At 49.5% G+C, this 56466-nt stretch carries 58 protein-coding genes and 1 tRNA gene (2 of these 59 running past the window's edge); 29 read left to right on the top strand and 30 right to left on the bottom strand.

The genetic code is table 11. From position 1 onward, the window contains the following. On the top strand, nucleotides 1-977 hold the 3' portion of the coding sequence (locus ACYVIY_RS12845) for a prolyl oligopeptidase family serine peptidase (protein ID WP_460976988.1). 1129 nt of this gene lie to the left of the window's left edge; the window shows 977 of its 2106 coding nt (coding positions 1130-2106); the start codon falls outside the window, past its left edge; its stop codon occupies nucleotides 975-977. Between the two features lie 77 nt (nucleotides 978-1054). On the opposite strand, the gene ACYVIY_RS12840 is transcribed toward ACYVIY_RS12845, so the two are convergent. From ACYVIY_RS12840 to ACYVIY_RS12820, 5 genes are all read right to left on the bottom strand, one after another. After that, nucleotides 1055-1573, bottom strand: coding sequence for a hypothetical protein (locus ACYVIY_RS12840; RefSeq protein WP_460976753.1), 519 nt, complete (start codon nucleotides 1571-1573; stop codon nucleotides 1055-1057). Nucleotides 1574-1870: 297 nt separating this feature from the next. Beyond that, nucleotides 1871-2737 carry a glycerophosphodiester phosphodiesterase family protein gene (locus ACYVIY_RS12835; protein WP_460976752.1) on the bottom strand — a complete coding sequence of 289 codons (867 nt, stop codon included), beginning with the start codon at nucleotides 2735-2737 and terminating at the stop codon, nucleotides 1871-1873. A gap of 124 nt (nucleotides 2738-2861) precedes the next feature. Continuing rightward, nucleotides 2862-6059, bottom strand: a complete 3198-nt coding sequence (locus ACYVIY_RS12830; protein ID WP_460976751.1) for a TonB-dependent receptor — start codon at nucleotides 6057-6059, stop codon at nucleotides 2862-2864. 152 nt (nucleotides 6060-6211) lie between these two features. Next, nucleotides 6212-6775: a hypothetical protein gene (locus ACYVIY_RS12825; protein ID WP_460976750.1), complete on the bottom strand. Its 564-nt coding sequence runs from the start codon at nucleotides 6773-6775 to the stop codon at nucleotides 6212-6214. Nucleotides 6776-6865: 90 nt separating this feature from the next. Continuing rightward, nucleotides 6866-7747, bottom strand: a complete 882-nt coding sequence (locus tag ACYVIY_RS12820) for a porin family protein (protein ID WP_460976749.1) — start codon at nucleotides 7745-7747, stop codon at nucleotides 6866-6868. 39 nt (nucleotides 7748-7786) lie between these two features. On the opposite strand from ACYVIY_RS12820, the gene gldB reads away from it, so the two are divergent. The 4 genes from gldB to ACYVIY_RS12800 all read left to right on the top strand — a co-directional run bounded on the left by gldB (nucleotide 7787) and on the right by ACYVIY_RS12800 (nucleotide 13092). After that, nucleotides 7787-8767 (top strand): gliding motility lipoprotein GldB, encoded by a 981-nt coding sequence (gene gldB / locus ACYVIY_RS12815; protein WP_460976748.1) that lies wholly within the window; start codon nucleotides 7787-7789, stop codon nucleotides 8765-8767. Nucleotides 8768-8853: 86 nt separating this feature from the next. Continuing rightward, nucleotides 8854-10668 carry an ABC transporter ATP-binding protein gene (locus ACYVIY_RS12810; protein WP_460976747.1) on the top strand — a complete coding sequence of 605 codons (1815 nt, stop codon included), beginning with the start codon at nucleotides 8854-8856 and terminating at the stop codon, nucleotides 10666-10668. A gap of 70 nt (nucleotides 10669-10738) precedes the next feature. After that, nucleotides 10739-11155, top strand: a complete 417-nt coding sequence (locus tag ACYVIY_RS12805; RefSeq protein ID WP_460976746.1) for a Fur family transcriptional regulator — start codon at nucleotides 10739-10741, stop codon at nucleotides 11153-11155. Nucleotides 11156-11247: 92 nt separating this feature from the next. Next, on the top strand, nucleotides 11248-13092 hold the full coding sequence (locus tag ACYVIY_RS12800; protein WP_460976745.1) for a MutS-related protein: 1845 nt from the start codon (nucleotides 11248-11250) through the stop codon (nucleotides 13090-13092). 88 nt (nucleotides 13093-13180) lie between these two features. Here ACYVIY_RS12800 and ACYVIY_RS12795 read toward each other — a convergent pair whose 3' ends face one another. Together ACYVIY_RS12795 and ACYVIY_RS12790 are read right to left on the bottom strand one after the other, a co-directional pair. After that, entirely contained in the window at nucleotides 13181-13570 is a 390-nt protein-coding gene (locus ACYVIY_RS12795; protein WP_460976744.1) for a DoxX family protein, read from the bottom strand. 510 nt (nucleotides 13571-14080) lie between these two features. After that, nucleotides 14081-14153 (bottom strand) — tRNA-Phe (locus ACYVIY_RS12790). Between the two features lie 145 nt (nucleotides 14154-14298). Between ACYVIY_RS12790 and ACYVIY_RS12785 the strand changes: the two genes are divergently transcribed. From ACYVIY_RS12785 to nadD, 7 genes are all read left to right on the top strand, one after another. Then, the gene (locus ACYVIY_RS12785; protein ID WP_460976743.1) at nucleotides 14299-15681 is read left to right on the top strand and encodes a 4Fe-4S dicluster domain-containing protein; all 1383 of its coding nucleotides are present in this window, start codon (nucleotides 14299-14301) and stop codon (nucleotides 15679-15681) included. Nucleotides 15682-15778: 97 nt separating this feature from the next. After that, entirely contained in the window at nucleotides 15779-16579 is an 801-nt protein-coding gene (locus ACYVIY_RS12780; RefSeq protein WP_460976742.1) for a (Fe-S)-binding protein, read from the top strand. A 51-nt stretch (nucleotides 16580-16630) separates the two neighbouring features. After that, on the top strand, nucleotides 16631-17128 hold the full coding sequence (locus ACYVIY_RS12775; RefSeq protein WP_460976741.1) for a hypothetical protein: 498 nt from the start codon (nucleotides 16631-16633) through the stop codon (nucleotides 17126-17128). Between the two features lie 246 nt (nucleotides 17129-17374). Continuing rightward, nucleotides 17375-18070, top strand: a complete 696-nt coding sequence (locus ACYVIY_RS12770; RefSeq protein WP_460976740.1) for a sigma-70 family RNA polymerase sigma factor — start codon at nucleotides 17375-17377, stop codon at nucleotides 18068-18070. A gap of 128 nt (nucleotides 18071-18198) precedes the next feature. Further along, nucleotides 18199-18441: a hypothetical protein gene (locus ACYVIY_RS12765; RefSeq protein ID WP_460976987.1), complete on the top strand. Its 243-nt coding sequence runs from the start codon at nucleotides 18199-18201 to the stop codon at nucleotides 18439-18441. 88 nt (nucleotides 18442-18529) lie between these two features. Beyond that, a complete protein-coding gene (gmk, locus tag ACYVIY_RS12760) occupies nucleotides 18530-19129 on the top strand; it encodes a guanylate kinase (protein ID WP_460976986.1) in 600 nt (199 codons plus the stop codon). Nucleotides 19130-19139: 10 nt separating this feature from the next. After that, nucleotides 19140-19712 carry a nicotinate (nicotinamide) nucleotide adenylyltransferase gene (gene nadD, locus ACYVIY_RS12755; protein WP_460976739.1) on the top strand — a complete coding sequence of 191 codons (573 nt, stop codon included), beginning with the start codon at nucleotides 19140-19142 and terminating at the stop codon, nucleotides 19710-19712. An 11-nt stretch (nucleotides 19713-19723) separates the two neighbouring features. Here the strand turns inward: nadD and ACYVIY_RS12750 are convergent, their stop codons facing one another. The 3 genes from ACYVIY_RS12750 to cysS are packed head-to-tail and all read right to left on the bottom strand — an operon-like array spanning nucleotide 19724 to nucleotide 22693. Next, nucleotides 19724-20125: a hypothetical protein gene (locus ACYVIY_RS12750; RefSeq protein WP_460976738.1), complete on the bottom strand. Its 402-nt coding sequence runs from the start codon at nucleotides 20123-20125 to the stop codon at nucleotides 19724-19726. After that, entirely contained in the window at nucleotides 20122-21144 is a 1023-nt protein-coding gene (locus tag ACYVIY_RS12745; protein WP_460976737.1) for a M28 family peptidase, read from the bottom strand. Before ACYVIY_RS12745 ends, ACYVIY_RS12750 begins: the two co-directional genes overlap by 4 nt. Nucleotides 21145-21202: 58 nt before the next feature. Further along, complete coding sequence (cysS, locus tag ACYVIY_RS12740) at nucleotides 21203-22693, bottom strand: cysteine--tRNA ligase (RefSeq protein ID WP_460976736.1); 1491 nt, start codon at nucleotides 22691-22693, stop codon at nucleotides 21203-21205. Between the two features lie 230 nt (nucleotides 22694-22923). Here cysS and ACYVIY_RS12735 point away from each other — a divergent pair, with 230 nt between their 5' ends. The 3 genes from ACYVIY_RS12735 (at nucleotide 22924) to ACYVIY_RS12725 (ending at nucleotide 26010) form a co-directional block, all read left to right on the top strand. Then, nucleotides 22924-24120, top strand: a complete 1197-nt coding sequence (locus ACYVIY_RS12735; protein ID WP_460976735.1) for a hypothetical protein — start codon at nucleotides 22924-22926, stop codon at nucleotides 24118-24120. Nucleotides 24121-24181: 61 nt separating this feature from the next. Next, nucleotides 24182-25099 (top strand): PfkB family carbohydrate kinase, encoded by a 918-nt coding sequence (locus ACYVIY_RS12730; protein ID WP_460976734.1) that lies wholly within the window; start codon nucleotides 24182-24184, stop codon nucleotides 25097-25099. Between the two features lie 152 nt (nucleotides 25100-25251). Further along, complete coding sequence (locus tag ACYVIY_RS12725; protein ID WP_460976733.1) at nucleotides 25252-26010, top strand: SDR family NAD(P)-dependent oxidoreductase; 759 nt, start codon at nucleotides 25252-25254, stop codon at nucleotides 26008-26010. 2 nt (nucleotides 26011-26012) lie between these two features. On the opposite strand, the gene ACYVIY_RS12720 is transcribed toward ACYVIY_RS12725, so the two are convergent. The 3 genes from ACYVIY_RS12720 to ybeY all read right to left on the bottom strand — a co-directional run bounded on the left by ACYVIY_RS12720 (nucleotide 26013) and on the right by ybeY (nucleotide 27865). Beyond that, nucleotides 26013-26945 carry a polysaccharide deacetylase family protein gene (locus ACYVIY_RS12720; RefSeq protein ID WP_460976732.1) on the bottom strand — a complete coding sequence of 311 codons (933 nt, stop codon included), beginning with the start codon at nucleotides 26943-26945 and terminating at the stop codon, nucleotides 26013-26015. A 120-nt stretch (nucleotides 26946-27065) separates the two neighbouring features. After that, a complete protein-coding gene (locus ACYVIY_RS12715) occupies nucleotides 27066-27395 on the bottom strand; it encodes a YegP family protein (protein WP_460976731.1) in 330 nt (109 codons plus the stop codon). A gap of 53 nt (nucleotides 27396-27448) precedes the next feature. Next, complete coding sequence (gene ybeY, locus ACYVIY_RS12710) at nucleotides 27449-27865, bottom strand: rRNA maturation RNase YbeY (protein WP_460976730.1); 417 nt, start codon at nucleotides 27863-27865, stop codon at nucleotides 27449-27451. 62 nt (nucleotides 27866-27927) lie between these two features. Here ybeY and ACYVIY_RS12705 point away from each other — a divergent pair, with 62 nt between their 5' ends. From ACYVIY_RS12705 to bioD, 3 genes are all read left to right on the top strand, one after another. After that, on the top strand, nucleotides 27928-28953 hold the full coding sequence (locus ACYVIY_RS12705) for a zinc-binding dehydrogenase (protein WP_460976729.1): 1026 nt from the start codon (nucleotides 27928-27930) through the stop codon (nucleotides 28951-28953). Between the two features lie 188 nt (nucleotides 28954-29141). Further along, on the top strand, nucleotides 29142-30302 hold the full coding sequence (locus ACYVIY_RS12700) for an aminotransferase class I/II-fold pyridoxal phosphate-dependent enzyme (protein WP_460976728.1): 1161 nt from the start codon (nucleotides 29142-29144) through the stop codon (nucleotides 30300-30302). Beyond that, the gene (bioD, locus tag ACYVIY_RS12695) at nucleotides 30299-30922 is read left to right on the top strand and encodes a dethiobiotin synthase (RefSeq protein ID WP_460976727.1); all 624 of its coding nucleotides are present in this window, start codon (nucleotides 30299-30301) and stop codon (nucleotides 30920-30922) included. The genes ACYVIY_RS12700 and bioD overlap by 4 nt, the downstream gene beginning before the upstream one ends. A gap of 33 nt (nucleotides 30923-30955) precedes the next feature. Here bioD and ACYVIY_RS12690 read toward each other — a convergent pair whose 3' ends face one another. Next, on the bottom strand, nucleotides 30956-31777 hold the full coding sequence (locus ACYVIY_RS12690; RefSeq protein ID WP_460976726.1) for an aminotransferase class IV: 822 nt from the start codon (nucleotides 31775-31777) through the stop codon (nucleotides 30956-30958). Here ACYVIY_RS12690 and ACYVIY_RS12685 point away from each other — a divergent pair. After that, complete coding sequence (locus ACYVIY_RS12685; RefSeq protein ID WP_460976725.1) at nucleotides 31776-32435, top strand: Uma2 family endonuclease; 660 nt, start codon at nucleotides 31776-31778, stop codon at nucleotides 32433-32435. The genes ACYVIY_RS12690 and ACYVIY_RS12685 overlap by 2 nt on opposite strands. A gap of 64 nt (nucleotides 32436-32499) precedes the next feature. Here the strand turns inward: ACYVIY_RS12685 and ettA are convergent, their stop codons facing one another. Further along, complete coding sequence (ettA, locus tag ACYVIY_RS12680) at nucleotides 32500-34167, bottom strand: energy-dependent translational throttle protein EttA (protein ID WP_460976724.1); 1668 nt, start codon at nucleotides 34165-34167, stop codon at nucleotides 32500-32502. Nucleotides 34168-34241: 74 nt separating this feature from the next. Here ettA and ACYVIY_RS12675 point away from each other — a divergent pair, with 74 nt between their 5' ends. Then, nucleotides 34242-35519, top strand: a complete 1278-nt coding sequence (locus ACYVIY_RS12675) for a DUF349 domain-containing protein (RefSeq protein WP_460976723.1) — start codon at nucleotides 34242-34244, stop codon at nucleotides 35517-35519. Nucleotides 35520-35611: 92 nt separating this feature from the next. After that, nucleotides 35612-35884 carry a hypothetical protein gene (locus ACYVIY_RS12670; RefSeq protein WP_460976722.1) on the top strand — a complete coding sequence of 91 codons (273 nt, stop codon included), beginning with the start codon at nucleotides 35612-35614 and terminating at the stop codon, nucleotides 35882-35884. 67 nt (nucleotides 35885-35951) lie between these two features. Here ACYVIY_RS12670 and serS read toward each other — a convergent pair whose 3' ends face one another. From serS to ACYVIY_RS12645, 5 genes are all read right to left on the bottom strand, one after another. Beyond that, entirely contained in the window at nucleotides 35952-37223 is a 1272-nt protein-coding gene (serS, locus tag ACYVIY_RS12665; protein WP_460976721.1) for a serine--tRNA ligase, read from the bottom strand. A 64-nt stretch (nucleotides 37224-37287) separates the two neighbouring features. Next, a complete protein-coding gene (locus tag ACYVIY_RS12660; protein WP_460976720.1) occupies nucleotides 37288-38628 on the bottom strand; it encodes an aspartate kinase in 1341 nt (446 codons plus the stop codon). Nucleotides 38629-38692: 64 nt separating this feature from the next. Continuing rightward, the gene (ribH, locus tag ACYVIY_RS12655; protein ID WP_460976719.1) at nucleotides 38693-39199 is read right to left on the bottom strand and encodes a 6,7-dimethyl-8-ribityllumazine synthase; all 507 of its coding nucleotides are present in this window, start codon (nucleotides 39197-39199) and stop codon (nucleotides 38693-38695) included. Nucleotides 39200-39341: 142 nt separating this feature from the next. Then, on the bottom strand, nucleotides 39342-40037 hold the full coding sequence (locus tag ACYVIY_RS12650; protein ID WP_460976718.1) for a tetratricopeptide repeat protein: 696 nt from the start codon (nucleotides 40035-40037) through the stop codon (nucleotides 39342-39344). A gap of 82 nt (nucleotides 40038-40119) precedes the next feature. Beyond that, nucleotides 40120-40347 carry a DUF4926 domain-containing protein gene (locus ACYVIY_RS12645; protein WP_460976717.1) on the bottom strand — a complete coding sequence of 76 codons (228 nt, stop codon included), beginning with the start codon at nucleotides 40345-40347 and terminating at the stop codon, nucleotides 40120-40122. A 258-nt stretch (nucleotides 40348-40605) separates the two neighbouring features. Between ACYVIY_RS12645 and ACYVIY_RS12640 the strand changes: the two genes are divergently transcribed. Further along, entirely contained in the window at nucleotides 40606-42990 is a 2385-nt protein-coding gene (locus ACYVIY_RS12640; RefSeq protein WP_460976985.1) for a TonB-dependent receptor, read from the top strand. A gap of 32 nt (nucleotides 42991-43022) precedes the next feature. Here ACYVIY_RS12640 and ACYVIY_RS12635 read toward each other — a convergent pair whose 3' ends face one another. Genes ACYVIY_RS12635 through ACYVIY_RS12625 form a run of 3 tightly spaced genes read right to left on the bottom strand, consistent with a single transcriptional unit; the run spans nucleotide 43023 to nucleotide 44606 of the window. Continuing rightward, a complete protein-coding gene (locus ACYVIY_RS12635) occupies nucleotides 43023-43217 on the bottom strand; it encodes a DUF2283 domain-containing protein (protein WP_460976716.1) in 195 nt (64 codons plus the stop codon). Beyond that, on the bottom strand, nucleotides 43214-43465 hold the full coding sequence (locus tag ACYVIY_RS12630; protein WP_460976715.1) for a DUF4258 domain-containing protein: 252 nt from the start codon (nucleotides 43463-43465) through the stop codon (nucleotides 43214-43216). The genes ACYVIY_RS12635 and ACYVIY_RS12630 overlap by 4 nt, the downstream gene beginning before the upstream one ends. A gap of 1 nt (nucleotide 43466) precedes the next feature. Further along, nucleotides 43467-44606 carry a cystathionine gamma-synthase gene (locus ACYVIY_RS12625; protein ID WP_460976714.1) on the bottom strand — a complete coding sequence of 380 codons (1140 nt, stop codon included), beginning with the start codon at nucleotides 44604-44606 and terminating at the stop codon, nucleotides 43467-43469. 62 nt (nucleotides 44607-44668) lie between these two features. On the opposite strand from ACYVIY_RS12625, the gene ACYVIY_RS12620 reads away from it, so the two are divergent. Then, complete coding sequence (locus ACYVIY_RS12620) at nucleotides 44669-45340, top strand: TVP38/TMEM64 family protein (protein ID WP_460976713.1); 672 nt, start codon at nucleotides 44669-44671, stop codon at nucleotides 45338-45340. Here ACYVIY_RS12620 and ACYVIY_RS12615 read toward each other — a convergent pair. After that, nucleotides 45269-46135: an alpha/beta fold hydrolase gene (locus ACYVIY_RS12615; RefSeq protein ID WP_460976712.1), complete on the bottom strand. Its 867-nt coding sequence runs from the start codon at nucleotides 46133-46135 to the stop codon at nucleotides 45269-45271. The two genes, ACYVIY_RS12620 and ACYVIY_RS12615, sit on opposite strands and share 72 nt — an antisense overlap. Nucleotides 46136-46166: 31 nt before the next feature. Between ACYVIY_RS12615 and ACYVIY_RS12610 the strand changes: the two genes are divergently transcribed. From ACYVIY_RS12610 to ACYVIY_RS12600, 3 genes are all read left to right on the top strand, one after another. Next, nucleotides 46167-46637 carry a MaoC family dehydratase gene (locus ACYVIY_RS12610; RefSeq protein ID WP_460976711.1) on the top strand — a complete coding sequence of 157 codons (471 nt, stop codon included), beginning with the start codon at nucleotides 46167-46169 and terminating at the stop codon, nucleotides 46635-46637. Between the two features lie 86 nt (nucleotides 46638-46723). Continuing rightward, nucleotides 46724-47893, top strand: coding sequence for an acyl-CoA dehydrogenase (locus ACYVIY_RS12605; RefSeq protein WP_460976710.1), 1170 nt, complete (start codon nucleotides 46724-46726; stop codon nucleotides 47891-47893). A 168-nt stretch (nucleotides 47894-48061) separates the two neighbouring features. Beyond that, a complete protein-coding gene (locus ACYVIY_RS12600) occupies nucleotides 48062-48988 on the top strand; it encodes a helix-turn-helix domain-containing protein (protein WP_460976709.1) in 927 nt (308 codons plus the stop codon). A gap of 27 nt (nucleotides 48989-49015) precedes the next feature. On the opposite strand, the gene ACYVIY_RS12595 is transcribed toward ACYVIY_RS12600, so the two are convergent. The 5 genes from ACYVIY_RS12595 to ACYVIY_RS12575 all read right to left on the bottom strand — a co-directional run bounded on the left by ACYVIY_RS12595 (nucleotide 49016) and on the right by ACYVIY_RS12575 (nucleotide 51907). Next, the gene (locus ACYVIY_RS12595; RefSeq protein WP_460976708.1) at nucleotides 49016-49453 is read right to left on the bottom strand and encodes an energy transducer TonB; all 438 of its coding nucleotides are present in this window, start codon (nucleotides 49451-49453) and stop codon (nucleotides 49016-49018) included. A 2-nt stretch (nucleotides 49454-49455) separates the two neighbouring features. After that, nucleotides 49456-50154, bottom strand: coding sequence for a phosphoglycerol geranylgeranyltransferase (locus tag ACYVIY_RS12590; RefSeq protein ID WP_460976707.1), 699 nt, complete (start codon nucleotides 50152-50154; stop codon nucleotides 49456-49458). A gap of 28 nt (nucleotides 50155-50182) precedes the next feature. Further along, nucleotides 50183-50722 carry a hypothetical protein gene (locus tag ACYVIY_RS12585; protein ID WP_460976706.1) on the bottom strand — a complete coding sequence of 180 codons (540 nt, stop codon included), beginning with the start codon at nucleotides 50720-50722 and terminating at the stop codon, nucleotides 50183-50185. Between the two features lie 51 nt (nucleotides 50723-50773). Continuing rightward, nucleotides 50774-51226, bottom strand: a complete 453-nt coding sequence (locus ACYVIY_RS12580) for a phage holin family protein (protein ID WP_460976705.1) — start codon at nucleotides 51224-51226, stop codon at nucleotides 50774-50776. Nucleotides 51227-51520: 294 nt separating this feature from the next. After that, nucleotides 51521-51907: a TraR/DksA family transcriptional regulator gene (locus ACYVIY_RS12575; protein WP_460976704.1), complete on the bottom strand. Its 387-nt coding sequence runs from the start codon at nucleotides 51905-51907 to the stop codon at nucleotides 51521-51523. Nucleotides 51908-52248: 341 nt separating this feature from the next. Between ACYVIY_RS12575 and ACYVIY_RS12570 the strand changes: the two genes are divergently transcribed. Continuing rightward, a complete protein-coding gene (locus ACYVIY_RS12570) occupies nucleotides 52249-53523 on the top strand; it encodes a Glu/Leu/Phe/Val family dehydrogenase (protein WP_460976703.1) in 1275 nt (424 codons plus the stop codon). Between the two features lie 125 nt (nucleotides 53524-53648). After that, nucleotides 53649-54311, top strand: coding sequence for a phosphatidylserine decarboxylase family protein (locus ACYVIY_RS12565; RefSeq protein WP_460976702.1), 663 nt, complete (start codon nucleotides 53649-53651; stop codon nucleotides 54309-54311). Nucleotides 54312-54346: 35 nt separating this feature from the next. Here the strand turns inward: ACYVIY_RS12565 and ACYVIY_RS12560 are convergent, their stop codons facing one another. Further along, nucleotides 54347-55147, bottom strand: a complete 801-nt coding sequence (locus tag ACYVIY_RS12560) for an SMP-30/gluconolactonase/LRE family protein (RefSeq protein WP_460976701.1) — start codon at nucleotides 55145-55147, stop codon at nucleotides 54347-54349. 186 nt (nucleotides 55148-55333) lie between these two features. On the opposite strand from ACYVIY_RS12560, the gene ACYVIY_RS12555 reads away from it, so the two are divergent. Then, nucleotides 55334-56466, top strand: the 5' portion of a protein-coding gene (locus ACYVIY_RS12555; RefSeq protein ID WP_460976700.1) for a GMC family oxidoreductase. It continues 535 nt past the right edge of the window; only the first 1133 of its 1668 coding nucleotides appear in the window; its start codon is at nucleotides 55334-55336; its stop codon lies off the right edge, out of view.

Raw genomic sequence — 56466 nt, 5'->3', positions numbered from 1 at the left:
CCATTGGCTCGGCTGGTGGATTCGGTGGCGAGAAAGACGACAAGTTTGTGTTCTATACGTTCACCTCGTTTACCTTCCCGCCGACCATCTACCGCTACGATATAGCCACTCGGAAAAGCACCGTTTTCCGGGCACCGGAAGTAGATTTTAAGCCGACCGACTACGAAACGAAGCAGGTGTTCATTACGAGTAAGGATGGAACGAAAGTGCCGATGTTCTTAACGTATCGGAAAGGGCTCAAACTGGATGGTACCAACCCTACTCTGCTGTATGGTTATGGCGGATTCAACGTCAGCTTACCGCCTGCCTTTAGTCCATTCCGGATTCCGTTTCTAGAGCAGGGGGGCGTGTATGCGCAGGCTAACCTACGGGGAGGCAGCGAATACGGAGAGAAATGGCACGAGCAAGGCATGAAACTCAAGAAACAGAACGTATTTGATGATTTTATTGCAGCTGCTGAATACCTGATTGCGCAGAAATACACCAGCCCGGCGAAACTGGCCGTTCAGGGTGGTTCAAATGGTGGTTTGCTCGTAGGAGCCGTTATGAACCAGCGCCCCGATCTGTTCCGCGTCGCCATTCCACAAGTAGGGGTTATGGATATGCTGCGGTTTCACAAGTTTACCATTGGCTGGAACTGGATTGCCGATTACGGCAGCAGCGATAATGCCGAAGAGTTTAAGGCACTTCGTGCGTATTCGCCCCTGCACAACCTGAAAGCAGGAATCGGTTATCCGGCAACGCTGATCACGACCGCTGATCATGACGATCGGGTTGTTCCAGCCCACTCATTTAAGTACGCAGCTACGCTACAGGAGGTGTACAAAGGCCAGAATCCGGTGTTGATACGTATCGATACCAACTCGGGGCATGGTGCCAGCAACACGAAGAAGAACATTGAGACAACCGCCGACATTTATTCCTTTATCCTCTGGAACATGGGCGTACGAAGCCTGCGGGAAGTAGCCGAAAAATAATCGCTGATAACAGAATAAAACAAAAGACCCTGCCTTTGCTGGCAGGGTCTTTTGTTTTATTCTGGGGTGTCTTTTGACTACTGACCCAGCTTGAAGGTGACCCCTATTTTGAGCGTAGACAGGCTAGAGCCTAATTCCGCAAAGCCACCAACATTATCGCTGAAGAAGTAACGACCACCAACGTGGATAGGCACGTAAACAGCACCGTAATTGTCGAGGTAACCACCGTATGAGAACGAGAAGTAAGACAGGCCTAAACCAGCGTACAAATCTGCTTTATCGGTAGATAAGTTCAGCAGTTCGTTGAAGTGGTACGAACCACGAGCACCAATATCGAACGAGTTGTATTTGTAGGTACCTACGCTTCCATAGCTTCTATAACCGGCCTGAGCCCCGACAGTGATGTTTTTGGTTACACCGAAGTCAGCAGCCGCCGTAAAGGCAACTCCGCTACTACCTGTGTAATACCCATAACCACCTACGCCGATACCGAGGTTTATGAACTTGGTGCCCTTATCAACGGCTAACTGGGCGAACGACTGAGTTCCTGCCAACAAGCCAAGAACTAACAAAAATGAGAAGTGAAATTTTTTCATTGTGGTACAATTGATTTGTGTTTAACTGGGGACAAATTAACGTTGATTCGTATTGGCTATCAAATCGCCTAACGACTCACTTATTAATCGGTCATATAGTCGTCTAAAGCAGTAGGCAAGGAAACACGCTATTGTAAATCAATTATTTATGTACAGTAAGTGCACGAAATGCATACTCATATACGAGTAGATCAGGGTGTGGCACAGACCGTTACCTTTGAGTAATCGGTCAAAAAGAAAGGTAAGCCGATGACTTACCTTTCTTAATTTAGTACTAAAAATGCTAATCGTTAGCGATCAGAATAGATTGGGGTAATCGGTAATAATGCCATCTACCCCTAACGCGATTAGGCTGTCAATCTCGGGTTTTGTATTTACTGTCCAGGGAATAATCAGCATCCCCCCCGCGTGCGAAGCCTTCACTGTCTCAGCCGTAACGGTTTTGTAATACGGACTGTACGCATACGGCGTAAAACCTAACGTAGCCAAGTTGTCAGCCAGCGTTTTTCCGTTCATTGTCAGATACGCCAGCGGCACGTCGGGTGCTTGCTTATGAATAAGTTGTAATGGCCGTACGTCAAACGATTGAATGTTGTATCGCTTGCTGCCCAGCTTCTTCTGAGTGATGGTAAGCACCAAATCAACAAACTCCTCCGGAGCGGGGTGGTATACGCCATCGGTCTGTGGACTGCACTTTATTTCGATATTGTACATGGGCAACGGCATCCCCTTTGCTTTCGCGTAGGCATCAACCGAATCGATCAGTTCGGCCAGTAGCGGCTTATAGGCCCGTAACTTTTGCTGCCGCCCAAACTGAGGATGCGGCTTGCTGCCTACGTCGAACTTCTTAATATCGGCATAGGTCAGCTTATATAAGTTGATGTTCTTCTGCTCGTCGGCAGTAACCGGAGTTCCATCGGGTTTCAGCGATATATCGGCCGCCATGTATGTATCATGCGATACGACAACCTGTTTATCCTGCGAGATTACTACGTCCAGCTCCAACGTTTTAACGCCCAGATCAAGAGCTTTTTTCATGGCCGGAATGGTATTTTCCGGCATCAGTCCCCGGCAACCCCGGTGGCCCTGCTTGTTAAGCTGGTTTTGAGCAATCAGCAGCTGCGACCACAACAGCAGCGATAAAAGTCCTAACGTTTTACGCATTTGAATTTGGTGGTTTATGCATCATGGGCCCCATTGATGATGCGGGATAGCCTCATCAACAGCACCCATGATGTCAACTGTACATTAAGTCAGCTTACTTGTTTCTTTACTTACATGACCAGCTTTAGAAGCTATACCGAGCGCCTAGCTGAACCTGATAGGGGTTACCGGATGGCGTAACTACCCCCGCTGTATTGACCCGATACACAAACCGTTGGTTCGTCTTGTCGAAGCCGTCAACCGCTGGCGACGTGCTGGTCCGGGGAATACCTAACGCGTACAAGGCCTGGTTGCCCAGCGACTTGTTTACCCCCCAGCTTTTGTTCAGGAAATTAGCAAAATTGAATATGTCGGCGGATACGTCTATGCTGTGGCTTTTATAAATTCGGAACCGCTTGCTGGCTCGCACGTCGAATATGCCGTAGAAGCCGTTGATGCCGCCATTCCGCTCCGCCATCTGGCCCCCGTATTTGAGGATATAGTCTTTAATGCTCTGACTGGCATTCGGATTATCCAGAATAGCCTGAAGACCGGTTTTTACGTTAGCGGGCGTATTCTCACCGTTTCGGTCAAAAATAAAGGCCAGATCGTTTGTGCCCGCCACGAAGTCGGCATTGCTGTTCGCGCCAGATAGTAACGAGTAGCGAGTGCCCCCAATGCCCGAATACCGAACGCCCACCGTAATGCCGTAGAACGAAGGCAACGTACCGTAGAAGACGACCTTGTGCCGAAACTGGTTGTCGGAATAGGACATTCGGCTCAGGTTGCGTGGATCATCTTTTACCGGCAGCGACAGTGTGGCTGTATTTGCTACGTTCCCATTGTAAGAGGTGTTATCCTTCGTGTCGTTGTAGGTGTAGCTGGCCGTGAATTCACCATCTTTGAAATACTGGTACGTAGCATCGGCCACAAACGCGAACTGGTTGACTTTACCTTCGCTATTTAGTTCCAGCACCCGGCCTAGTTTCTGGCTGATACGCCCCTGCAACCAGTCGCCCGATCCGTTGGCGGGCATTGAATTGAGCGGGACATACACGCCCCGATTGTCTTCGTTTGCCAGGTGGAAGAACGGCTCAGCGACCATGTTCCGGTCAACGTACATATAATTGTTACGTCCCAGCGTCATGAATCCAGCCACACTCATGCGCAGCTTATCTGTTACGTACCGTGTATACGAAATATTGGCTTTGTACATCACCGGCACGCGGGCATCGGTTCCGGTGAGGTTGATTGTCGGCAACTGATAAGCCGCCAAACTTGGGATGCTCGCATAATTCGCGCGGTAAGCCGCAAAATCAGGCGTTGGTACGGCGGCTCCGCGTACGTCTACCGTAGCCAGGTGCTTTCCGTCAAACGTGAGATTATTGATGATGGCGTAGTTGTTTATATCGGAAGCGAAGATTCCGGCCCCAAACCGGACGATGTCCCGGCGCTGATCGTTGATATCCCAGGTCAGTTGTAGTCGGGGCTGCGCAATGAATGATTTCAGCTTATTATCGGTACGTAATTTAAGCTCGTCGAATACCACCGGGTTGAACGGAGCCGTTGGGTAATGCGCGTAGTCGAAGCGCAGACCAGCCGTCATGTCTAATCCCGGCGCCAGTCGCGTACTCATCTGGCCGTAAGCGCCCGCGTTCCAGGTCTTACCGCGCACGCTCCAGTCATCCATCAAGGGTACCTCGCGGTAGTAGCGGTAAGGTTGCAGCCGATCGAACTTGTCGAGAGCCGTTAAGTTGCCATCAACGGTGTAGTGAAAGCGGCCGTTTACTTCACTGCCGTAGACCGACCATGCATTCGTGTACATCAGGTCTACCCCAAAAGTAAACTGCGCTTTATCGGTGTTGTAATACAGATTATTAACCAGTTGCAGGACGTTGTTTTTGAATCCTTCCTGCGCGAAGCGGTGACCGCCCATCTGAATATTGGTAGAACGATTGGCTCCATCTACCGTTGACACAACGTTTTCAACGATTGCCCGTGGAATATTCGCCGAAGGCAGCTGATCGCCCGGACTGCTTTTCTGATACGTGTAGAGGTGCTGAAGTTTCAATTCATTAGTCACGCGCGGATTCAGCGACGAGCGCAGCGTAGCCAGAAAGCTGTTGTCCCAGTTGAAGTCATTGCCGTATGATTCGTACAGGTTGATCGACGTATTATCCTCCAACCCCAGCTTGTTCCGGTCGCTGGTGAAGTTGTTACGTATAGTCAGCAGGTTTTTAGGATTGATTTGCCAGTCGATTCGGGCGAAGGCAGCGTCGGAACCCCGGTTCTTGTCGAACGTACCGTACTGGGGCGTATTGGCAACTCCGTATTTCGTACGAGCAATGTTCACGAACTGATCGAGCGTGGTTCTGGTCACGTTAAACCGACTTTCATCAGTAGGCGTTTGTACATCAGCGATAATCAGCGGACGCGAATCCTGCTGGTGGTCCCATACCACAAAGTAGTGGAGCTTATCCTTAATAATAGGCCCGCCCAGCGAAAAGCCGAACTGGTTCGTTGAGAACGGGTTGTTTCGTTTGTTTCCCCGAATATCGTATTGACTTGATAACCAGTTAGCACGGGTATAGTTGAAAATACTTCCGCTTAGTTTATTCGTACCTGCTTTCGTAACGGCGCTGACAATCCCACCACCACTACGTCCGTAAACGACATCATACTGGTTGGTAATCACCTTGAACTCCCGCACAGCTTCGATAGAAATGGAATACGGAGCCCCGCTTCGGCTCGTAGTTGCCCCGGCTGAGGTTGGATTTTTAGCCGTCATCCCGTCAATGGTGTAATTGGTCGACGAGCCAAGCTGGCCGGATAGGTTACCGCCCCGGCTTAATGGCGACAGGTCGGTTAAGGACGTAAAATTCCGGCCGTTAACGGGCAGCGAAGCGATGGATTTGGCTGAAACAGCCGTAGCAGCACCGAGGTTTTCGATTTTGTTTTTCAATCCGGAGGCAACAACCTGTACCACTTCAAGGGTTTGGCCGCCTTCTTCCATGTTCAGGTTTATCCGGATCGCATCGCCCTGGTTGAGCGCATAACCCGTGCGCTTTTGTTCGCCGAGCCCCACGAACGTAACGCGTATGGTATAGGGTCCGCCCAAAGGCAACTCCTTGAATAAATATTCGCCCAGAACATTTGTGACAGTTCCCGTAGTAAAGCCGGTCGACTCATTGCGAACCTGAACCGTTGCTCCTGGCAGCGGCCCTTTATTAGTCTCAGCAACGATTCCCGATATAGATGCCTGAGTGGTTTGAGCCAGCGTTTCGATAAGGCCAAAACACACTGAAACAAGCACCAGCATACTGGAAAGTAAATACGTCTTCATGCAGCAGATTGTAAAAAATTTTCTGACTGCAAAGAGAATACAATCGTATTACCCCCATATTACCGGCCTATTATCGAATTATAACCAATCAACCGGTACCGATAATCTAGCTAATGAATACGGATTAATGGCGGAGGCTGAACCTCTCCGCCTTACTTCAACGCGTCGATATACTCGTCAGTGAGGGGATCACTATTCCGCAGGGCACATTCGGAGGACAGATCTGAAGCATCCTGACTGAATATTGTCAACGTAGCGCTCTCGCCCGGTTCACAATCGGCATTGTAGCCTTTTCTATAAACGACCAACGCAACTATATCCGCATTTGTCCAGGTTTCCGCGGAGGCTATGAGCGACCGATTCGCCGTTGTGCAAAGCTGAAATGTAGTTGCGGGTGTGCGGGTACCGGCCTTGTGCTGCGCCACAAAAGCCTCTTTTAATGCATCGGTATAATCGCAGGAAATTCGGAACAGTTTGTTGTCGTAGAAGTACAGTACAACGTTCGTTATCGTCGTTCCGGCAACCTCAACCTTCGGCGAGGTGAACGTCTGAATGTGGTCGCAGGGTAAGGCAAGCGTTCCTTTCACGTACGACTGTTCGTCTTTCTTAAAAACAACTGAACTCAACGAATCCGGGGTCGTACTCCCGATCCGCAGATTGCCCAGGCCCGTTATATTCGGTTGCCCACTCCCTAAAGCAGGCAGCAGGACGAACATAAACAGAAGTCGAAGGCCATTCATCATTTGAGGAACGTTAAATCAGAAATCTATAAAGAAGGAAATACAGCCGTCGTTAGTACGTATCCGCTAAAACTTAAATCCTAAATCGAGCGAGACAACCCGATTCTTAGAAACTAACTGACTGCCCCGCGCTACGTTCATCAGTCCCCGCTGATAGCTCACCCCTAAATTGAAGGCGTTGGTCTGGTTAATCTTATACTGAATGCCCGTGCCGAGCAGCAACTCAATATCGCCAAAGCTGTACTGACGGCGGTCTCCCCCACTTTCGGCCATGTATAGTCCGTTACGTTCCTGCTGGAGCGCCCGCTCGGCGAGTTTTAAGCTGAGCAGCCCACCCGTTTGTACGTACAGCCGAATGCCCGGAGCGATGTTGTTCGCAAACAGTTTCACCGTAGCCGGGAGTTGCAGGTATTGCAGGTTGTATATGGATTCTTTTTCGGGTGCACCGGGGTTCCAGCGCGTACTGCCGAAAGAGCCCGGCATCTGAAAGCCCGAGCGCTTAATGGTATACCAAAGCCCGGTGCTGAACGCGTACTGATCTTTAAAGAAAAAGTAATCCAGCGTTGGTCCAACGCTCATCCGTACGCCCGCGCCATTGTCCCGGAATCCGGCGTAACTGCCCATACCTTCGGCGGTATTTACATCCAGCGAAGGCGCAAACCGAATGCTCATTTCAATAAGGTGATTGGGACGGGCATAATCAGGGCCCGTTTCACTGCCAGACTCCGTATTTTGCCGACGGCGACGGCGTTTCCGGTCGTCATCGTAGTCGCGACGGTTCTGATCCTGACCATCGTAGTTGTCGCCCAATATTTTTCGAAAGCGTCTCTCCGTTACGTTCGATTCTTTCGTTCGTAGCTTATACAGCGCGGGCGACGATGACTGCGTCCAGCCGGGGAGTGTTGTCAGTATAGCCAGAATTAGCCCCAACCCTGCAACTTTTTTCATAATTTTGTCTGTTTTCTATATAGAAAACTTGTGATTTTCATGCTACTACGGTCGGCCCTACTCGGGCTTTTTTGTGCTTTTTTACTGGCCTCGTGCACAGAAAAAGAAGATGTAGCCCTGGTTCGGCTCGATCAACAACTTTTCGCGGCAAAGTCTCCCAGTGCTATCCAGGCGTTTTTGAACCGGAATCCGTCTGTCGCTCAATTGTACTTTAACGCGAACGGAGCCGGAAATGATACGGCCCTCGTCCGTGAATTGACCAACCGGATCAATAATCCAGCATTAAACGAACTAAACCAGCAGGTTCAGGCTGAATTTGGCGATATGGCCGACTTGAAAAGCCAGTTTTCTGAAGCCTTTACCAATATTAAGAAAGAGTTTCCAGAATTCCGATCGCCCAAAATTGCCACGGTTGTTACTGGATTTTTAGGTCCTGACCTGGTCGTTACCGATAGTCTTATCATTATTGGACTCGACTACTTTGCCGGTCCTAAAGCGAAGTACCGCCCGCAGGGACCGACGTTTCCGCAGTATATCCTCCGCCGATACCAAAAAGAGTACATCGTCCCGGCGGTTGTGTTTGGTATATCCGACAAATACAACGCTACGAACCGGACCGACCAAACCATGCTGGCCGATATGGTCTATTACGGAAAGGGGTATGTGTTCACAAAGAATATGTTGCCTGAAGTTTCTGATAGTCTGGTTATTGGTTACTCAGACAAGCAATTGACCGAAACGTTTAACGCGCAGGATATTGTCTGGGGACATTTTATTGACAATCAATTACTATATCAAACGAATCCTGCCATAAAACAGCGATATTTGAATGAACGGCCTTTCACGGCGGAGATTGGGCAGGGCTGCCCGGGAGCTATTGGCCGTTGGGTAGGCTGGCGAATTGTTGCTTTATATCACGATGAGCATAGTTCGGTCAGTATTGCCGACCTGATGCGCAATGCGGACGCCCGGCAGATATTCGAACAGTCGGGCTACAAAGGTCAGAAAGACGATCTGTAATACGTGTCTTTGAACGAGAGGCAATATTTTTCAGGTATCGCGACAACATAAGAGCAGACTAATACGATTGAGAACATCCATTTAGAATGGCAAAGCGAGGTAGGAGTTCTGGCGATGAAGCCAGCAAAGAAGATAAAAAAGCATTGAACCGGGATGGTCTAAAAAAGGCCATGAGCATCTTTCGGTTTGTGAAGCCCTACCGGTGGCAGTATGCCGCTGGGTTTATATTCCTGGTGTTTTCAACGGGAACAACGATGAGCTTCGGCTTGCTGATTGGGCAGATTACAAGCGTTATTCAGGGAAAGTCGGCGTTTACGCTGAATCAGGTTACCCTGTTTTTTGTGGGTGTACTGATTGCGCAGGCCGTTTTCTCGTTTTTTAGAATCTACTTTTTTTCCCAGGTGAGTGAGCGGGCCATGGCCGACGTACGCCGGGCTACGTACAGCAAGATTATTACGCTTCCCGTTCCGTTTTTTGAGCAGCGTCGCGTTGGCGAGCTCACCAGTCGTATATCCGCTGACGTTTCGCAGTTACAGGATGTCTTGACCCTGACCCTGGCTGAATTATTCCGGCAGGTTGCGACGCTCACAATCGGAACCGCCATCATCTTCTACGTATCGTGGAAACTGACCTTGTTTATGCTCGCTACGTTTCCGCTTATCATCGTGGCCGCTATGTTTTTTGGGCGCTTCATCCGTAAACTGTCAAAGCAGGCGCAGGATTTGTTGGCGCAGGCAAACGTAGTGGTCGAAGAAACGCTGCAGTCGGTGAACGTAGTGAAAGCCTTTACCAACGAGCGGCTGGAAATTAACCGCTACGGAACCGCCCTGCAACGGGTTGTCAATACAGCCTTACGAGCCGCTAAGTTCCGGGGTGTATTCGTTTCCTTTGTGATTTTTGCGCTTTTTGGCGGTATTATCGGGGTTGTATGGTACGGCGGTTCGCTGGTCTTGTCGAACGAAATGTCCTTCCCTGATCTGTTGACCTTTATTGTCTATACTACGTTTATCGGGGGTTCTGTAGCCGGTATGGGTGATCTGTACGCTCAACTGCAAAAGACGGTGGGTGCCTCCGAACGCATCCTTGAAATTTTGGGCGAATTGTCGGAAGTAAACGCCGGCGAAGAGCTACCCTTGTTCGTGCCGGTTCATGGTCACGTTCAGTTTACGGATGTCCAGTTCTCGTATCCCTCTCGCCCCGACGTACCGGTTTTGAAAGGAATCTCGCTCAACGTAGCGGCAGGCCGAAAAATCGCGCTGGTCGGCCAGAGCGGAGCCGGCAAATCGACCATCGTGCAACTGCTGATGCGTTATTACCCCATGTACAACGGTCAGATTACAGTAGATGGCCGCGATCTGTCCGGGTTTAACGTAACGGAACTCCGGAAAAATATCGCGATTGTTCCCCAGGAGGTTATGCTGTTTGGCGGTACCATTCTGGAAAACATTCAGTACGGCAAGCCCGGTGCTGGTGAAGCGGAAGTCCGCGAAGCGGCCCGGAAAGCCAATGCCCTGCAATTCATCGAGTCATTCCCCGACGGGTTGCAGACTGTTGTCGGCGAACGGGGCGTTAAACTGTCGGGTGGGCAGCGGCAGCGGATTGCCATCGCTCGTGCCATTCTGAAAGATCCGGCTATCCTGATTCTCGACGAAGCCACCAGTTCGCTCGACGCGGAATCGGAGCGGTTGGTTCAGGAAGCCCTCGATGAGTTGATGCAGAACCGGACTACAATTATCATTGCCCACCGGCTGGCTACCATTCGTAAAGTCGATACGATTTACGTTATTCGGGAAGGGCAGATTGCTGAGACCGGTACGCACGATGAACTGGCGGGTCAGGAAGACGGCATCTATGCAAACTTGGTTAAATTGCAGTTCGAGACGATGACTAATGAATCGTAGTTATCAGTTTGTGCGAAAAGCGGAACTGGTTTGAACTGACGTTTTTCAGCACTCGTTATTCTTATAAAACATGACTTCAGCCGCGAAAACCCTCAAAGACTTTAACCTCCGCCATACGAACGGTCGGGAGGAAGTCCTGGACCTGTTCCTGCGAGCGGGTCATGCACTGGCACATAGCGATGTCGAGAATGGGCTCGGCCCCGACCACGACCGGGTGACAATTTACCGTACGTTACGTACGTTTCTGGACAAAGGTCTCCTGCACAAAGTTCTTGACGACGAAGGCGGCACTAAATACGCATTATGCCGCGAAACCTGCGCCGATGGCCATCACCACCACGATCACGTTCACTTCAAGTGCGAGCATTGTGGCCAGACAACCTGTCTCGATCAGGTACGTATCCCGGCAATCGCGTTACCCCAGGGCTATAATCGAAAAGAAATGAACCTGCTTATTCAGGGCGTTTGTCAGGATTGTAACGAATAGGTGAGTACTTCTGGCACTAAACCCAGAAGTTAGAAACTAGTGAACATAGGTCGTCGGCGGTATCTTTACTGCCGACTTTTTTATACGAGTTTATGCCCCCCGAAGCCCTCTTTCAACAGCGTCATCAACAATTTGTTCAAGCCGAACAGGCCGCCCAGCGTCAATACAATCAGCTTGCCTTTTGGCGACTCATCTGGTTCATCAGCAGCGTCGCTGCGGTATGGATACTCGGCAGATTGGACCAGCAGTTGGCTGCTGTTCTGGTTCTGCTCATCGGTATAGCAGGTTTTATGTTCCTGTTGAAGCGTCACCAGACGATTCGACGCGAACGGGATCTGAATCACCACCTCGCCTTTGTCAATCGGGACGAAGCGGCCCGGCTGAACCGGCAGTATCTGCGGCCAGAAACAGGTGAGCAATACGCAAACCCAACGCACTATTACTCCGGCGATTTAGACGTATTCGGTAAGCATTCGTTGTTTCGGCTCTTAAACCGAACCCATACATTTGAAGGTCAAAAGCGGCTGGCGTCCTGGCTGCAAACCCCCTCCTCTTCAGAAACGGTCCAGCTACGCCAGCAAGCCGCAGCGGAATTAAAACCACAGCTTGACTGGCGACAACAAGTCGAAGCCTTAGCCTATTTAGAAGAGCAGATTGGTCACTCGCCGGAATCGCTTATTAGCTGGGCAACCGCGGAAGATAAGCCGCTACCCGCTTACTTCAATATCATTCGGTTTCTGTTTCCCGCCATTACGTTAGGCCTGTTTATCGCGTGGCTGTCGGGGCTGGTGCCCGGTTTGGTGGTGATTCTGGCGTTAGTTGTGCACAGTTTTGTATTAAGCCGAACCGCCGAAAAAGCTAAGAATGTAAGTGAACAGACATTTGATATTTCGAATGCGCTACGTGCCTATCAGGCCCTATTCCAGCAGGCTGAGCAGGTAATCGGGGAAGCAGTCCGCTTAAAAGCCATCCGGCACGTATTAACCGCCGATGGCGGTGCTGTATCCTCGGCCATTCGTCAGCTTAGCCAACTAACCGAAGGGCTGAATTACCGACGCAATCCGTATTTCTATTTATTTTTTGGCACAGCCCTGCTGTGGGATCTGCACTACTTGTTCCAGTTGGAACGATGGCAAAAACAGTACGGCCCACGTTTGGCGTTTTGGTTCGAAGCGCTGGGCGAGTTGGAAGCCCTTAACAGCCTGGCCGGATTTTCGTACGCGCATCCCGGCTATGCGACTCCTGATATTGTTGAAGATCAGCTCACCCTAGTCATTAGCTCGGCGGCTCATCCGTTGCTCTCGCCTGACCGCAGCATCGCCAATTCTCTGTCCTTGATTGGCTCTGGCCAAACCATCCTGATCACCGGTTCGAATATGTCCGGCAAGAGCACGTTTTTACGTACCGTTGGGGCCAATATTGTGTTAGCTCTGGCCGGCGCAGTTGTCAGTGCCGAAAAATTCCGTTGCTCGCCCGTACAGGTGTTTACGAGTATGCGTACGCAGGATTCGCTCGAAGAAAGTACATCGTCGTTCTACGCCGAGCTTAAGCGGCTTCAAACGTTGATTAACCTAACAAAAGAAACGCAGACGATCCCGGTTCTGTATTTCCTGGACGAAATTTTAAAAGGAACGAATTCAGCTGACCGCCACCGGGGAGCCGAAGCCTTAATTCGGCAACTGCATCGTACCACTGCCTCCGGTTTTGTGTCCACTCATGATCTTGAATTAGGGCAATTGGCAAACGAACAAGTCGCTGTGCAAGGCAAGGCTCCCGCCGACTTTGTGACAAATTACCACTTTCAGTCTGACCTTAAGGACGGCGAACTCGTATTCGATTACAAGTTACGTAACGGAATCTGCGAGAGTTTCAATGCCAGTCAGCTCATGCGTGCCATTGGTATTGAGATTGCGACTGAATCGGCTCTGGTGAAGTAAACAGCCCCAGTCAAGCGCAAGAGGGTTTGTAACATAGGCAAGCCCTCTTCTTCATTGTCCCTCGTTACGACGTTCAGCCCTGATTGGTTTAAAGATTATTTGTACTCTTCAAGGCCCAATAGACGAGGACGGGTTGGAAAAACAACCGAACGAATCGTTTCCGGTCTGTATCCAAACCAAAAGCACTCCGTCGATTAACGTATTGGGAGATGTTACCGGGAAAAACGGCCGTAAAGAAACTGGCAGCCACTTGTCCTACAACCTGCTGATGTTTTTCTGGAGTCAGCACCAGACTGCTCCCAAGCGCGATTTCAGCCAGACCTGAATACACCACCGTTTCATCTTTAGCTAAAGGAACCCAGTCGGGAACCTGCGCCTGGAACGCTTTTCGGGCAAAGGTCAGATGACTTACACCCGCGAATATCAAATTCGCTCCCAAAAGGATTCTGGCTACCTTCTTTACATCTTTCTCGTTCATATCAATCGCTTTTGTGTAGTCTCAAAACATTGATTCCAGCGTATTGTTAATGAACAGCAGGCAGACGTTACGTTCTAATCCAGCACCTGAACTACAAAATTTCAGCTATGGATACCCAGCAATCACGCGCTTATCAATGGTTTTGCTAATTGTTTCTGAATCAACAGCCGACTTCCATTGACGGCTGAATGTGCACCTAGCTCGCTAGTTAGAAACTCGTCCTTAAGGCTAGAATTGTGGCTTACGATCACTTGCTACTCTCCAATAAGCTACGTACTTTTGCTTCTGTACAATAGTATGCATGCATACTATTATGCAGCATTTCAAAACGAACAGAGGGCTTTCACCGTTATAGGCTATGAGGATTCACAGCTTTTTTTGCACCAAGATGAGCGTTGAGAATCCCCTTCAACGTCTGGTACAAGTGGTAGAAATGATGAATGTTGTACTCAGGTTGCACCAACAAAAAAGGCAGTCACAACTAAAAGTTGTAACTGCCTCTTATTTTCGTGGTGATGGACGGAATCGAACCGCCGACACAAGGATTTTCAGTCCTTTGCTCTACCAACTGAGCTACATCACCGCAGACGGTGTATTGTCGAAAACGTGGGTGCAAAAGTACATGGTTTATTAACTCAGTGCAACCCCTTGCCAAGAATAATTTTTAAATAATCGGCTGACAAATTCAGCATGTGCTGATAATCAGGCCAAGTAAGCATCATAAACGGATGGAAATTTTTCAGCAAATTTTGTTTGTCGCGGCTTTAGCGGCCACGGCATGGTACATAACGAAACGAGTTCAGCTTATTACCCGCGCCATTAAGCTGGGTCGTGCCGAAGATCGGTCTGACAATGCAGGCGAGCGTTTAAGAACCATGCTGCTGGTTGCGTTTGGCCAAAAGAAGATGTTTACCAACCCACTGGTAGGTATCATGCACTTTGTCATCTACGCCGGGTTTGTAATCATAAACCTCGAAATACTGGAGATAATCTTAGACGGCGTTCTGGGAACGCACCGGCTGTTTGCGCCCTACATCACGCCAATTTATCCGATTCTGATTGATGTGTTTGAGGTCCTGGCCTTTGGTGTTCTGGCCGTTTGCGTGGTGTTTCTGTGTCGGCGCTTCATCGCTCGGGTGAGCCGCTTGCAGGCGAGTCGCCACCGCGAACTACGTGGCTGGTCAATTACCGACGCTACAATCATCTTATCGGCGGAGATTGTGCTGATGATTGCTTTTTTGACCTGGAATGCCTCCGATAGTGTTCTGCGCGATCGAGGAGTTGGACATTATGGTGAATTGCAGGGCATCGTTCCTGACTTTATCATTAGTCAGTATCTGAAGCCAATTTTTGCGGGCTTCAGCGACACGGCGTTAGGCGCTTATGAACGGACATCATGGTGGTTGCACATTCTGGGTATTCTTGCGTTTGCCGTTTACGTTACGTACTCGAAGCACCTGCATATTGCACTCGGCTTCCCAAATGTCTATTACTCCGACCTGCAACCTAAAGGAGAGATGCAAAACATGCCGGAGATCACGAAAGAGGTTCAACTGGCGTTAGGTTTGCCCTTAACCACTGAAGCCGATGGGTCGCAGGCGAATGACAACGGAGAGCAACCGGCAGAGATTGGTCGTTTTGGGGCGAAAGATGTCTATGATCTGAAGTGGATTAACCTGATGAACGCCTACAGCTGCACCGAGTGCGGACGCTGCACGGCCGCTTGTCCGGCTAATATCACTGGTAAGAAATTGTCACCTCGTAAAATCATAATGGACACCCGCGACCGACTCGAAGAAATTCAGCGCGGTTGGCAAACGCAGGGAAATGATTATAAAGACGATAAATCGTTACTGAACGATTATATCACGGCCGAAGAGTTGAACGCCTGTACGACCTGTCAGGCCTGCGTAACGGCTTGCCCGGTTAACATCAATCCGCTGGACATCATTCTTCAGTTACGTCGCTATCGGGTGATGGAAGAGTCGCAGGCTCCCGCATCGTGGAACGCGATGTTCAGCAACATTGAAAACAACATGGCCCCCTGGAAATTCTCACCGAGCGATCGGTTTAACTGGGCCGACCAGGTCAACGAACCCGTAACAAAATAAACTGAAGTCATGACCTGGCAAGCGTAAGGAGTTTCCAGATTCTGGGCGGCTCTACTGGCTACAGCGTTATGACCAGGCTACTTGACAACTTTCGAAAATGACAACCGAAAAAACGTATAAAGTACCGACCATGGCCGACATGGCGGCATCGGGCGAGGAACCTGAGATTCTATTTTGGGTTGGATGCGCTGGCTCCTTTGATGATCGGTACAAGCGCGTAACAATTGCCTTCGTGCGCATCCTAAATCACGTCGGCATCAAGTTCGCTGTACTTGGTCCTGAAGAGGCTTGTACAGGCGATCCGGCCCGGCGCGCTGGAAACGAGTTTTTGTTTCAGATGCAGGCTATGGCCAACATTCAGGTGCTGAATGGCTACAACGTTAAAAAGATCGTAACGGCCTGTCCACACTGCTTCAATACGCTCAAAAATGAGTATCCGGAGCTGGGCGGCAACTACGAGGTCATTCACCACTCAAAGTTTCTGCAGGGCTTGATCAATGAGGGGCGGGTGCGGGTTAAAGATGGTCAGTCGTTCAAAGGCCGACGCATTACGTTCCATGACTCCTGTTACCTCGGCCGGGCTAACAAGATTTACGAGGCACCCCGTGAGGTCCTGGCAGCCTTAGATGCTGACCTGGTGGAAATGAAACGGGTACGCGCCAACGGCCTATGTTGCGGTGCGGGTGGTGGCCAATATTTTAAGGAGCCCGAACCAGGCAACAAAGATGTGAACGTTGAACGGGTTGAAGAAGCGTTACGTACCGGCGCTGACACAATTGCCGTAGCCTGCCCGTTCTGCATGACTATGATGTCAGATGGCGTCAAGAACCAGAACAAAGAAGATTCGGTCCGGGTCTACGACCTATCGGAACTGATCGCGCAGGGGGAAGGGTTGTGATACTATCGATTAATAACGAATCATTATCCGCTCAGCATTATTCGTCAGCTCATGTACATTGACTTTGATAAATTGCCCAATGAGGCCCGTGTATGGGTATATCAGGCGAATCGCCCTTTATCCGACCAGGACGTAGCGGATATCCAACAGGCATTGGAACCGGCCCTGAATCAGTGGGCAGCGCATGGTCAGCCACTGTTGGCATCGGCCAAAGTAATTGAGAACCGCTTTGTTGTTGTCAGCGTCGACGAAGGATTTAGTATGCCCAGCGGCTGCTCAATTGACTCATCCGTGCGGACGCTCCAGGAGATTGGCAGACAAGTTGGCGTGGATTTCTTCGATCGTTCGGCGGCCGTTCGCTCAGCGGATGGTACGGTTCAAACGTATCCGTTACCGATGATTAAAGCGGCCGTTGAAGCTGGTTCCATTACGCCCAGTACGGAAGTGTTCAATACGTTGGTAAAAACCAAAGCGGAGTTTCAGAACAGTTGGACCCTATCTGCTTCAGACTCCTGGTTAAAGCGCTATTTTAAATCCATAGCCGCTTAGGTAGCCGTATATAAGAGGCCAGCCACATACTTAGATCAATCGTCTGAATATGTGGCTGGCTTTAACGTTATCATGTGGGTAAACGTTCACTGCCAATTCGTCATATTACCTGGTTTTCAACTCTTTTTTCAAACAAAGGACTGATTTTTGTAGTCAAATCCTGATACGGCTCAGCGGATTGGTACCGTGTAATTATTGAATTCGTTGAGTATTGCCGCTAGTAAACGGCAATTAACTCTTACTTTTATGGCGACTATACCAGAAGTTATGTCAGATACGCCAACTCGCGACGACCGGGATGCCGGACCAGATCAACTGTTGCCCGGTGGAGATTCCGCTGAGCAGCCATCTACTGATGCGCCTGCCCGCCGATATACCGATGAGCAGAAATATCAGGTATTCAATAAGGAGTTTATGCCTCACATTGACTCCATGTACAATTTTGCGTTTCGTTTAACGACCGATGAGGACGATGCCAACGACCTTGTGCAGGATACGTATTTGAAAGCATTTAGGTTTATTTCATCATTTGAGCAAGGAACTAACGCCAAAGCGTGGCTGTTCCGCATATTGAAGAACAGCTTCATCAACGATTACCGAAAAAAGAGCAAAGAACCGGCTAAAGTGGATTATCAGGACGTGGAAACGACCTATAATTCAGAAGATGCTGAAACCGAACATACGGTTGATCTTCGGGCTGAGTCAGTATCGGATTTAATTGGGGATGAAGTCGCAACGGCGCTGAACTCGTTGCCCGTGGATTTCAGAACAGTCATTATCTTGTGTGACATTGAAGGGTTCACCTACGAGGAGATGGCGAAGATATTGGATATCCCAATTGGCACCGTTCGATCTAGATTGCACCGAGCCCGTAACCTGTTAAAAGAAAAATTGCGTGATTACGCATCTTCAATGGGTTATAATGAAGAAAATGAAGAATAAACCGAACTTTTTCTAACTACATTTTGGTTCTGCTAATAACTTAACGTATTAATATTCTTGGAATAAATAGAAATTTTCCAATGCAAACGTCATTGCCATCGTCATCTTCATCCAGTGCCAGGCCTGAGATGAAAGAGCATTGCAGTCATCAGGCGGACTGCTTGAAGATGATCCAGTTGATTCTGGACGGGGAAGCCACCGAACAGCAACTCGCTAAGCTGAAAGTCAATCTCGAAAGCTGCAAGCCATGCATCGAGATGTACCACCTCGAGAAAGAAGTTAAAGAGTTATTGACCAAGCGAATGGAAAAGAAATGCTGCCCCGATCAACTGGTGGCAACGATCAAATCCAAGATTCTGACTTTTAGTTAATACTTTCATCAGCAACATTGGGGTAATTAAGGATATGGCACTTGCCACCCTTGATTACCCCAATTGCTATAATAAACCGTATTGTACCTTGGACGGCAAGCTCATTATTTTTTCAGCCCCATCGGGTTCAGGCAAAACTACTATTGTTAAGCACCTCCTTGCTGAGAACGCCAACCTCGGCTTTTCAATATCAGCGTGTACTCGTGACCGTCGGGGGCGTTCTGAAGAAAATGGTAAAGATTATTACTTTCTGACGCCCGAGGAGTTTAAGCAGCGAATCGACAACAATGAGTTTGTCGAATGGGAAGAGGTCTACGTGGGAGCCTTCTACGGGACCCTCAAATCTGAGATTCAGCGCTTGTGGGACAGCGGCAAGCACGTTCTCTTCGACGTAGACGTTCAGGGCGGTTTGAAGCTTAAAGAATATTACGGTGATAAGGCGCTGGCCGTTTTTGTAAAAGTGCCGGACGAAGAAACACTACGTCAGCGGTTGATCGGGCGGGGTTCCGAAACCGAAGAGAGCTTGTCCAAGCGTTTGTTTAAAGTACACTTTGAAATGAGCTTCCAGGATAAGTTTGATGTTGTTCTCGTTAACGACGACCTGGAGACGTCCTTACGGAAGGCGCAAAAGCTGGTCGATGACTTCGTTAAGGAAAACAAAGTGCCTGCAAAAGCTACGGTGATTTAAAGCACTCCTTATGAAAATAGGTTTGTTCTTTGGCTCATTTAACCCCATTCACATTGGCCATCTCATTATTGCCAACACAATGGCCACAACAACCGACCTTGACCAGGTCTGGTTTGTAGTATCTCCTCAGAATCCGTTTAAGAAGACAAAAAGCCTGTTGCATGAATTCGACCGGCTTGACATGGTCGAACGGGCTATCGCCGACAACAGCTGTCTGAAAGCTACCGATATCGAGTTTTCAATGCCAAAGCCCAGTTACACAATCGATACGTTAACCCGACTTGGCGAGAAGCATCCGCAACACACGTTCCGGCTTATCATTGGCGAGGACAATTTAGAGCAGTTTGCCAACTGGAAAAATCACGATAAGATTCTTGAGTTCTATGGACTAAGCGTGTACCCGAGACCTCGTGCTGCCGAAAGCCCGTTTAAGACCCATCCTAACGTTCAGGTTGTAGAAGCCCCGCTGCTGGATATTTCGGCAACATTTATTCGCGACTGCATTCGAAGAAACCGCTCGATTCGCTACATGGTCCCGGAAGTTGTTGAAGAGATGATTATACGTAAGAAGTTTTACGTGTAATCATCCAAAGATTAGGGTAGTCCGTTCTGAAACGTCACTTCTGTCGCCAGCCCAATTGCGCTCATCCGTATGGCGACCGACTTACTAGCTGACTTGGTCCCTGGCCTGTCGCAATGGGAGCCCTTTTCCAGGAAATAGATATAAAACTTTTGATTCCGGTCCGCAATCTGATTAATGTCCGGCCGGCCGAGCAACTCACCAATCGTATTCGCCGTTTTACCCTTCAAATTTTCAATTTCAGCTTTGAAGTCCGGCACAAGCGTTGCCCGAACACCAGCACAGCCCCCCCGGTCGCTGCGCCATTTTTTTAGGTTCAGCTTACCAAATTGATCCGGCACCGGCTCACAGCCAGTTAATACGCTGACTAGAGTCAGTAAAGCAACAATACACGTTAGTGATCGGACACTCTTCATTGTTCGTTATAAAGTACCTGTAACAAGGTTTGACCAACGGCTTTGAGCGTCGAACGATTAATATTGTCCATGGTATCTTCGGCAGTGTGCCAGCCCGGGAAAAAACCGCCAGTACCGATGTTGGTATGAATAATGTCGATCATCGGAATCTTGGCGATTGTATTCGGAGCTAAGTGATCGTCGGTGATTGACCCACCAGCCGTATCAACAAAAAACTGGCTATAGCCCAACCGGCTGGCCGTTTGCCAAACGTTATTAACAACGGTTGGTGCGTACTGCATAGAAATGCCTTCTTTGGCGAACGTAGCGCCCTTCGCACCGACCATGTCCAGCAGAATACCGTAATAAGCGGAGTAACCCGGTTTATGTGGGTTTCGGGACCAATAGCGCGAGCCTAGACAGAAGCCACCATAGCTAAAATCACCGCTTTCTTTCTCGAAATCTTTAGCGGCTTTTTCCCCATTGCCCCAGTCTTCGGCGTCGAAGAAAATGATATCAATCCCAACGTTCGGCTTTTGCTGACTTTGCTGAATCGTACGGGCTAATTCCAGTAAAACACCGACTCCACTAGCGCCATCATTAGCAGCCAGTACAGGTTTATTTTTATCAGCCTGATCCGTGTCGTTGTCGGCATGAGGACGCGAATCCCAGTGCGAGGCAAGCACGATACGTTTCGTTGCTTGAGGATTGATGCTGCCAATAATGTTACGTGCGTTCAGCCTTTTACCATCCCAGGTTGTCGCCACGAATGATTGTTCGGTCACTTCGCACCCGAACTGCTTCAACTGAGCTGCGAGGTAGTTACCCGCCTGAACATGAGCCGGTGTGTTAGGTACGCGCGGCCCGAATGCTACCTGCCGATCAACATAGGCGTAGGCAGAGTCAGCGTTGAACGGCGGAGCTGAAACCGTAGCTGGCTGTTCGGTCGTTTGGGTCGTCGTGGTTTGATCGTTCTTCGTTTTACAAGCCCCAACCAGAACGGCCAAGGCAAGCGTGTAGAATAAGGAGTTCGTCTTCATCGGTTAATGTATTGGCGGGCCGCCGAGTGGATTTAGTTCGAGGCCTGCTCATTTATGGTTATTCTTCGTACGCCCAATCGATCTGGTGCTTCATATCTTTAATTGCCAGGCCCTGCGCTTTGAAGTACGAACGAATCTGGTCTACTTTATCGTACTGCCGCTGCTCTTTGTATTCGCGATAAAGCGTCAGCAAGCCTTCTAATACAGGTTGGTTTTCGGTACCTTCTTCTTTTAAGCCCAACACGTCCTGCATGAACGTAACGAACGAAGTTTTTAAGAGTTCGAAAACTTCTTCGCCTAACGCAGCCGACTGAAGCTGATTTAAGTAGATCATGTTTACGTATTTCAACAGCGTAAACAGCTGCGCAATGGCAACGGCCGTATTCAGGTCGTCGTTCATTGCTTCGTAAAACTGCTGAACCGCCTGCCGGATATCCTGCTGCTTTTTCTCGTCGGCCGTACTCACTTCGTCGGGCTGGTAGGTTAATGTTTTCACGACACGCAATCCATTCGCCAGCCGCCGGTATCCTTTCTGAGCGGCTTTGAGGGCTTCGTTCGAGAAATCGAGCGTGCTGCGGTAATGCGATTGAAGCATGAAAAACCTGACCGTCATGGGGCTGTATGGCTGTTCGAGCAGGTAGTGACTTCCCGCGAACAACTCGGCTGGTAAGAATGAATTACCCAGCGACTTCGACATTTTCTGGCCGTTAACGGTCAGCATGTTCGAGTGCATCCAGTACCGAACGGGCTGCTGGCCGGTTAAGCCGTCGCCCTGCGCAATTTCGCATTCGTGGTGCGGAAACTTAAGGTCCATGCCTCCGCCGTGTATGTCGAATTGCTTGCCCAGATACTTTGTGCTCATGCAGGTGCACTCCAAGTGCCAGCCAGGAAATCCTTCGCCCCAGGGCGAGTTCCAGCGCATGATGTGCTCCGGTGCCGCCCGTTTCCAGATAGCAAAATCAAGTGGATTGCGCTTCTCCGACTGGCCATCCAAATCACGAGTTTCGTTGAGCAGGTCGTCAAGAATCCGGCCCGAGAGCTTGCCGTAGTTACCACCTCGTCGGTTGTACTCTTCGATGTCAAAGTAAACCGAGCCGTTTGATTCATACGCCAACTCATTCGCCAGTAGCTTCTGAACGGCTTCGATCTGCTCAATCATGTGTCCCGTTGCGGTAGGCTCAATACTTGGAGGGAACGTATTGAACTGCGCCATTACGGTATGAAAGTCATTCGTAAAGCGTTGCACGATTTCCATCGGCTCCACTTTTTCCAACTTGGCCATTCGCCCGATCTTATCTTCCCCCTCGTCTCCGTCACCTACCAGGTGGCCAACGTCGGTCAGGTTACGGACGTAACGAACTTTGTAGCCAATAAACGTCAGGTAGCGATAGAGGGTATCGAACGTCAGAAAGGTGCGGACGTTACCTAAGTGAACGTAATTATACACCGTAGGGCCGCAAACGTACATACCCACATACGGTGGGTTGAGCGGTTCAAACAGTTCTTTTTTACGGGAAAGCGTATTGTATAAATGAAGGGGCTGCGCCATCAGTGTTTGGTTGTTTGGCTATTGGTTGTTTGGTACGAGTTCATAACAACCGAACAGTCAAACAACCAAACAACGAACAGCTTTTTGCGGTGGCGAAGTTACGGATTGTAAATTGGAAAACGGTGCGAATGATCCGGTTACAAGGCTCAAAACTTTAGTAAGGCGCTGAGTTGGAGCGATAGGCCGCCCGGTTTTGGCTATATTCGCACCCAATTTCTGATTAATACCGAATGCAGGTAGTTGAGGTGGGCGCTAACGCCCTATACCAAAAAGAATTTATCGAGTTTCCCGTCCGGCTCTATCGCAACGATCCGTGCTGGATTCGCCCACTGGATACCGACGTAACCGAAGTCTTCGACCCAGCCCGAAATAAACGGTTCGAGCACGGCGAGTGCGTACGCTATTTGCTGCTGAACGACAGGAAAGAAACCGTTGGTCGTATCGCTGCTTTCGTCGATTACCAGATTGCCAATCTCGATAACGACCAACCTACGGGGGGCGTTGGCTTCTTTGAGTGTATAGAGGACCAGAACGCGGCCTTTGCGCTTTTCGATGCGGGGAAAGCGTGGTTGCAAAGCCGGGGTATGGAAGCGATGGATGGCCCTATCAACTTCGGCGACCGTGATCGCTGGTGGGGATTACTGGTTGATGGGTTCGATAGGGAGCCGAACTATTGCATGCCTTATACGAAGCCGTATTACATTGCTTTCTTCGAAAATTACGGCTTTAAAGACTACTTCAAACAGTTTACATTCGGTATCCCAACCACCTGGGCTAAACTGGTGGACATGTCGCAGGCGGTAAAGGACCGGGCGCAACGTATCTACGAAAATCCGGATTACACCTTCCAGACAATCGATAAAAAGCACCTTCCCGCTGCGGCTGAGCAGTTTCGGCACATCTATAATGCCGCCTGGGGAAACCATGCTGGGGTTAAAGAGATGTCGGCCGAACAGGCTCAGGTGCTGATGCAGAAGCTTAAGCCGGTCATCGACGAAAAAATTATTTACTTCGCTTATTATCAGGGGGAGCCGGTGGCTTTTTTCGTGTGTTTACCTGAACTGAACCAGATTTTCAAGCACGTCAATGGTAAGCTCGATTGGCTGGGTAAGCTGAAGTTTTTGTGGCACATGATTCGTAAAACGAACCGCAAAGCCTTTGGTGTCGTGTTTGGTGTAGCTCCCGCGCATCAGGGAAAAGGGCTTGAAGCGGCCATTGCCCTACGGATGCCCCACGAAGCGGAGCACAACCCGAACTTCCAGTACGACGAGCTGGAAATGAACTGGGTGGGCGATTTTAACCCAATCATGGTGCGGTTTGTGAGCCAGCTCGGATCAACCATCGTGAAGACACACGTTACGTACCGCAAGTTGTTCGACGAAACCAAGCCATTTAAACGCTGCCCCGTCATTGGGCGTAAAAAATAAGCTTTGCAGGCTTCATCTATGTACTGAAGCCCATAAGCAATAAACTGAAACTAGACTAAAGATGAGCTTATTAACGGTTGGTTCTGTAGCGTTCGATGCGCTGGAAACCCCATTCGGCAAGACCGACAAAATCATTGGCGGTGCCGCTACGTACATTACGCTGTCGGCTTCGTACTTCACCAAAAAGAATAATCTGGTTGCCGTAGTGGGTGACGATTTCCCGCAAAGCATGATCAACGACCTGAATCAGCATGGCGTCAATACCGAAGGCTTAGAGATTCGTTCGGGGGAGAAAACATTCTTCTGGTCGGGAAAGTACCATAACGACATGAACACCCGCGATACGGTAGAGGTACAACTGAACGTAATGGAAAATTTCGATCCGGTTATTCCCGACGCGTATCAAAACTGCCAGTACTTGATGCTGGGAAATACAGCTCCGGCAATTCAGCGGACGGTTATCGAACGGTTAACGAACCGTCCTAAGCTGATTGTGCTGGATACCATGAATCTTTGGATTGAGATTGCCAACCCCGACCTAATGACCTTGCTACCGATGGTCGACGTACTGGTTGTCAATGACGAAGAAGCCCGTCAATTGACGCATGAGTATGCGCTGGTGAAGGCCGCTGCGAAGATTCGTCAGATGGGGCCCAAAACGGTTATTATCAAAAAAGGTGAACATGGCGCTCTGCTCTTCCAGGAAGATCGCGTGTTCTTCGCACCAGCCTTGCCACTCGAAGAAGTATTCGACCCAACCGGTGCGGGTGATACGTTCGCCGGTGGATTCATCGGCCATCTGGCTAAAACGGACGATATCTCGTTCGATAACATGAAGCGGGCGATCATTTATGGTTCGGCCATGGCTTCATTCTGCGTCGAGAAATTTGGGGCCGAGCGTATTATGAATTTAACCCAGGAAGAAATTAATGAGCGCGTCAACAGCTTTGTGAAGCTGTCGGCTTTTGGCTTAGCGTAAGGTTTTCTTTTCTTCTATACATGTGCCTGTTTAGACTATCATATTCGAGATAGTTCAAACAGGCATCCTTGTTATAAACCAAAAATAACGTTGCGTAACCTTGTCGATTCCAATTTTTAGGTAGGTTTGTAGCCCATCCGTATGTAGGCATTATGTCGAATTTTGTCAACCAGACTGCGTTTATTACCGGAGCCGGTTCAGGCATTGGCCGCGCAACAGCCAACGCGTTTGCCAAAGCAGGCGCTCGGGTTGTCGTTGCTGAAATCAACGAAACAAGTGGGCGCGAAACTGTTCAGCAGATCGAAGAGGCCGGTGGAAACGCCTTGTTTGTAGCCTGCGACGTAGCGCAACCCGCTCAAATTGACGCGGCAATCCGGCAGACGATAAGCACGTACGGACGCCTAGATATCGGAATTAATAACGCGGGTATCGGCGGAAAATTCGCCCGGTTCACCGATCAGACGGCGGAGGACTTTAACCAAATAACGGCCATTAACATCGGCGGTGTTTTCTACGGTATGCAGGGTCAGATTCGTCAGATGCTGGCGCAGGGTGGTGGCAAGATCGTAAACGTATCAAGCATTGCGGGCGTACGGGGCATGCCGATGGGCGCTCCCTACAGCGCAACCAAACATGCTGTCTTGGGGCTCACCAAAACCGCAGCGTTAGAATACGCAAAGCACAATATCCGCATAAATGCAGTTTGTCCGGTTTACACGCATTCGGGCATGGTCGACGAACTGATCAACACGGCCCCAGGTATGGAAGAACGGATGCGCAAAATGATTCCCGCAGGCCGACTGGGAAATCCGGAGGAAATCGCGCAGGCAATTATATGGCTTTGCTCCGACGAAAACGCCTTTTGTACAGGTCAGGCCATTCAACTGGATGGCGGATTTACAGCCGGGTAAAGTTATAGCTTTCGATTCGCCAACTCATCGATCATAGCCGGAACTTCTGGTTCGCCTTTGAAGAACGCTCCTTTTTTGCCCTTTGTAAGTGCCCAGCGGTGAAGCCACGAGATGCCACCTTTGCCGTAGTATTGATCCGGTGATTGGTACGCTACGTCTCGAAGAGCTTCCTCCAACGTAATAAACTCATAGCCACCTTGCCTAAGCTGATTAAAAAGCTGGCCCAGGTGATCGGCATTGATCGTATTGGCATGCAGGAGTAGAACTTGCGGTATCTGCCGCCCGAAAAGCGAGTCGGATTGCGCTTCGTAATACCGGACACAATCGTTCATGTAGGCAACGTAACGCTTCCCCACTTCGGCCGCTAACGTAGTGTCCCGGAGCAGTAGGGCGTGGTCGTAAGCCCGAGAGAACAGCCAATCCGAATTGTCAACAGTAACCGGAGCCTCTCGGTAACCGCGTTGTTTGAGAAAGGCTTCGAGCGAATCCTTCTTGGGCTGTGAGTCACCTTTATGCAGATACGGATGCCGGAAATAGCGGTAGGATTTGCCTTGCTTGTTAAGAAACGCTTTGACCGGTTGCTCCCCGGACAATACGTCGGTCTTTAGCTCGTCAAACGAAACCAGATTATAATCTTTATGGCCGAAGGTGTGATTGCCAAGCTCTAAACCCGCGTTTAGCCATAAGTTTAACATATTAAGTTGGCTGGTATCTGGCTTAGCATCCGTCTGTACAAACGAACCGATAACAAACCCGACCGCCGGAACTTGATACGTCGTGCAATGAGCGAGCAATTTCTGCGTCACAAGCCGCTTTCCGGACGCGTCGACGTAATATTTAGAGACAGTGGGCAAATCGTCGATTGTAACCACAATTCGTTTCTGTGCCGTAGCCACGAACGTAATCAACAAAAGAGCGCAGGCTATGAGTCGCATTCGATCAAGTTTTAGAGAGAAGCTGCTAGTGGGATGGCCACATACATAAAATCAACAAGCAACTTACGGCAATTCCGGAAGATAAGGCTTCTCTCTTTATCTTCCGGAATTGTAACCGGTTTAGTTCTCTTCCACAACTTCAGCGTCGGGCGCGTTTTTCTTGACCGACTCAATACCATTATCACGTCCACTCTCGCTTTCGTACGTTTCGCTGGTGCCGATAACCTGACCGTTGCTTGCCTTCAGATTGAAGCGAAATTTGCCAGCCGTTGTTGTCTTGCGTTCATACCGGTCATCGTTGGATGAGTTCTTTTTGACAGACTCAATGCCGTTTTCGCATGCGCTTCGGGTCGTATAGCCCTCACTACTTAAAATGACCTGGCCATTGCCAGCCTTCAGGTTGAACTGAAATTCTCCGTTTTTACGGGTACTAATGACGAATTTACCCATGATCGTTCGTGCAAAATGGTGAGTGTAAATAGGTTAACAACTACCGTAAGTCATTACTGCCATTTTTCTAACCACTCCTCTTCCTTGGTCCGCATCAGGGCGGCCTCTTCATCGGTTTTATCGCCGTACCCGCAGAGATGTAGTAACCCATGAGCCAGCACCCGGCGCATTTCCTGGTCGGCCGAAACACCCAGTTGATTGGCATTGTCAGCTACCCGCTCAACGCTAACGAAAATGTCGCCCTCTAGCTTACCGTCTTCCTCGCTTTGATCGAACGTAATGATGTCTGTATAATAATCGTGCTGGAGATAGTCGCGGTTGACTTGCAGGACGTGTTCGTCCGAGCAGAAAATGTAATTTAGCTCACCCACCGCATAACCTTCGGCTTCTGCCTGCCGTTTAAGCCACTGACGGGTTACCTGCTGTTTGGGGAGTTTATACGGAACGTCCTCGTTAAAGAACCGAATCATCAGCCTGTCTTTTTTCGGCAAAGGTACATCTGCGCGAATCAACTCTTTGTAATCGTTAAAAAATGAAAGCTATTCAACTTGCCGGGACCCATCAGCCTGTTCAGCTGATCGATGCGCCAACTCCGGCTGTTCGCCCCGGCGAAGTACTCGTAAATCTTCGGGCAGCGGCACTCAACCACCGGGATGTATTTATTCAGAAGGGATTATATCCGGGTATCAAACTGCCCGTTATTCTAGGGTCAGATGGAGCCGGTGTCGTGACTGAAACTGGCGAGGGGGTTGACACAGTATGGCGGGGTCAGGAAGTCGTGATCAATTGCTCACTAAACTGGGGTGATAATCCAAATTTTTACGGATCCGATTTCCGAATTCTGGGCATGCCTGATAACGGCACGTTCGCGGAATACGTAGAGATACCGGTTAAGTATGTCCACCACAAGCCTACGCATCTATCGATTGAGCAGGCAGCCGCCTGGCCTTTAGCGGGCGTAACAGCCTGGCGATCAGTGATGACCCGTGCGGGATTGCATAGCTCAGGTAGTAGCGTTCCCGAAAGAGTGTTAATCACCGGTATTGGCGGAGGGGCCGCCTTGTTTGCGTTGCAGTTTGCGGTAGCCGCTGGTGCCGAAGTTTGGGTAACCTCTGGCTCCGAGGAAAAGCTGGAAAAAGCGAAAGTGATGGGCGCAGCGGGGGGCGTTAACTACCGAGAGTCAGATTGGGCTAAAACGTTAATGGCTCAGACCGGTGGAGGGCGTGCCGGTTATTTTGACGTCATTATCGATAGCGCGGGTGGAGCGGGCTTCGCGAAACTGGTTGATACTGCCGCACCCGGTGGGCGTATTGTCATCTTTGGTGGAACAACCGGCAACCTGACCGATATTGCCCCGTCGAAAGTGTTCTTCAAACAGCTCAACATCTTCGGTTCAACTATGGGTACCGAACGGGAATTTGCTGATATGATCGCGTTTATAAACGATAAACAGCTTGTCCCCATACTTGATGAATTGTTTCCATTAGCCGAAGCGGAAGAGGCATTTCGAAAGATGGACGAGGGGAAACAGTTTGGAAAAATCGTTTTCGAAATCTAGCTGTAACCTTTTGTTAGCTGAAATGTTTACCCTGTTTCTGGGCCACTCTATCAATTTTTGTTGGAATAGTTAAATCTGAATGAAGTTATCCACACAAACCATGTGGATAACTATTACTTTATTCACATTTTGAGCTATGTATGCCTTTGACGGCCAGCAGTTCAACGAAGGGGTTTTATCTTTGCGGTATGACCGAATCGAAGTGTACCATTAGTCAATTGTTAGTTGAGCGACTCGCTGCCCACCAGCAGGCAGGGCTGTTACGCCAACTGCGCACGGCTGGCAATTTGGTTGACTTTTGCTCGAATGACTATCTCGGTTTTGCCCGCTTGCCCGAATTAAAAGCCGCTATTCAGGAAGCTGATACAGGTCAGGACTTGCGCACGGGTGCAACGGGTTCACGACTATTAGCGGGTCAGACCGAGTTAGCTGACGTAGTGGAAAGCGAGCTGGCCATTTTCTATCGGACCGAAGCGGCTCTTGTTTTCAACTCCGGTTTTGACGCCAATATAGGGTTGTTGGCCTGCCTGCCTAAAGCCGGCGACACTCTCCTGACCGATGAACTGATTCATGCCAGTATGATTGACGGGGCACGCTTGAGTTACGCAACCCGTCAGCGTTTCCGACATAACGACCTCCGTGACTTGGAAACGAAGTTACAGCAGGCAAATGGACAGGTGTTCGTAGCGGTCGAATCGGTTTATTCGATGGATGGCGACGTAGCTCCGTTACGTGAGCTAGTGACCTTATGTGAGCAGTATGGTGCCGCGTTGCTGGTTGATGAAGCTCATGCCACGGGTGTTTATGGACCGGACGGCGAAGGGCTAGTCGTTGAACTGGGCTTACAGGATCGTGTGCTGGCGCGCGTGCATACGTTCGGTAAAGCGTTAGGTGTGCATGGGGCCGCGGTTGTCGGTCCTGACGTACTACGCCACTACCTGATCAATTTCGCCCGATCGTTTATTTATACGACGGCTTTACCTCCGCATAGTTTACTCGCTATTCGGTGCGCGCATCAACAGTTGCAACGCAGTCCAGAGGCCCGTAAGCAGTTGCATGAACGGATTACCTACTTCCGAAACTGTGCCGAAAAGGCATTACCAAACGCCATTTGGACGGCTAGCACCTCCCCTATTCAATGCCTGATTGTTCCTGGTAATGAACAGGCCCGATACGTAGCTACGGAAGCGCAGCGGGCGGGTTTCGATGTCCGTGCAATCCTTAGTCCCACCGTTCCAGTTGGTCAGGAGCGATTACGGATCTGTATTCACACATTCAATACAGCGCAGGAAATAGAGCATCTGGTTATTGTATTGCAAACGGTGCTAGTCGCTGAACCATCTTTATGAATTTTCCCAAACAACTTATAGTAGCCGGTATCAGCACAGAGATTGGAAAAACCGTAGCCTCGGCCGTGCTGGTTGAAGCTCTTAAAGCCGACTATTGGAAGCCTGTTCAATCGGGCGCGTTAGAAGATTCCGATACGGAAACCATCCGCCAATTGACGACCAATCCAGTTTCCCGATTTCATTCGGAAGCGTACCGGCTTACAGCTCCCCTATCGCCCCACGCTGCGGCTGAATTAGACGGGGTGACCATTGAACTGGATAAGATTACGTTACCACAAACGGATAATACGTTAGTGATTGAACTAGCTGGCGGCTTGCTTGTACCCCTCAATAACCACGACCTGAATATTGATCTGGTACAGAGGCTGAACCTTCCCATTGTGCTGGTTTCGAAAAACTATTTGGGCAGCATCAACCATACGTTGTTATCCGTTGAAGCGTGCCGTACTCGAAACATTACGATCCTGGGCATACTCTTCAACGGCCCGACGGTACCAGCGACTGAAACGTTTATTTTAAACTACACAGGTTTGCCGTGTCTGGGACAAATTAAGCAGGAGGAGTCGATCACGAAGGAAGTAATCAGCCAATACGCCCGTTCGCTTCACTTGGCAGCGTAATAAAGCAACGTATCGACTGTTCTTAGAATACGGCTACCAGTTCTTCACAAACTCGTTGAATCGCTCCAGTAAGAATTTCGCCTTTGGCCCAACGTGTCCATCGCCGATGGTTAGCTCACCAATCTGAGTGATGGGCAGCACTTTTTTAGTTGAACTGGTGGTAAAGGCTTCGTCGGCATCGTACAGTTCGGAGAGCAGAACAGGTCGCTCTTCAACCTTGAAGTCGCTTTGCGCTAATTGAATAACGGTGCGACGCGTGATACCGCGTAAGATATGACGATCGGGCGTAATTAGTCGGTCGCCTTTGGTGATGAAGAAATTGCTCCGGCTTAATTCGCTGATCTCACCTCCTTTTTGATAAAGCAGATCTGCTGCCCCGGCTGATTTTATTGCCTGAGCCATCAAAATAACGCGCTTGTAATCCGTGCTTTTCACTTCGGCCATTTCGCGAACGTAATCATCCAGGATGACCTTAATTCCCGTTTCGTACTGAACCGGCTGTACTGGATGAATCGCTTCCGTAAGAATGAGCAAATTGGGCCGTTCAACGCTGATGCTGTCGGCAGAGTAACCACCCGTCAGTACAAATCGGAAGGCAGTATCTGTTCCACCATTCCGTTCAATCAGGTCCATCAGCAAGCCGTACGTCTCCTCTTTGCTAAGCGGCAGCGGCAGGTGCATACGTTGGGCTGAGTTCTGGAAACGCTCCCAGTACCAGTCCCATTGAAACGGCCGACCGTTATAGGTAAGGAAGTAATCGAACAGACCGTAACCACGTAATAAGCCCAGATCTGTTACGCCAACCCCAAGCTGGTCGGCGGGAGCGATGGTGCCGTTGAAATAGCCGTAATGCATGAGAAATGCGTTATCTTTACTAGAAACAAAGGTACAGCAAATGAGCGTAACACCCCGGACATCTTCGCGGAAATCGCCCCTATCACGCAAGATACCTGCATCGTTGATTTATGAAGAAATTAACGGTGTACCCTATTATTATCAGGGATATCGGGCAGTATTGTCAAGGCAAAAAACAATTGAAGACATAATGGGGGCTAGTGCATTGCAATCAGCAGTTGTTTCGCTGCTTATTCATATTTTATACAAATACCTTCCGTTTGACGATTATTTGATTGCTACAAACGAGCCTGGTCTTCACATGGGAGTTGGAAACAACCTATCTAATGATATTGCTGTATTTGACCAATCCGCCCTACCAACGCCACTAGACGAAAAGTATTTCTCAATACCACCACGCGTGGTTATTGAAGTGGACGTAAAAATTGACCTGCCCGCCAATGTTAGTGAGACAGAATATGTCTATGATAAGACACAAAAGTTACTCGATTTCGGTGTTCAGAAAGTCATTTGGGTATTGACTAAGACCCAACGAATGCTTGTCGCTCAGCCCAACGAACGTTGGATATTGACGAACTGGGATGATGTTATTGAGGTACTGCCTGGCTGTAGCTTTGAACTAAATCCACTGTTGCGGTCGAAAGGGGTAATCTTATAATGCGCATCCGATACAATAATAAAGGTCGATCCTAAGAGAATCGACCTTTATTATTGTAACAAGATTATACCAGCTTTTTGTATTTAATCCGGGTTGGCGTAGCGTCAGTGCCTAAGCGTTTACGACGGTTCTCTTCGTATTCGGAGAAGTTACCTTCAAACCAATACACCTGTGAATCACCCTCGAAGGCCAGGATGTGCGTGGCGATCCGGTCCAGGAACCAGCGATCGTGGCTGATGACCACGGCACAACCCGCGAAGTTCTCCAAACCTTCTTCCAGGGCGCGTAACGTATTGACATCAAGGTCGTTGGTCGGCTCATCGAGCAGAAGCAAGTTAGCGCCTTCTTTCAGAATCATGGCCAGGTGAACCCGGTTCCGTTCACCACCGGATAACGTACCAATTTTCTTTTCCTGATCGGCTCCGGCAAAGTTGAACCGGCTTACGTAGGCCCGGGCGTTGCTCTGCTTACCACCCAGCATGATCCAATCGTTACCGCCGGATATGGTTTCATAGACGGTTTTATTGGGATCAAGGCCGTCGTGTTCCTGATCGACATACGCCCATTTTACGGTCTCCCCTACGTCGAACGTACCGGCGTTAGGCTTATCACGACCTGTGATGAGTTTGAACAGGGTCGTTTTACCGGCACCGTTCGGCCCGATAACCCCAACAATACCGCCCTGCGGCAGCCGGAAGCCGAGGTGTTCAAACAGCAACCGATCGCCGTACGCTTTTGCTACGTCTTCAGCTTCAATAACTTTGGCTCCCAGACGCGGCCCCGACGGAATGAAAATCTCCAGTCGTTCTTCTTTCTGGCGGTTATCTTCATCGAGCAAGCGTTCGTAAGCGCCCAGACGCGCTTTCGACTTCGCCTGCCGTGCTTTAGGAGCCATACGAACCCACTCCAACTCGCGTTGCAGGGTCTTCTGCCGCTTCGATTCAGATTTCTCTTCTTTCGCTAAACGTTGCTGTTTCTGATCAAGCCAGGACGAGTAATTTCCTTTCCAGGGAATGCCTTCGCCCCGATCCAGTTCAAGAATCCAGCCCGCTACGTTGTCCAGGAAATACCGATCGTGGGTTACGGCAATGACGGTACCCGTATATTGACGCAGGTGTTCTTCCAGCCACAGTACGGATTCGGCATCCAGGTGGTTCGTTGGCTCGTCAAGCAGTAGTACGTCGGGTTGCTGGAGCAACAGCCGACAAAGCGCTACCCGACGCTTCTCCCCACCGGACAGGTTGTCGATGATGGCATCCTGGGGCGGGCAACGTAACGCGTCCATAGCCCGTTCCAGTTTTTGATCAAGCTCCCAGGCATTGTAGTGATCAAGCTTCTCCTGAACTTCGCCCTGTCGCTCGATCAATTTATCGAAATCAGCGTCCGGATCGCCAAAGGCTTCGTTGATTTCGTCGAACTCTTTCAGCAGGTTCACCACTTCCTGAACGCCTTCTTCAACGACCTCCCGAACCGTCTTGCCAGCCTCAAATTTGGGTTCCTGTTCAAGCATCCCAACCGAGTAGCCAGGCGAAAAAACGACCTCACCCGTGTAGCTTTTATCAATACCGGCAATGATACGTAACAGCGTAGACTTACCCGAACCATTCAGGCCCAATACGCCGATTTTAGCGCCATAAAAAAAGGAAAGGTATATGTTCTTTAGGATTTGTCGGTTAGGCGGAATATTTTTACTCACGCCCGCCATAGAAAAGATTATGGTTTCCTGACTCATTAATTTCTAATAGATTTGTGGTTGGCAATTACCCCCAAATTTAACCCACAGCGCAGCCTTAACCAAGAATAGGAATGGAAAACGCTTCACTGGTAGATGAATACGGTTACGTCAAAGACGGAAAGGTATTTTTAAAAGGCTACCTGAATTATGAAGATCGCCAGATCGGCGAGGTCAAACGTACAGAGCAGGAAGCGCTCGATTACTTTAAGAATCGCTTCATCATTGCCGAGAACAAAGTCAGTCAGCTAGAAAAGGATATTGCCGAAGCTCAGAATAAAGGATCGTACCTAACCAAACTCGTTCAGCTTCGAAAGAAACTACTTGGCTTCGACGCCCTTGGCGACTTTCTGCCCCTGCTCGAACGTCTAGATGAACAGGAGCAATTACTCGCGGAGTTGATCACCGTTAATCAACTTAAAAACCTTGAAATTAAGCGTGCCCTGATTGCCGAAGCGGAAGCGATCGCTGACAGTACAGACTGGCGCCCAACGGCCGACGCCCTCCAGGAGATTAAAACCAAATGGATTAAAACCGGTCCAGTCGACAAGTCCGTCGAAGCCGAGGTGGAAGGCCGATTTCAGGAACTGCTGGACGGGTTCTTTCAGCGTCGCCGTGAGTTCTTCAATGAACAGAACAAAGTCATTCAGGAACGTCTGGATAAGTACGATGAATTAATCAGACTGGCCTTTCGCGCGAATCGACTGGGTGATCTGGATGCGGCTTTTCAGGAAGTTCGTAAGCTCAACAACGCTTGGAAAGCAGTTGGCGAGGTACCGATCAAGAAGAGTGGCAAGCTCTACAAACAGTTTAAGAAAGCCACAACGATGTTCTACACGAAGTATAACGACGCTAAAGGCATTGTTATCGAGAAGAAGATCGACCCACGCATTGAGGCTCAGATGAAAATGGCCGACGAAGCCGAGAAACTGGCGAAGCAATCGGACATTTTTGCGGCCGCTGAGCGAGCTAAAGTGCTGCTCAATAGCTGGAAGGAAGTGAAAGTGCCGTTCAAGATGCAGGATAAAACTCTGAATGAGCGGTTCCGGGCGGCCTGTGACAAGATTTTTGAGTTAAGTTATTTACATCGCGTACTCGCCCGCAAGTATCCCGCTTTCGAATTGAAAAGCCAGTCGGAGCAGATCCGGACTAAGATTCGCGAGATGGAATACCTGGTTAAACGGGAGAAAAGCGATCTTCAGTTTGCGCTCCAGGACGCCGACGGACTGGACCCAAACAACGACGCTGACAAGCAGGTATTGAACAAAATCAATACGCAGAAACGAAAGATCGCCATGAAGGAAACCATTCTGCGTGAGTTCCAGAAGCAATTAGAAACCGTCGGTTATTGATCAATCATAGTTCAAGGCATAATGTACCAAAACGAAACGTGCCCCGGTCCATCACCGGGGCACGTTTCGTTTTACAGCTTTGTTTCATAAGTATGGAAACCACAACGAATCAACCTGCAATTTTGACCGAAGCTGAGTTTAAAGCAGCGATTCCGCTGAACAAGTACGTCCGGCTCGATTACTTCACTGAACTGCGCGAATTCATTCGTACTGATGCGCTCACAAAGCTCATAATCGAAAAAGATGGTGTTGACCACCTCGAACTAGCCACCGGCGAGCAGATTCCTATGGACCGCGTTATTCGCATTGACGGGCATTTGTCTCCAAACTATCCCGGTTACGACGACTATTCGTGTAGCTGCTGATACGTTGTTTGTCTGTTCAATTGTCCAGCGCGTTCGGCAACAACTGAACAGACAACCAATCGAACAGTTAATCAATCATGTCGAACCCGCAATAGGGAACGAGTACGCTTGGGATTCGTATACCCTCAGGCGTCTGGTTGTTTTCCAGAATCGACGCCAGAATACGGGGCAGCGCCAAAGCGGAACCGTTCAGTGTATGCATCAGTTGCGTTTTTCCCTCAAGCTTAGACCGCAGCTTAAGCCGGTTGGCCTGATACGTCTCGAAGTTGGAGACGGAACTGACTTCCAGCCACCGCTGCTGCGCGGCCGACCACACCTCCATGTCGTACGTTAAGGCCGACGTAAAGCCCATGTCGCCCCCGCAAAGCCGTAATACGCGGTAGGGCAATTCTAGTTTTTGAAGAAGCGACTGCACATGCTGGCTCATCTGCTCCAGGGCGGCATACGAGTTCTCCGGCTTTTCAATCCGAACAATTTCAACTTTGTCGAACTGATGCAGCCGGTTCAGACCGCGTACGTGCGCTCCCCAGGAACCCGCTTCTCGCCGGAAACAAGGGGTATAGCCAACGTTTTTGACAGGTAGTTGTGCTTCCGGCAAGATAACGTCACGATAGATATTCGTGATGGGGACTTCGGCTGTGGGAATCAGATACAGCTTGTCTTCGGCGACGTAATACATTTGCCCTTCCTTGTCTGGCAACTGGCCCGTACCGAAACCAGAATCTTCGTTGACTACAATGGGCGGCTGCACCTCTACATATCCAGCATTCAGGGCTTCATCCAGAAAAAAGTTAATCAGCGCCCGCTGAATACGCGCGCCTTTTCCTTTATAAACCGGAAACCCTGCCCCCGATATTTTGACACCCAGCTTGAAGTCGATAATGTCGTACTGCTCAATCAACTCCCAGTGTGGTTTAGCACCTTCGTATAGTGTAGGCTTTTCACCATTTTCGAGTACGACTTCGTTATCCTCGGGCGTGCGTCCCTGCGGAACGCTACTATGGGGAATGTTAGGAATAGTAACGAGCACATCCTGCAATTGCTGCTCAACTAGTCGAAGACTTTCGTCCAGATCTTTCGAGCGATTCTTGAGCGCGGCTGTTTCGGCTTTAGCTGACTCAGCAGCGGCTTTGTCACCCGACTTCATCAACGCGCCAATCTCTTTAGCCTTTGCGTTCGACTGAGCTAATACGTCGTCCAGTTCTTTCTGGGTGTCACGCCGTTGCTGGTCAAGAGCCAGTACCTGATCAACGGCCGTTTCGGCATTCGCAAAATGGCGCTTGTGCAGCCCAGCCAGCACGGTTTCTTTATTCTCGCGAATGAAGGAAAGTTGAAGCATTAGTTGTAATGCAGAACAAAGCCTGCTTTAGTCAATTAGAGTTTTGTGTTGTTAAGCGGTATGCTTACACCGAAAATAACCCTTCATTCAGCGCATTCAAGGCGTCAGCCTTGTAACGACTGTGAACAAGCATTGAAAGGTTACTCTCGGTGCCGCCGTACGAAATCATCCGAATCGGAATGTTCTTCATGGCGTTGAACACCCGAACTGCCACGCCTTCATTGTCGGCGCTGAAATTACCAACGATACAGATGATAGTCTGATCGTAGTCCGGTTCTTCAAGCGTACAGAATGCACTCAACTCCTCACTGATCTCCCGGATTTTCTCTGTGTTATCGATCGTCACCGAAACCGACACTTCCGACGTAGCGAGCATATCGACCGGTGTCTTATACTTCTCGAAAATCTCGAAAATACGACGCAGGAAGCCATACGCATTCAGCATACGGGTCGAATGAATGTACAATGCCGTAATGCCATCTTTTGCGGCTACAGCCTTGAACACCTGATGTCCCGAGGCCGACCCTTCAGTGCGGTCGGCAATGAGCGTACCTGGCGCAGCAGGGTCCATCGTGTTTTTCAGACGTACCGGTACGCCAAACATGCGGGCGGGCGTAATCGTCGACGGATGCAGAATTTTAGCTCCGAAATAAGCCAGCTCTGCCGCTTCATCAAAGGTCAGTTCACGGACGGGGAAGGTATTTTTTACGATGCGTGGATCGTTGTTGTGCATCCCATCGATGTCCGTCCAGATTTGAATTTCTTCCGCACGTATTGCCCCACCGATCAAGGAAGCTGTGTAGTCAGAACCGCCCCGCTTTAGGTTATCAACTTCACCCCTTGGATTCCGGCAAATAAAACCCTGGGTTACAATGATCTGCTTATCCTCGTGTTGAGGCAGCATACTGGCAAGCTGCTGTTCCGTGTACGGAATCTCAGGTTCGTTATCGGCATCAATACGCATGAATTCAAGCGCGGGCAGCAACGTAGCAGCGACGCCCTCCTCCTCCAGATAAGCCGCAAACATCTGGGTACTTAATAACTCACCCTCGGCGACCAGTTCCTTCTCCTGCTTGAGCGTAAAGGGCTTAATACGGACCAGCGACCGAATGAACGAAAACTCTTTATCAATAATCTGCTGACCGGCAGCCTTACCGGCATCGGTTTTATACAACTCGCTTATAAAGCCATCATAATGCGCTTTCAGCGCGTCGATTTTAGCCGTTGCCTCGACATCGTCATTCGCTTTGAGCGATTCGCCAATGGCCAATAGGGCGTTTGTAGTACCCGACAGGGCTGAGAGAACGACAATTTTACGCGTGTCGTCGCTGGTAATTAAGGTACGGATGGAGTGCATGCGCTCGGGCTTCCCGACCGACGTGCCACCAAATTTCCAGACGTGCATTTTTTAAAGAGTGAATGAGTGAAAGAGCGGATCAGGCGAAAGCAATCATTTGCTCTTTCACTCTTTATTTGAATTGATACGAATAAACTTGCTTCTGTAAGCCCAGCATTTTAATGGCGGTGATAGCGGCCTCGTCGCCTTTGTTACCATGTTTTCCACCGGCCCGCTCAAGCGCCTGCTGTTGGTCATTCGGCGTCAGGACGCCAAAAATAATGGGCTTGCCCGTCTTAAGCCCAACATTGGTCAAGCCCTGGGCAACCGCATGATTGATGTAGTCGTTGTGCTTGGTTTCACCTTGGATAACACAGCCTAAAGCAATGACCGCATCCACATCATCGCGTTGTGCAAACCATTGAGCACCCAGAGTTAACTCGTAACTGCCCGGCACATTGCCCCGAACAATGTTCTCTGCTTTTGCGCCATGGGTCAACAACGTTTGATAGGCCCCCTCAAACAAGGCTTCCGTTACGTCGGTATTCCATTCAGAAACAAGAATTGCAAATCGACGAGCACTGATGTCAGGTAGCTCATCGGTCGAGAAGACACTAAGGTTTTTTAGAGTAGAGGCCATGAGTTGCGAAGTAGCCCGGACGGCCACGTCCAGGTTCTGTAATCAGTTGTTATTGCCGAGCGTGGCCGTCCGGGCTATTAATAAAAAAGGACAAAACCCCGGTCGGCTTTGTCCTTTGCTGTATTGATCTGTTCAGATACGCTTACGACTCGCCGACCGTTGCTTCGAGCAACGATTTATACTTCTTAGCACTAACGGCTTCGGCAGATTGGGCGTACTTTTCGATAATATCGTTGTAGGTGGCAATGGCTTTTTCATTCAGTTTGGCTTGCTCGTAAGCAACAGCCAGCTTCATCAGATAGCCAGGCGTAAAGTATTTGTTGGGCTTGTAATCGGCCGCTTTCTGGTAGTAATCAGCAGCCTCGTCGAAGCTCTTCTTCTCCATGTACGCGTCTCCAATCAGGGCATAGGCGCGAGCCTGAACCAGCAGATCTGAAGAACTGAAGCTTTTCAAGTGCTCGATAGCTTCGTCATACTTCCCTTGTTTCAGCAGACCAAGTCCAGCGTAGAACTCAGCTAGGTTGCCGCTCGGGGTTGAACCGTAGTTATCGGCAATCGATAGTAGGCCCGGCGTTTTGCCATCGCCACTGAGCGCTTTATTCAGTGAGTCGGCTTCGAGTTTATAAACCGATGGGAACATCTCGGCCTGAGCGGTATCGTCCTGGCTGCTTACGTAGGCCCGGTATCCGAAGAACCCAACGATCAGCAAAGCAATGCCGCCGAGTACGCCTAATACGATGTTCCGGTTCTGTTGAAAGAAGTCGCCAACATCCTCTAATCTGTTTTCTAACGCGTCCGGATCTTCCAAAAACTCCAATCCGCTGTTCTTCTTGCTCATGCTTTTGCAATTTGGACTGCAAAATTATAAATATTTGCCATTGCGGAAAAGCGTAAACCTCAAAACTTTACGAATTCATTTCTTATTGAACGGCCATGTCCCGAACCGCCATCAATTCTGAAGCTCGTACACTCCGAATTTGGTGGGGTAATAAGGTTTCAATGGCTACCGGCTCACCCGTTAACGTCACAAATTCCACCTCAAAGGCCTGGCCTTCATTATACACGGTCAGGATCGTGCCCACATCCCCTGCTTTTAACCGACCACCGGTGATTTCTTCCTGCAGCACAACCAAATCAAATTCATTCATACGTTGATACACACTTGCCTTGTAGAGAAACGTCTAAACTAAAGTCTTGTTTTGTTAAATTCCGCTTAACTTTGCCCCGCTAATCTTAATAAGGGGTGCCCTAATACAACGGGCTGAGATTATACCCATCGAACCTGCGCGGGTAATGCTGCGAAGGGAGGCCGGACGCGGCACGCTGGATTTCTTATTTTTTATGTTCAACCAAAGGTAGGATTGGCCCCTTGCCTATCGTCATTCTTTTTCGTCGTGAAAAAAACGATGACTGGGCGGCATTCCGTCTACTCTTTTATACTGATAGCTTTATTAGGGCTATCCTCGCTGCCCTCGTGGGCTCAACTGTCTATTTCGGGTACGGTTAGCGACGCTGATGGCGGTACGCTGCCGGGCGCAGCCGTTGTCCTTGAAGGAACCTATACGGGTACGTTTACCGATGCTGCCGGTACGTTTCGACTAACCAACGTGAAACCCGGCTCAGTATCCGTACGGGTTTCTTTGCTCGGCTACGAGGCCCAAACGCAGCCCGTTACGTTGACGCAGAACACGACGTTGACGTTCAGCCTGAAAAAATCAGCGGTTCTGGTTGACGAAGTAGTCGTTAGCGCTACTCGGGCGAATCAAAAATCAGCGATTGCCTATACCGATGTTTCCCGTCAGTATCTGGATAAGCTCAACTTAGGTCAGGATATTCCGCAACTGCTCAATTTTACGCCATCTGTCGTAACTACGTCTGATGCGGGGGCGGGCGTTGGCTATACGGGTATTCGAATTCGAGGCTCCGATGCGACGCGGGTGAACGTAACACTGAATGGGATTCCGTATAATGATGCGGAGTCGCAGGGTACTTTTTTTGTGAATATGCCCGATTTTGCGTCGTCTGTGAGCAGCATTCAGATTCAGCGGGGTGTTGGTACATCGATGAATGGCGCGGGGGCATTCGGTGCCTCACTGAATATCCAGACCACTAAACTGGAGACAAAGCCTTACGCCGAAAGCAATCTTTCCGCCGGTTCGTTTGGCACACACAAGGTTAACGTATTAGCCGGTACGGGCCTGCTGAATAATCACTTCGTACTGGATGCCCGCTTGTCGAGTGTTCATTCCGACGGCTACATTGACCGAGCGTTCTCTAACCTGAAATCGTTTTACATATCAGGCGGCTACTACACGGACAAGAGCTTCATTCGGCTAAATATCTTTTCGGGTCAGGAACAAACGTATCAGTCGTGGGGCGGAGTACCGGAAAATTTGTTAAAAACCAACCGCACGTATAATCCATACACATACGACAATGAGACGGATAACTATCAACAGGATAACTATCAGCTTATTACGTCGCACGAGCTAAGCCGGAAGTGGCGGCTTAATGCGTCGTTCTTTTATACAAAAGGGCGGGGTTATTACGAACAGTATCGGCCGGAAGATAAGTACAGCAACTATGGCTTACCAGACGTAGTCATTGGCGACTCCACGATACGCCGGACCGACATTATCCGCCGTCGCTGGCTGGACAATGATTTTTATGGAACCGTCTTTTCACTGGATTATAACAGCTTCGGTAAACTGACGGCCAACATCGGCGGAGGCTGGAATACATACGATGGTGATCACTACGGAGAAATCATATGGGCACGTATCGCTGGTACAACGAACATTCGGGATCGTTACTATACCGATAATGCCAAGAAAACAGATTTCAATCTGTATGCGAAAGCGTTTTATCAATTCACTCCAAAACTGACGGCTTTTGCAGACGCTCAGGTCCGGACCGTGGATTATTCGTTTCTAGGGTTCAACAGCCAGTTACAGAATGTTCAGCAGAACGCCGGGCTGACGTTCTTCAATCCAAAAGCGGGGCTGACCTATACAATCAACGATCGGAGTACTGTGTACGCATCCGTTGGTGTGGGCCATCGCGAACCCAACCGCGATGATTATACGCAGTCAACGCCTATGAGCCGCCCCAAAGCGGAACGTCTGATTGATTATGAAGCAGGCTACAAAGTGCAAAGGCAGCGGTTGGCTTTTACGGCGAACGTTTATTACATGAATTACCGGAATCAACTGGTCTTGTCGGGCCAGTTGAACGACGTAGGCGCGTATAACCGGGTCAACATTCCGGTTAGCTACCGGGCTGGACTGGAGTTGGAAGTAGGCACCCAACTGGCTAAGCAGCTTCGCTGGAACGTAAACGCCACGTTTAGTCAGAATAAAATTCGAAACTTCACAGAGTTCCTCGACAACTTCGACAATGGTCAGCAGGAAAGTCGGCAGTACACCGAAACGGATATATCCTTCTCGCCTAATGTAATTGCCGGATCGCAACTGCTGTATACCCCGGTGAAAGGTTTGGAATTAGGTCTGTTGTCTAAATATGTAGGTAAACAGTTCTTGGACAATACGTCGAATGAGAACCGAAAACTCGACGCGTATTTTACGAACGACATCCGGCTTATTTACTCGCTCAAGCCCAAATTTGCGCAGGAAATTGCCTTCACCATCCTGTTCAACAACGTACTGAACGAACTGTACGAATCGAACGGCTATACGTACGCTTATATCTCGGAGGGCCGGGTGACCGCAGACAATGGCTATTATCCACAGGCAGGCCGTAACTTCCTGGCGGGCGTGAGAGTACGGTTTTAAAAGAAGGGGCATCGGTTGCCGGTGCCCCTTCTTTACGCCAATTCCATCTCGATCGTATTCGGTTTTGGCATCGTTTTCGAGGCATTAAGTACTTCTATACCAATCAAAGTGCCTGATACCGAATAATCTAAAATTACGCCCGGTTTATCTTCGTCGCTTTCCGCAATGGGTTCGTTACTTAAGCTGATGTAAAGAATATCAGTTTCCTTATCGTATTTTACTTTCATCGGTATTTGCTGATTTTAGACGTTAGATAAACGGTCTTCACTAAGTTCGGTATTTTGTTACTGTTCACAAAAACTCGAAGCAAACAGTCTTTTTCATCTCTTTTTACAAGCGACTGGTAGATAACTTGTCCATCACCTTCCTCTATAATTTTGTCAGGCGCTTTCAGAACCGCTTCAACCATATCAGGCGCTAAACCTCGTAAGGCAATCTGTTCCAGTGCATGAGCAGAGAAGGCATAGTTTACCATGCTACCCAATTGCCTGTGCTAAATCTTCTATCAGGTCCTCAACGTCCTCGACGCCAACGCTGAGCCGGATGAGCGTATCTTTCAGGCCGTTCTTTTCGCGCTCTTCTTTGGGAATACTGGCGTGCGTCATGCTGGCAGGGTGCGTGCAAAGCGACTCAACGCCCCCCAGTGACTCGCCGAGTGAAAATACGTTGAAGCTCTCCATCACCCGTATTGCCTCAGGCATCGAATCGCCGTGTAACGTAAACGAGAGCATGCCACCGAACCCACGCATCTGCTGTTTGGCCAGTTCATGCCCAACGTGCGATTCTAAACCAGGGTAATACACCTGACTGACTTTGGGATGCTGTTGCAGGTATTGAGCGACCTGCATGGCGTTTTCGCAGTGCCGCTGCATCCGTAAGTGTAAGGTCTTGATACCACGTAGCACCAGAAAGCAATCCTGCGGTCCAGGTACGGCCCCACACGCATTCTGGATAAAGGCTAGCCGCTGCGCCATTTTGTCGTCGTTGAGTACAATTGCCCCCATCACCGTATCAGAGTGGCCACCGAGGTACTTGGTCACCGAATGCACCACAATGTCAGCGCCTAAGTCGAGCGGGTTTTGCAGATAAGGCGAGGCAAACGTATTGTCGACTACGAGCTGAATGTTACGTTGTTTCGTGATCGCGGCAATGGCTGCAATATCAACCAGACGTAACAACGGATTGGTCGGCGTCTCGATCCAGACCATCTTTGTTGCTGACGTAATAGCGGATTGCAAATTATCAGGATTGTCCAGACCAACGAACTTGAATTTCAGACCAAACTCCTGAAAGACACGTACCATAATCCGGTAGGTGCCCCCGTAGAGGTCGTTGCTGGCAATGATTTCGTCGCCGGGTTTGAAGAGTTTTAGTATCGCATCGGTTGCGCCTAATCCCGACGAATAGCAGATACCGTGTTTACCATTTTCGAGAGCCGCCAGATTATTTTGCAGCACCGTTCGGGTTGGATTTTGCGTACGGGCGTACTCGTATCCTTTGTGTTTTCCGGGCGACTCCTGAACATAAGTTGACGTCTGATAGATTGGCGTCATAATTGCGCCGGTCGTAGGATCCGGCTCGATACCGGCGTGTATGGCTTTGGTTGCGAATTTCATAATCGAAGGTAATACGTTTTTCATTTCTAAACCGCCGGGGCCATTAGGCGGTTTGATAACTAGTGAAGCAAGCCATTCTCAAAAAACTGACCGGGCCCGCCATTGCCGGGATACTACTCTCTGTTACGCCGATCGTCTTTACGTCGGCGCTGACGTATTATGCCATCGTGTACGAAGCCGCCATCGCCCGGTTCACGACCTGGGAATGGGTTGTTATTACGTTGATCTGTACAATTACATCGGCCGCTTTAACGCCACCAACCATGCTGGCGTTAATCTTCGGTTATTTTTTGGGTTGGCAGGCGGTCCTCCCCCTGTGTATTATCAACCTGGGTGGCATCCTGTTTATTAATTCAATTGTGCATTGGCTGGATCACGATCGCTTCATCGCGTTCCTGCGTCGTAACCCCAAAGCGCAGTCGGTACTTGATCGTATTCTGAACAAAGAGCTGGAAGTGATCTTCTTCGCCAAGCTTTCACCTATTCTGCCTTTTGGGTTAACGAATCTGATGTTCGCGCTTTCGGGAGCGAAACTCAGCAATATTTTGCTCGGCGGTTTTCTGGGTATGTTGCCCCGGACGTTACTGGCGATCTGGTCGGGACATCAAGCTCACGAAATTCGTACCCTGCTCGAAAATCCTAATCAAAGTAACTGGACCCAGCTAATTATTATTGGTTTGATCATCGTGTCGATTGTCGGCCTGTGGCAGGTCATTCAGCGTGCGCTGCGCTAAGCGTTCGGCAGCCATCTCGATCAAATGATTATGGCCGGTACGTAGTATCGTTACATCGACCCGCCGAAGTCGGCTGCTAAGCGGAAGGATATACTGGGGCGGAATAATCCGATCAAACGCGCCCACAAAAAAGCGAACGGAAACCGAACGTTTAGTCAATGAAGTGCTAATGGCGCTTAAATCAGGCTTGATACGTCTGAATTGAGTCCAGGATAGATACACTAAATCGCGCTGCCGGGATGTCCCCAGTGAGAGCTCAGCAAAACGCATAACCGTTCGGTTCAGCAAACCCAATCGGGTCAACCCAACGCCAACGTAGCTGAGTACCGACAAATGGCGTAACACGTAGCGAAACAGCGTCCGGCCCAGGCTCGAACCTGTAGCCAGTCGATACCAAAAATTTGGAGTGATGCCATCGGGAGCGATCAGGATAAGTTGATCTACGCGATCGGGAAAAACCTCCGCCGTTGCCAGCGCAAAGCGCCCACCTAAGCTGAATCCTATTGTTCCAAACTGATCAACGCCGAGGTGCCGTAAAAAAGCCTCGATTAACCTTTGCCAACTGCTTTTAGTTAGTAACTCTGGGTCGCTGTAAGTGCTGGCTCCGTGAAAAAATAAGTCAACAGCATAAATCGTAAACAGCGTACCAACTGACTTCTCAACGGGCGCAAATACCTGACTGTCTTGTCCAAAACCATGAAAGGCAAGCAACGTAGCAGGTCCCTTTCCGTAGGTTCGGTAAGCCAGTCGACCGCCTTCAAACTCAAAAAAGCGAACATCGGCGCCTTGTGTCATGCCGGTAAAATTGCACAAAACCCAATCATCCATGCAAACCTTTGCCAATCTGGCCGAATTTTCGGCGCACGCCGGACAATCACTCGGTGAAACCGACTACATGACCATTACCCAGGAAATGGTCGATCTGTTCGCGCAAGCGACGGGCGATCATCAATGGATTCACACCGATCCGGAACGGGCCGCCCGGGAATCTCCGTATAAAACAGCGATTGCGCACGGCTTTCTGACGCTCTCGTTAGCGCCTAAGCTCCTGGCCGAAATCTACAGCGTAGAGTCGGTGAAGATGGGGATCAACTACGGAGCCAACAAGATTCGGTTCACCAACGCGGTACCGGTCGGCAGCCGTCTGCGCATGAAAGCCTGGCTGCACCATGCCGAGCCCCAAAATGCCAATGAAGACGGCAATGGTGTCCGGGCCATCGTTGAATGCGCGTTTGAGGTCGAGGGCGAACAGAAACCAGCCTGCGTAGCCGAGCTGATTACGTTGCTCTTTGAGTAACCGTATGCATGCATACTATTAGGCAGTTTCTTCGTATATTTACCCCATTCACAACAAACGTTAAAACTGACTAATCAACCAATTCAATGGCAACGGCAACGCTGGAGTTACAGGGATTGAATTTTAATTTATCGGAGGAGCACCTCGCCGTGCAGGAAGCGGCCCGCGATTTTGCGCAGAACGAACTGCTGCCGGGCGTTATCGAACGCGACAACGAAGCCCGGTTTCCAGCCGAACAAGTAAAGCGGATGGGCGAGCTGGGCTTCATGGGCATGATGGTTTCGCCCGAATACGGCGGTGGCGGCATGGATACCGTTTCCTACGTACTGGCTATGGAAGAAATTTCCAAAGTCGATGCGTCTGCTTCGGTAATCATGTCGGTCAATAATTCGCTCGTCTGTTACGGACTGCAGCAGTACGGCACCGAAGAGCAAAAGCAGAAATACCTAACCAGGCTCGCCACGGGTGAAGTAATCGGCGCGTTTTGTTTGTCAGAACCCGAAGCAGGCTCCGATGCTACGTCCCAGGCCACTACCGCTGAGGACAAGGGCGATTATTACCTGCTGAACGGCACAAAAAACTGGATTACTAACGGAAATTCGTCGAGCATCTGCTTAGTGATTGCGCAAACTGACCGCGAAAAAAAGCACCGTGGTATCAACTGCCTGATCGTTGAAAAAGGTGTGCCCGGATTTGTGGTTGGCAAGAAAGAAGACAAGATGGGCATTCGGGCTTCGGACACCCATTCGTTGCTGTTCACCGATGTGCAAGTGCCCAAAGAGAATCGGATCGGCGAAGATGGGTTTGGGTTCAAGTTTGCGATGACTACCCTCAACGGCGGACGTATCGGTATTGCCGCCCAGGCGCTGGGTATTGCTGCTGGTGCTTATGAACTGGCCCTAAAATACAGCCTGGAGCGCAAGTCATTCGGCAAGCAAATCTTTGACCACCAGGCCATTCAGTTTAAACTAGCCGAGATGGCAACCAAGATTGAAGCGGCTCGGCTGTTAGTTTACAAAGCCGCCCGGCTGAAGGACGAACACAAAGATTACGTGCAGGCTGCGGCCATGGCGAAGCTATATGCCTCCGAGGTAGCCATGTGGGCAACCACCGAAGCCGTGCAGATTCATGGCGGCTATGGATACGTAAAAGAGTTCCACGTAGAGCGGTTGATGCGCGATGCGAAAATCACGCAGATCTATGAAGGTACGTCGGAAATCCAAAAATTAGTGATCGCTCGCGAGCTAATTCGCTAAGCTTTTTCTAAAGAGAATAGAATTATTTTGCACTCTGAGCCCGTTCCTTATAAGAGAACGGGCTTTTTATTTATTATTCGGAAACTTTTCTACTTGTATTAGTTTTGTACAAATTATTAGATTTGTGCAAATTTGAGTGCAAATCCGGTTAGAACGCACCCTTCAGCTATGGAAGACTATAATAAAATTATCGAATCGCTGGGCGTTAAGTTCATTAAAGCCCGTAATATTCGTATTCTACAGCCTATCACTATCAAGAATTTCTACGATGTTGAGAATACATTACTCATCTTATACAATGGGGAAGTATCAATCGGTGATGAGAAAGTGAGAGTGGATGTTGGCGACATGTTATTTATCCCCGGCGGAAAACATGTTACCGTTACGTATGGCGATCCATCGAACGCCAAGGTTGTGTCGAACGAAGAGTTTATGACGCACCGCGAATCATATTGGGAAGGTAACCACGACCCCCGGCTGATCGGTCACTTGCCCAACTCGTTCGGCTACGTGTCATTCGAAGCGAAAGTGTTTGACTCGGTTAATTTCTTTAATTCGCTCGACGTGCCTCCATTTATCATTAAACGCGAAGACCACCTGGCGAATACGATCGATCAGATTCTGGCCGAGGACATGACGGATCTGGCGGGTAAGGGACGGATCATCAAGATCAAGACCGATGAAATCGTGATTGAGGTGGTTCGCTATATCCTCAAGAATCGTTTGTTTGTTGAGCAGCTGGTTACGAACAGTACGTATTTCAAAGATCCACGCCTGATCGACATCTTTGCCTATATCAAAGAAAATCTGGGTGGCGACCTATCGAACAAAGTGCTGGCGAACGTAGCGAACGTATCGGAAGACTACGTTGGGCAGTATTTTAAGATGCTGACCGGTATTAATCCTCAGGATTATATCGAATACCAGCGCATGGAAGCAGCAGTAGGCTTACTACGTACCAGCAAGAAAAGCATTCGGGCCATTGGGGCCGAGGTTGGCTACAAAGACACGGCTTACTTCTGCCGCCGGTTTAAGATGATGTTCGGCATTCCGGCCGGTAAGATGCGCCGTCGGGAATCACTGATGAACGTATAAAAAAAGCCCGGAGTGCTCCGGGCTTTTTTATTGTAAATTTACTTCAATCGGTAACGTATAGAATACCGCTACCGGACGGCCATCCACCTCGCCGGGCCGCCAGCGCGGCATCTTTTCGATAGCGGCAATAATTCCCGTCATGTATTCCTGCATGCCCTTGCGCGTCTCTTTTTCAAGGGGCTTTGTGGTGATCCGCACGTCGCGTACATTCCCGAACCGGTCGACAATGAACTTCGCAGCTACCTGGCCTGTGCTGTAATTCTTGCGGATCAGGGAGTTCGGAAATTTTATGTTTTGAGCCAGATACCGACTTAGGGCCGCTTTTCCGCCCGGAAACTCCGGTTGTTGCTCAACCGTGGTGTATACCATCTCAGACTTTGAATCTGACTGGGCAGCGGTATCGGTCGTCGAAATTAAGTAGAGCGCGGTGGTAAACCACAGCAGCGTAATTGCAATGTGTTTCATGGTCAGGCTTGTACGGCCGATTGATTAAATTCACGCACTACGGTTGACAATTCCGGCAGTAAATCCGGATTCTGTTCAATGCCGTTTCCAACAATGATCAGATCAGCCCCGGCCTGCAAGGCCTGATACGCCTTCTCGCCCGAATTGATACCTCCGCCCACGATGATAGGCGTATCGACTGCTGCCCGAACAGCGGCAATCATCTCCGGCGCAACGGCCCACCGGGCTCCGCTACCGGCATCGAGGTACATGAGTTGTAAGCCAAGCATTTCGCCCGCCATCGCGGTACAGGCGGCTACGCTGGGTTTGTCGTGAGGAAGCGGCATTGTACCACTAACGTACGAAACGGTCGTTTGCGTACCACTGTCGACGACCATATAGCCTGTTGGCAGGATTTCTAACCCGCTTTTCTTAAGAAGCGGAGCGGCAATTACATGTTGGCCTATCAAAAATTCTGGGTTACGCCCCGAAATCAGCGACAGCAGAAAGATAGCGTCGGCAGACGACTCAATGTGCAGGGGATTTCCCGGAAACAGGATAATGGGCGTTGACGAATGCTGACGAATGGTCCTAATTACCTCTTTGTGGCTATAGTCGGTCACTAAGCTGCCGCCCACCAGAAAAAAGTCAATCGGATAGGTTGCTGTTTGGTTTAACAGGCTTATAAGCACATCTTGCTCGACCTTATCGGGATCGAGCAAGATGCCAAGCGCTTTTTTGCCGGATGATCTATGATTCCGAAGTGTAACTAACAGGCTGGGTTGGAGCCTTTTCGTGGTACTTTGTTGGATCGGCGGCTGGGTTGATGGCATTATTATGACGGATGCGGGCTAAAAAACCAGCTAGCTGCTCGCGGGCAATGTTGGTTAGCACTGACGTGACCAAACCACCGATCAGACCGCTGGCGGCTGCTGATTTCTGCGTTTTCTTGGCTTGCTGTTTTACGGCCTTATGAGTTGACGGCTGAGCCTGAGCGTACGATTCGTCATCGTCCTCTTCGTCGTCATCATCCTCATAATCGTCTTCGTCGCGCTCGCCATATTTCTCGGCGTAACGATACTCATCGGATTTGGGCAGAATCGCATTAACAACCAAATATACGGCTAAAGCGGCACCCGCAACAAATGCAGCGGTTTTACCTAACTCCGTTGCATCGCCCTTCATGGAGTCAACACCGTCTGAGATTGAACTTTTGAAGCGCTCAGTAGCGGCCATCAGTTGTGCCCGACGAGCAGTTGTGTCAGCGAATGGTACTTTAGGGTCTTCCATAAACTATGTATTGGCTAGGTGAGAAATCTGATATATGTAGCGGATTAATAATCAATACGTTTTAGGCGTGGTTTGAGCCTGTTCCACGTAACGTCCGCTTTCGTTCAGCGATGTTCGGGTCTGCGCCATCAACTCTTGCACAGCCTCTGACTTTTCATCCTTTTTCTTTTCCTGACTTTTCTTGATGGCATTATAAGCCGCCACCCGAATTTTCGATTTAAAGAAATCTTTTCCCGCAACCCAGATCAGCGTCATGACCAGAAAAAAGCCAGCCACAATTAAGAATCCCAGATACCGGCTGTCGGTTACCTCGTTCAAATAAGCAGCTAGCAGACTGAATATGAATATAGTGGTCATGGTTGCCAGCAGCGCGAGTACGACCCCGTGAATCCCAACAACGACACCTTCTTCTACTTTCCCGCGGGTTTCCAGCGTAAACAGCTCGATGCGGGCTTCCAGATAGCGGAATATATTCTCCCGAATTTCTTCCAAGCGTTCCAGCATGATCGTATTTGTTTAAATTTACTATGCTGTATTTACAAAAAACCGCCCAATTTGTTTTAAAAACATAGCCTATCGCTTCTGATGGCTAAAAAGCTTCAGTTTAACGCATTACTCCTACGTTTAAGAGAGTCCGAAGCAACTGGCTCCAGACACGGGTTTTGGTAACGACTGCTGTACGGGTTGAAAATCCGGAACAAGATTGTAGAAAAAACGCTCGCTCGAGCGCAAACAAAAAGCCCGCAAGACCAATGACTGATCATTGGTCCTGCGGGCTTTAATAAACTCGTATTGCGGCTATTTAGACTGCCGAAGTTTAGCTTCGATAGTTTGCTGAGTATGCGGCACAGCGCGAAGACGCTCTTTAGGGATCAGCTTACCTGTGTCCTTACAAATGCCATACGTACCGTTTTTGATTCGGACCATAGCAGCGTCTAACTGCTGGATAAACTTTTGCAGCCGGGCAGCCAACTGACTTAAATTTTCGCGTTCGCTGGTGTCAGCGCCGTCTTCCAGAAGCTTCGAGTTACCAGATGTATTGTCAGTACCGCTGTCGTTACGTTTACTAAGGGTTTCCTTTATGTAGTTCAACTCGCTGCGGGTCGCTTCGAGCTTCTGACTGATCAGTTCTTGGAACTCTTTCAAGTCTTCTTCTGAATATCTCTTTTTCTCTTCCTGGACCATAGCAAGTGATCAATTTGATGGGTGTATGATATTAACCACAAAATTAATGGTTTGTAAGCGGCTTTTCAATGGCTGAAGACACTATAACTGGTGCTAATTCTCATTTTATAGAAAATCTAGCGAATTGCACTCCGATACTTACACAAATTATTATTCTGGTATAATTGCTTAATAGAACGTAGTATTTGGTTTAATACCGCCTTAGTAAGACTTTCTCTTGTCTAATTAATTTATACTAATCGTAGAAAAAATATACTTTTGGTAATGTTATTTCTCATTTATTAAGTTTGCGGGACACTTCATTCGCAAAATTGTTTTATAGCTAAGCGTTAATTATAGCCATGGCGTATATTGAACCAGCTCCCATAAAAGATAAAGAAAATCCGCTCGAATCGATGATGTCGCGTTTCGATGCGGCTGCCCGTTTGTTAGGTATTTCTGATGAAATGTATGACATCCTGAAAGTACCCGCCCGACAGGTGATTGTTGGATTGCCCGTTACGATGGATAACGGAACCATTAAGGTTTTTGAAGGATATCGCGTTATTCACTCCAATATTCTTGGGCCCGCTAAAGGCGGAATTCGACTCGATCCGGCGGTTAACCTCGATGAGGTACGAGCTCTAGCGGCCTGGATGACCTGGAAATGTGCCGTTGTGGATATCCCCTACGGTGGGGCTAAGGGCGGTATAGCCTGTAACCCGCGGGAGATGTCGGCGGGAGAAATTGAGCGGCTGATTCGCCAGTATACCGTAGCCATGCTCGACGTAATTGGGCCCGATCGGGATATTCCGGCACCGGATATGGGAACGGGACCCCGTGAAATGGCCTGGATCGTTGACGAATACTCAAAAGCAAAGGGCATGACCGTCAACAACGTGGTTACCGGTAAACCGCTCGTATTAGGCGGTTCGCTGGGCCGTACGGAAGCTACTGGTCGTGGGGTTACGGTTGCGGCTTTGGCCGCGATGGACAAGCTACGGATGAATCCGTACCGGGCCACAGCCGCCGTCCAGGGCTTTGGTAACGTAGGCTCATTTGCGGCCGAGTTGCTGCATGAGCGTGGTGTTACGGTTGTTGCCGTCAGCGATATTTCGGGCGGGTACTACAATGCGATCGGCATTGACATCACAGCCGCGGTTAATTACCGGAATGCCAATAAAGGCACTTTAGAAGGATTCAGTGGCGCGGAAAAAATATCCAACGAAGAATTGCTGTCCTTGCCGGTCGACGTATTGGTGCCAGCGGCTAAAGAAGACGTAATTACGGATGATAACGCGGGGTCGATCCAGGCTAAAATGATTGTGGAAGGTGCAAACGGCCCAACTTCGGCCAGTGCGGACGAGATCATCAACAGCAAAGGCATTCTGGTTGTGCCTGATATTCTGGCGAATGCAGGCGGGGTTACCGTATCATACTTCGAATGGGTGCAGAACCGAATCGGCTATAAATGGACACTTGACCGGATTAACCGCCGTGCCGACCGCGTTATGAAAGATGCTTTCGATCGCGTATTCGAGACGTCACAGAAGTATCAGGTACCGATGCGTCTGGCAGCTTATATTGTGGCAATCGACAAAGTTGCCAGTACGTATAAGTTCCGGGGTGGCTATTAATTGATTTAATTTGCGAAACGGCTCAGGACGGGCGACGCTTTATCAGTTTTGTCGCCAACTTGCGTAAGGCATCCCATTTGAGGGCTCGTTTCGTAAATCATACCACATAAATCGTTACTTATTACATGCGCTTACACCGCGAAGGATACACCATAATGCTTACTACAGGGCTGATTTTAGTAGCCCTGGATCTGCTGGCTTATTATTTTTTGTTTTCCGATAATCCAACGGCCCTTGTCATATTGCTGATCGCCAGTCTGATTTTTTTCGGGCTGATTGTGCAGTTTTTTCGGGTACCCAGCCGCCAGTTGACCATGGGAGAATCTCAGGTGATTGCCCCGGCTGATGGTACGATCGTCGTGATTGAAGAAGCAGAAGAAGGTGAGTACTTCAAAGCGCGTCGTCGGCAAATATCAATTTTCATGTCACCGCTGAACGTGCACGTAAACCGAAATCCGGTATCGGGTATTGTGCGCTACTTTAAATATTATCCGGGCAAATACCTGGTCGCCTGGCATCCAAAGTCAAGCACCGAAAACGAGCGGACAACGGTCGTTATTCAATCGGCGAACGGAATTGAAGTCTTGCTACGTCAGATTGCCGGGGCTGTAGCGCGCCGGATCGTTTGGTACGTGAAAGAAGGGCAGCCCGTTGAGCAGGGATCCGAGTTGGGATTTATCAAATTCGGTTCGCGGGTCGACTTGTTTCTCCCGCTGGATGCTGACATCAAAGTAAATATTGGCGATCGGACCAAAGGGGGCGTAACGGTGCTGGCTGAATTGAAATAACCCGCGCCGTTACGTCTGCCTCTTTTAACGGGCACTTATAAGCGAACGCTTAATAAGTGCCCGTTTTCTGTTTCGGTCACAATGAGTCCCAACTCGCCGGAAGGATCGAATACGCAGTTCGATGGGTTGTTCCCCGGTAAAGGTATGTCTCTGAGCAAAGTGCCTTCGTCAGAAAACACGTTGATCACGCCCGCGCCAAAAACCGCTACGTAGAGATTTCCATCAGGGCCAACCGCCATACCATCCGGACCAGGGATGGGAGCATCGGCGGGCGCGTCAATTACGCTGGTCCACACCCGAATGTTTTCCCAGCTTAAACTGATGGGGTCCCAGTAGCCGCACCAGATTCGCTGCCGATGCGTTTCGCTGATTAGTAAATTCTCCTTATACAACAATAAACCATTTGGGTAAAACAACCCATCGGCAATAACTTCAATCAGGCCAAATGGTGAATAAACCGCTACGTACCCCTGCTGATTACCTTCGGGCGAGCCCGGGCAGCTAAAAATCAGATTGTCGTGCTCGTCGAAAATCAGATCGTTGGGCATATTGAGTGGCTGGCCGTTGACTGTACTCACCATTGTTTCGATTTTTTCCGTTGTTACGTCCAGCCGACGAATCGCGTTATGTCCGGAGTCGCAAAACCAGATGTGATTCCCGTGAACTACCGAGCCGTTTGGCCGCCCTCCGGTATACACGCGCTTTGTGGTGCCATCGGTACGTCGACAAAACAAAGCTTCTCCTTCCTGCTCTACGCACCAGAGGTTTCCATCGGCATCGAAAGCCGGGCCCTCCGGAAAGCGTAATCCTGTTGCCAGTATACGTATGTCATTCATAACGTTGTTGCTGTTGAGTTACTATGCCTTGTCAAAAAATGTGCCGGGCAACTATGAATAAAAAGGATAGCTGGCGCTTTTGTTTGCAAACACGCTGCGTACCTACTACTCGGTAAGGAATGATGTACTAAATGACTTTTTCTTAGGTATATTGTTCCGTCTGATCACCTATATCCAATCTACAAAATGACCTTCGATTATATCATTGTAGGCGCTGGCTCCGCCGGGTGTGTGCTGGCGAATCGCCTTTCGGAAGATCCATCGACGTCTGTTTTGTTGCTGGAAGCCGGTGGGCCAGACAAGAAACTCGAAATTCACATTCCAGCGGCTTATACCAAGCTGCATGGCTCGGCCGTTGACTGGGCTTTCTGGACAGAGCCCCAGCAAGCCCTGAACGGTCGGCGGATGTACCAGCCACGGGGTAAAACGCTGGGCGGCTGCTCATCCACTAACGCTATGGCCTATGTGCGTGGCAACCGGGCTGATTATGACGACTGGGCGGCACTTGGCAATACGGGCTGGAGTTATGAGGACGTATTGCCGTATTTCATCCGCTCGGAGCATAACGAGCAGTATGACCAGCTCGACCCGCAGTACCACGGTCGGGATGGACTCCTGAACGTTACGTATGCCACTCGTTTTCAAACTCCCTTAGCCAGAGCGTTTATTGAGTCGTGCAAACAGACTGGTATTGCTGAAAATCACGATTATAACGGTGCCCGGCAGATAGGGACCGGTTTGTTTCAGTTCACGATTAAGAACGGTCGGCGGCATAGTGCAGCCACGGCCTTTCTGAAACCAGCGCTTCACCGGCCAAATCTGACTGTTGTTACGTATGCGCATACTCGGCAAATTCTCCTTCAACACGATAAGGCCGTTGGGGTTGAGTTTATAACGGGTAAGAATCAAACGCAGCAGGCGATGGCTCGCAAGGAAGTTATTCTTTCCGCCGGGGCATTTCACTCACCGCAGTTGCTGATGGTATCGGGCATTGGCCCCGCCGATACGCTACGTTCAGCGGGCATTGCCGTCAAAAAAGACCTGCCAGGCGTCGGCCAGAATCTACAGGATCATGTATTTACGGGTATAAGCAGTTTAAGTTCACAGCGGGCCGTTTCGGCTAATTTTCACCTCAAACCGCTCAATCAGCTCAAAGGCCTGGCTCAATACTTTGTCAATAAAAAAGGTCCTATGACGATCAGCCCGCTCGAAGCCGTTGCCTTTCTTCGGACTGATGTACCGGACGCGCAGCTACCGCCCGACCGGGTAAACATGCAGTTTCACTTTGCGCCGGTGCATTTTGGCAACGATGGCCAAGC

The sequence above is a fragment of the Spirosoma knui genome (assembly GCF_054780635.1).
The sequence above is the reverse complement of the archived record's forward strand: the minus strand, read 5'-3'. Positions and strand labels throughout refer to the sequence as shown.

Coding starts and splice junctions, on each gene's coding strand:
- ACYVIY_RS12840 (WP_460976753.1), bottom strand. CDS start 1,573: ATGAAAAAATTTCACTTCTCATTTTTGTTAGTTCTTGGCTTGTTGGCA.
- ACYVIY_RS12835 (WP_460976752.1), bottom strand. CDS start 2,737: ATGCGTAAAACGTTAGGACTTTTATCGCTGCTGTTGTGGTCGCAGCTG.
- ACYVIY_RS12830 (WP_460976751.1), bottom strand. CDS start 6,059: ATGAAGACGTATTTACTTTCCAGTATGCTGGTGCTTGTTTCAGTGTGT.
- ACYVIY_RS12825 (WP_460976750.1), bottom strand. CDS start 6,775: ATGTTCGTCCTGCTGCCTGCTTTAGGGAGTGGGCAACCGAATATAACG.
- ACYVIY_RS12820 (WP_460976749.1), bottom strand. CDS start 7,747: ATGAAAAAAGTTGCAGGGTTGGGGCTAATTCTGGCTATACTGACAACA.
- gldB (WP_460976748.1), top strand. CDS start 7,787: ATGCTACTACGGTCGGCCCTACTCGGGCTTTTTTGTGCTTTTTTACTG.
- ACYVIY_RS12810 (WP_460976747.1), top strand. CDS start 8,854: ATGGCAAAGCGAGGTAGGAGTTCTGGCGATGAAGCCAGCAAAGAAGAT.
- ACYVIY_RS12805 (WP_460976746.1), top strand. CDS start 10,739: ATGACTTCAGCCGCGAAAACCCTCAAAGACTTTAACCTCCGCCATACG.
- ACYVIY_RS12800 (WP_460976745.1), top strand. CDS start 11,248: ATGCCCCCCGAAGCCCTCTTTCAACAGCGTCATCAACAATTTGTTCAA.
- ACYVIY_RS12795 (WP_460976744.1), bottom strand. CDS start 13,570: ATGAACGAGAAAGATGTAAAGAAGGTAGCCAGAATCCTTTTGGGAGCG.
- ACYVIY_RS12785 (WP_460976743.1), top strand. CDS start 14,299: ATGGAAATTTTTCAGCAAATTTTGTTTGTCGCGGCTTTAGCGGCCACG.
- ACYVIY_RS12780 (WP_460976742.1), top strand. CDS start 15,779: ATGACAACCGAAAAAACGTATAAAGTACCGACCATGGCCGACATGGCG.
- ACYVIY_RS12775 (WP_460976741.1), top strand. CDS start 16,631: ATGTACATTGACTTTGATAAATTGCCCAATGAGGCCCGTGTATGGGTA.
- ACYVIY_RS12770 (WP_460976740.1), top strand. CDS start 17,375: ATGGCGACTATACCAGAAGTTATGTCAGATACGCCAACTCGCGACGAC.
- ACYVIY_RS12765 (WP_460976987.1), top strand. CDS start 18,199: ATGAAAGAGCATTGCAGTCATCAGGCGGACTGCTTGAAGATGATCCAG.
- nadD (WP_460976739.1), top strand. CDS start 19,140: ATGAAAATAGGTTTGTTCTTTGGCTCATTTAACCCCATTCACATTGGC.
- ACYVIY_RS12750 (WP_460976738.1), bottom strand. CDS start 20,125: ATGAAGAGTGTCCGATCACTAACGTGTATTGTTGCTTTACTGACTCTA.
- ACYVIY_RS12745 (WP_460976737.1), bottom strand. CDS start 21,144: ATGAAGACGAACTCCTTATTCTACACGCTTGCCTTGGCCGTTCTGGTT.
- cysS (WP_460976736.1), bottom strand. CDS start 22,693: ATGGCGCAGCCCCTTCATTTATACAATACGCTTTCCCGTAAAAAAGAA.
- ACYVIY_RS12735 (WP_460976735.1), top strand. CDS start 22,924: ATGCAGGTAGTTGAGGTGGGCGCTAACGCCCTATACCAAAAAGAATTT.
- ACYVIY_RS12730 (WP_460976734.1), top strand. CDS start 24,182: ATGAGCTTATTAACGGTTGGTTCTGTAGCGTTCGATGCGCTGGAAACC.
- ACYVIY_RS12725 (WP_460976733.1), top strand. CDS start 25,252: ATGTCGAATTTTGTCAACCAGACTGCGTTTATTACCGGAGCCGGTTCA.
- ACYVIY_RS12720 (WP_460976732.1), bottom strand. CDS start 26,945: ATGCGACTCATAGCCTGCGCTCTTTTGTTGATTACGTTCGTGGCTACG.
- ACYVIY_RS12715 (WP_460976731.1), bottom strand. CDS start 27,395: ATGGGTAAATTCGTCATTAGTACCCGTAAAAACGGAGAATTTCAGTTC.
- ybeY (WP_460976730.1), bottom strand. CDS start 27,865: ATGATTCGGTTCTTTAACGAGGACGTTCCGTATAAACTCCCCAAACAG.
- ACYVIY_RS12705 (WP_460976729.1), top strand. CDS start 27,928: ATGAAAGCTATTCAACTTGCCGGGACCCATCAGCCTGTTCAGCTGATC.
- ACYVIY_RS12700 (WP_460976728.1), top strand. CDS start 29,142: ATGACCGAATCGAAGTGTACCATTAGTCAATTGTTAGTTGAGCGACTC.
- bioD (WP_460976727.1), top strand. CDS start 30,299: ATGAATTTTCCCAAACAACTTATAGTAGCCGGTATCAGCACAGAGATT.
- ACYVIY_RS12685 (WP_460976725.1), top strand. CDS start 31,776: ATGAGAAATGCGTTATCTTTACTAGAAACAAAGGTACAGCAAATGAGC.
- ACYVIY_RS12690 (WP_460976726.1), bottom strand. CDS start 31,777: ATGCATTACGGCTATTTCAACGGCACCATCGCTCCCGCCGACCAGCTT.
- ettA (WP_460976724.1), bottom strand. CDS start 34,167: ATGAGTCAGGAAACCATAATCTTTTCTATGGCGGGCGTGAGTAAAAAT.
- ACYVIY_RS12675 (WP_460976723.1), top strand. CDS start 34,242: ATGGAAAACGCTTCACTGGTAGATGAATACGGTTACGTCAAAGACGGA.
- ACYVIY_RS12670 (WP_460976722.1), top strand. CDS start 35,612: ATGGAAACCACAACGAATCAACCTGCAATTTTGACCGAAGCTGAGTTT.
- serS (WP_460976721.1), bottom strand. CDS start 37,223: ATGCTTCAACTTTCCTTCATTCGCGAGAATAAAGAAACCGTGCTGGCT.
- ACYVIY_RS12660 (WP_460976720.1), bottom strand. CDS start 38,628: ATGCACGTCTGGAAATTTGGTGGCACGTCGGTCGGGAAGCCCGAGCGC.
- ribH (WP_460976719.1), bottom strand. CDS start 39,199: ATGGCCTCTACTCTAAAAAACCTTAGTGTCTTCTCGACCGATGAGCTA.
- ACYVIY_RS12650 (WP_460976718.1), bottom strand. CDS start 40,037: ATGAGCAAGAAGAACAGCGGATTGGAGTTTTTGGAAGATCCGGACGCG.
- ACYVIY_RS12645 (WP_460976717.1), bottom strand. CDS start 40,347: ATGAATGAATTTGATTTGGTTGTGCTGCAGGAAGAAATCACCGGTGGT.
- ACYVIY_RS12640 (WP_460976985.1), top strand. CDS start 40,606: ATGACTGGGCGGCATTCCGTCTACTCTTTTATACTGATAGCTTTATTA.
- ACYVIY_RS12635 (WP_460976716.1), bottom strand. CDS start 43,217: ATGAAAGTAAAATACGATAAGGAAACTGATATTCTTTACATCAGCTTA.
- ACYVIY_RS12630 (WP_460976715.1), bottom strand. CDS start 43,465: ATGGTAAACTATGCCTTCTCTGCTCATGCACTGGAACAGATTGCCTTA.
- ACYVIY_RS12625 (WP_460976714.1), bottom strand. CDS start 44,606: ATGAAATTCGCAACCAAAGCCATACACGCCGGTATCGAGCCGGATCCT.
- ACYVIY_RS12615 (WP_460976712.1), bottom strand. CDS start 46,135: ATGACACAAGGCGCCGATGTTCGCTTTTTTGAGTTTGAAGGCGGTCGA.
- ACYVIY_RS12610 (WP_460976711.1), top strand. CDS start 46,167: ATGCAAACCTTTGCCAATCTGGCCGAATTTTCGGCGCACGCCGGACAA.
- ACYVIY_RS12605 (WP_460976710.1), top strand. CDS start 46,724: ATGGCAACGGCAACGCTGGAGTTACAGGGATTGAATTTTAATTTATCG.
- ACYVIY_RS12600 (WP_460976709.1), top strand. CDS start 48,062: ATGGAAGACTATAATAAAATTATCGAATCGCTGGGCGTTAAGTTCATT.
- ACYVIY_RS12595 (WP_460976708.1), bottom strand. CDS start 49,453: ATGAAACACATTGCAATTACGCTGCTGTGGTTTACCACCGCGCTCTAC.
- ACYVIY_RS12585 (WP_460976706.1), bottom strand. CDS start 50,722: ATGGAAGACCCTAAAGTACCATTCGCTGACACAACTGCTCGTCGGGCA.
- ACYVIY_RS12580 (WP_460976705.1), bottom strand. CDS start 51,226: ATGCTGGAACGCTTGGAAGAAATTCGGGAGAATATATTCCGCTATCTG.
- ACYVIY_RS12575 (WP_460976704.1), bottom strand. CDS start 51,907: ATGGTCCAGGAAGAGAAAAAGAGATATTCAGAAGAAGACTTGAAAGAG.
- ACYVIY_RS12570 (WP_460976703.1), top strand. CDS start 52,249: ATGGCGTATATTGAACCAGCTCCCATAAAAGATAAAGAAAATCCGCTC.
- ACYVIY_RS12565 (WP_460976702.1), top strand. CDS start 53,649: ATGCGCTTACACCGCGAAGGATACACCATAATGCTTACTACAGGGCTG.
- ACYVIY_RS12560 (WP_460976701.1), bottom strand. CDS start 55,147: ATGAATGACATACGTATACTGGCAACAGGATTACGCTTTCCGGAGGGC.